The 56309-nt window shown below is 57.1% G+C and carries 57 protein-coding genes and 1 tRNA gene (2 of these 58 cut by a window edge); 25 read left to right on the forward strand and 33 right to left on the reverse strand.

What is annotated here, in order from left to right:
* Both WG622_RS03470 and gluQRS read left to right on the forward strand, forming a co-directional pair.
* Positions 1-18: the final stretch of a class I SAM-dependent DNA methyltransferase gene (locus WG622_RS03470; protein WP_339402303.1), read on the forward strand. It extends 594 nt beyond the left edge of the window; 18 of the gene's 612 nt are visible here — the last part of the coding sequence; the start codon falls outside the window, past its left edge; the stop codon is at positions 16-18.
* Positions 15-863 (forward strand): tRNA glutamyl-Q(34) synthetase GluQRS, encoded by an 849-nt coding sequence (gene gluQRS / locus WG622_RS03475; RefSeq protein ID WP_339402304.1) that lies wholly within the window; start codon positions 15-17, stop codon positions 861-863. Before WG622_RS03470 ends, gluQRS begins: the two co-directional genes overlap by 4 nt.
* Here gluQRS and hisI read toward each other — a convergent pair.
* Complete coding sequence (gene hisI / locus WG622_RS03480; protein ID WP_209356496.1) at positions 860-1234, reverse strand: phosphoribosyl-AMP cyclohydrolase; 375 nt, start codon at positions 1232-1234, stop codon at positions 860-862. The two genes, gluQRS and hisI, sit on opposite strands and share 4 nt — an antisense overlap.
* Before the next feature lie 66 nt (positions 1235-1300).
* Between hisI and WG622_RS03485 the strand changes: the two genes are divergently transcribed.
* Positions 1301-1753, forward strand: a complete 453-nt coding sequence (locus WG622_RS03485) for an iron-sulfur cluster assembly scaffold protein (protein ID WP_339402305.1) — start codon at positions 1301-1303, stop codon at positions 1751-1753.
* A 207-nt stretch (positions 1754-1960) separates the two neighbouring features.
* Here the strand turns inward: WG622_RS03485 and WG622_RS03490 are convergent, their stop codons facing one another.
* The 5 genes from WG622_RS03490 to sciP form a co-directional block, all read right to left on the reverse strand.
* Entirely contained in the window at positions 1961-2083 is a 123-nt protein-coding gene (locus WG622_RS03490; RefSeq protein ID WP_280719817.1) for a hypothetical protein, read from the reverse strand.
* Between the two features lie 118 nt (positions 2084-2201).
* Positions 2202-4292 carry an ATP-dependent DNA helicase RecG gene (recG, locus tag WG622_RS03495; RefSeq protein WP_339402306.1) on the reverse strand — a complete coding sequence of 697 codons (2091 nt, stop codon included), beginning with the start codon at positions 4290-4292 and terminating at the stop codon, positions 2202-2204.
* Positions 4289-6415, reverse strand: a complete 2127-nt coding sequence (gene ligA / locus WG622_RS03500) for an NAD-dependent DNA ligase LigA (protein WP_339402307.1) — start codon at positions 6413-6415, stop codon at positions 4289-4291. The genes recG and ligA overlap by 4 nt, the downstream gene beginning before the upstream one ends.
* A 185-nt stretch (positions 6416-6600) precedes the next feature.
* Positions 6601-7320 (reverse strand): response regulator transcription factor CtrA, encoded by a 720-nt coding sequence (gene ctrA, locus WG622_RS03505; protein WP_339402308.1) that lies wholly within the window; start codon positions 7318-7320, stop codon positions 6601-6603.
* Between the two features lie 107 nt (positions 7321-7427).
* Complete coding sequence (gene sciP, locus WG622_RS03510) at positions 7428-7706, reverse strand: CtrA inhibitor SciP (protein ID WP_209356501.1); 279 nt, start codon at positions 7704-7706, stop codon at positions 7428-7430.
* A 125-nt stretch (positions 7707-7831) separates the two neighbouring features.
* Here sciP and mnmA point away from each other — a divergent pair, with 125 nt between their 5' ends.
* Complete coding sequence (gene mnmA / locus WG622_RS03515) at positions 7832-8974, forward strand: tRNA 2-thiouridine(34) synthase MnmA (RefSeq protein WP_339402309.1); 1143 nt, start codon at positions 7832-7834, stop codon at positions 8972-8974.
* Positions 8975-8981: 7 nt separating this feature from the next.
* Here the strand turns inward: mnmA and lpxB are convergent, their stop codons facing one another.
* The 13 genes from lpxB to pyrH form a co-directional block, all read right to left on the reverse strand.
* Positions 8982-10157 (reverse strand): lipid-A-disaccharide synthase, encoded by a 1176-nt coding sequence (gene lpxB / locus WG622_RS03520; RefSeq protein ID WP_339402310.1) that lies wholly within the window; start codon positions 10155-10157, stop codon positions 8982-8984.
* Positions 10158-10958 carry an LpxI family protein gene (locus WG622_RS03525; RefSeq protein ID WP_339402311.1) on the reverse strand — a complete coding sequence of 267 codons (801 nt, stop codon included), beginning with the start codon at positions 10956-10958 and terminating at the stop codon, positions 10158-10160.
* A gap of 3 nt (positions 10959-10961) precedes the next feature.
* Complete coding sequence (lpxA, locus tag WG622_RS03530; protein ID WP_339402312.1) at positions 10962-11759, reverse strand: acyl-ACP--UDP-N-acetylglucosamine O-acyltransferase; 798 nt, start codon at positions 11757-11759, stop codon at positions 10962-10964.
* Between the two features lie 3 nt (positions 11760-11762).
* On the reverse strand, positions 11763-12224 hold the full coding sequence (gene fabZ, locus WG622_RS03535) for a 3-hydroxyacyl-ACP dehydratase FabZ (protein WP_339402313.1): 462 nt from the start codon (positions 12222-12224) through the stop codon (positions 11763-11765).
* A gap of 83 nt (positions 12225-12307) precedes the next feature.
* Entirely contained in the window at positions 12308-12844 is a 537-nt protein-coding gene (locus WG622_RS03540) for an OmpH/Skp family outer membrane protein (protein ID WP_339402314.1), read from the reverse strand.
* A 32-nt stretch (positions 12845-12876) separates the two neighbouring features.
* Positions 12877-15222: an outer membrane protein assembly factor BamA gene (bamA, locus tag WG622_RS03545; protein ID WP_339402315.1), complete on the reverse strand. Its 2346-nt coding sequence runs from the start codon at positions 15220-15222 to the stop codon at positions 12877-12879.
* Between the two features lie 161 nt (positions 15223-15383).
* Complete coding sequence (locus WG622_RS03550) at positions 15384-15524, reverse strand: hypothetical protein (RefSeq protein ID WP_339402316.1); 141 nt, start codon at positions 15522-15524, stop codon at positions 15384-15386.
* An 80-nt stretch (positions 15525-15604) separates the two neighbouring features.
* Positions 15605-16951 (reverse strand): RIP metalloprotease RseP, encoded by a 1347-nt coding sequence (gene rseP, locus WG622_RS03555; RefSeq protein WP_339402317.1) that lies wholly within the window; start codon positions 16949-16951, stop codon positions 15605-15607.
* Positions 16952-16954: 3 nt separating this feature from the next.
* Complete coding sequence (gene dxr / locus WG622_RS03560) at positions 16955-18124, reverse strand: 1-deoxy-D-xylulose-5-phosphate reductoisomerase (protein ID WP_339402318.1); 1170 nt, start codon at positions 18122-18124, stop codon at positions 16955-16957.
* 42 nt (positions 18125-18166) lie between these two features.
* On the reverse strand, positions 18167-18925 hold the full coding sequence (locus WG622_RS03565; protein WP_339402319.1) for a phosphatidate cytidylyltransferase: 759 nt from the start codon (positions 18923-18925) through the stop codon (positions 18167-18169).
* Positions 18922-19647, reverse strand: a complete 726-nt coding sequence (uppS, locus tag WG622_RS03570) for an undecaprenyl pyrophosphate synthase (protein ID WP_339402320.1) — start codon at positions 19645-19647, stop codon at positions 18922-18924. Before uppS ends, WG622_RS03565 begins: the two co-directional genes overlap by 4 nt.
* A gap of 18 nt (positions 19648-19665) precedes the next feature.
* Entirely contained in the window at positions 19666-20229 is a 564-nt protein-coding gene (frr, locus tag WG622_RS03575) for a ribosome recycling factor (protein ID WP_339402321.1), read from the reverse strand.
* A 63-nt stretch (positions 20230-20292) separates the two neighbouring features.
* A complete protein-coding gene (gene pyrH / locus WG622_RS03580) occupies positions 20293-21027 on the reverse strand; it encodes a UMP kinase (protein ID WP_209356515.1) in 735 nt (244 codons plus the stop codon).
* A gap of 65 nt (positions 21028-21092) precedes the next feature.
* On the opposite strand from pyrH, the gene miaA reads away from it, so the two are divergent.
* From miaA to WG622_RS03605, 5 genes are all read left to right on the forward strand, one after another.
* The gene (gene miaA, locus WG622_RS03585) at positions 21093-22040 is read left to right on the forward strand and encodes a tRNA (adenosine(37)-N6)-dimethylallyltransferase MiaA (RefSeq protein WP_339402322.1); all 948 of its coding nucleotides are present in this window, start codon (positions 21093-21095) and stop codon (positions 22038-22040) included.
* Between the two features lie 122 nt (positions 22041-22162).
* Positions 22163-22960 (forward strand): helix-turn-helix transcriptional regulator, encoded by a 798-nt coding sequence (locus WG622_RS03590; protein WP_209356517.1) that lies wholly within the window; start codon positions 22163-22165, stop codon positions 22958-22960.
* Between the two features lie 348 nt (positions 22961-23308).
* The gene (locus WG622_RS03595) at positions 23309-24391 is read left to right on the forward strand and encodes an ABC transporter permease (protein WP_209356518.1); all 1083 of its coding nucleotides are present in this window, start codon (positions 23309-23311) and stop codon (positions 24389-24391) included.
* 12 nt (positions 24392-24403) lie between these two features.
* A complete protein-coding gene (locus WG622_RS03600; RefSeq protein ID WP_339402323.1) occupies positions 24404-25855 on the forward strand; it encodes an ABC transporter permease in 1452 nt (483 codons plus the stop codon).
* A 94-nt stretch (positions 25856-25949) separates the two neighbouring features.
* Entirely contained in the window at positions 25950-28037 is a 2088-nt protein-coding gene (locus tag WG622_RS03605; RefSeq protein ID WP_339402324.1) for a dipeptide ABC transporter ATP-binding protein, read from the forward strand.
* Between the two features lie 68 nt (positions 28038-28105).
* Here the strand turns inward: WG622_RS03605 and WG622_RS03610 are convergent, their stop codons facing one another.
* A complete protein-coding gene (locus WG622_RS03610) occupies positions 28106-28684 on the reverse strand; it encodes a lytic transglycosylase domain-containing protein (protein ID WP_438838890.1) in 579 nt (192 codons plus the stop codon).
* 157 nt (positions 28685-28841) lie between these two features.
* Here WG622_RS03610 and WG622_RS03615 point away from each other — a divergent pair, with 157 nt between their 5' ends.
* Both WG622_RS03615 and WG622_RS03620 read left to right on the forward strand, forming a co-directional pair.
* Positions 28842-29366 carry a single-stranded DNA-binding protein gene (locus tag WG622_RS03615; RefSeq protein WP_339402325.1) on the forward strand — a complete coding sequence of 175 codons (525 nt, stop codon included), beginning with the start codon at positions 28842-28844 and terminating at the stop codon, positions 29364-29366.
* A gap of 98 nt (positions 29367-29464) precedes the next feature.
* Positions 29465-29824, forward strand: coding sequence for a hypothetical protein (locus WG622_RS03620; RefSeq protein ID WP_339402326.1), 360 nt, complete (start codon positions 29465-29467; stop codon positions 29822-29824).
* A 36-nt stretch (positions 29825-29860) separates the two neighbouring features.
* On the opposite strand, the gene aroB is transcribed toward WG622_RS03620, so the two are convergent.
* Both aroB and WG622_RS03630 read right to left on the reverse strand, forming a co-directional pair.
* The gene (aroB, locus tag WG622_RS03625; RefSeq protein ID WP_339402327.1) at positions 29861-30967 is read right to left on the reverse strand and encodes a 3-dehydroquinate synthase; all 1107 of its coding nucleotides are present in this window, start codon (positions 30965-30967) and stop codon (positions 29861-29863) included.
* A gap of 3 nt (positions 30968-30970) precedes the next feature.
* A complete protein-coding gene (locus tag WG622_RS03630; RefSeq protein WP_339402328.1) occupies positions 30971-31555 on the reverse strand; it encodes a shikimate kinase in 585 nt (194 codons plus the stop codon).
* A gap of 91 nt (positions 31556-31646) precedes the next feature.
* On the opposite strand from WG622_RS03630, the gene WG622_RS03635 reads away from it, so the two are divergent.
* Genes WG622_RS03635 through WG622_RS03645 form a run of 3 tightly spaced genes read left to right on the forward strand, consistent with a single transcriptional unit; the run spans position 31647 to position 34220 of the window.
* Positions 31647-31796: a hypothetical protein gene (locus WG622_RS03635; RefSeq protein ID WP_209356525.1), complete on the forward strand. Its 150-nt coding sequence runs from the start codon at positions 31647-31649 to the stop codon at positions 31794-31796.
* Complete coding sequence (locus WG622_RS03640) at positions 31786-33300, forward strand: hypothetical protein (protein ID WP_339402329.1); 1515 nt, start codon at positions 31786-31788, stop codon at positions 33298-33300. The genes WG622_RS03635 and WG622_RS03640 overlap by 11 nt, the downstream gene beginning before the upstream one ends.
* Positions 33297-34220: a tyrosine recombinase gene (locus tag WG622_RS03645; RefSeq protein WP_339402330.1), complete on the forward strand. Its 924-nt coding sequence runs from the start codon at positions 33297-33299 to the stop codon at positions 34218-34220. Before WG622_RS03640 ends, WG622_RS03645 begins: the two co-directional genes overlap by 4 nt.
* Here the strand turns inward: WG622_RS03645 and WG622_RS03650 are convergent.
* Positions 34217-35017 (reverse strand): metallophosphoesterase family protein, encoded by an 801-nt coding sequence (locus tag WG622_RS03650; RefSeq protein ID WP_339402331.1) that lies wholly within the window; start codon positions 35015-35017, stop codon positions 34217-34219. The genes WG622_RS03645 and WG622_RS03650 overlap by 4 nt on opposite strands.
* Positions 35018-35090: 73 nt before the next feature.
* Between WG622_RS03650 and WG622_RS03655 the strand changes: the two genes are divergently transcribed.
* The 3 genes from WG622_RS03655 (at position 35091) to WG622_RS03665 (ending at position 39600) form a co-directional block, all read left to right on the forward strand.
* Positions 35091-36401 (forward strand): HlyC/CorC family transporter, encoded by a 1311-nt coding sequence (locus tag WG622_RS03655; RefSeq protein WP_339402332.1) that lies wholly within the window; start codon positions 35091-35093, stop codon positions 36399-36401.
* 106 nt (positions 36402-36507) lie between these two features.
* Positions 36508-38925 (forward strand): GcvT family protein, encoded by a 2418-nt coding sequence (locus tag WG622_RS03660; RefSeq protein ID WP_339402333.1) that lies wholly within the window; start codon positions 36508-36510, stop codon positions 38923-38925.
* A gap of 84 nt (positions 38926-39009) precedes the next feature.
* The gene (locus tag WG622_RS03665; RefSeq protein ID WP_339402334.1) at positions 39010-39600 is read left to right on the forward strand and encodes a nucleotidyltransferase family protein; all 591 of its coding nucleotides are present in this window, start codon (positions 39010-39012) and stop codon (positions 39598-39600) included.
* 4 nt (positions 39601-39604) lie between these two features.
* Here WG622_RS03665 and WG622_RS03670 read toward each other — a convergent pair whose 3' ends face one another.
* Positions 39605-39784, reverse strand: coding sequence for a hypothetical protein (locus tag WG622_RS03670; RefSeq protein WP_339402335.1), 180 nt, complete (start codon positions 39782-39784; stop codon positions 39605-39607).
* 257 nt (positions 39785-40041) lie between these two features.
* Here WG622_RS03670 and WG622_RS03675 point away from each other — a divergent pair, with 257 nt between their 5' ends.
* Positions 40042-42642, forward strand: a complete 2601-nt coding sequence (locus WG622_RS03675) for a Hint domain-containing protein (RefSeq protein WP_339402336.1) — start codon at positions 40042-40044, stop codon at positions 42640-42642.
* A 57-nt stretch (positions 42643-42699) separates the two neighbouring features.
* Here WG622_RS03675 and WG622_RS03680 read toward each other — a convergent pair.
* Positions 42700-42785: transfer RNA gene (locus WG622_RS03680), tRNA-Leu, on the reverse strand.
* Positions 42786-42911: 126 nt separating this feature from the next.
* On the opposite strand from WG622_RS03680, the gene WG622_RS03685 reads away from it, so the two are divergent.
* Together WG622_RS03685 and WG622_RS03690 are read left to right on the forward strand one after the other, a co-directional pair.
* On the forward strand, positions 42912-43490 hold the full coding sequence (locus WG622_RS03685; protein WP_339402337.1) for a YqaA family protein: 579 nt from the start codon (positions 42912-42914) through the stop codon (positions 43488-43490).
* Positions 43490-43951 carry a disulfide bond formation protein B gene (locus tag WG622_RS03690; RefSeq protein ID WP_339402338.1) on the forward strand — a complete coding sequence of 154 codons (462 nt, stop codon included), beginning with the start codon at positions 43490-43492 and terminating at the stop codon, positions 43949-43951. The genes WG622_RS03685 and WG622_RS03690 overlap by 1 nt, the downstream gene beginning before the upstream one ends.
* Here WG622_RS03690 and WG622_RS03695 read toward each other — a convergent pair.
* Positions 43948-44370: an Lrp/AsnC family transcriptional regulator gene (locus WG622_RS03695; RefSeq protein ID WP_339402688.1), complete on the reverse strand. Its 423-nt coding sequence runs from the start codon at positions 44368-44370 to the stop codon at positions 43948-43950. The two genes, WG622_RS03690 and WG622_RS03695, sit on opposite strands and share 4 nt — an antisense overlap.
* 116 nt (positions 44371-44486) lie before the next feature.
* Here WG622_RS03695 and rocF point away from each other — a divergent pair, with 116 nt between their 5' ends.
* Positions 44487-45410 carry an arginase gene (rocF, locus tag WG622_RS03700; protein ID WP_339402339.1) on the forward strand — a complete coding sequence of 308 codons (924 nt, stop codon included), beginning with the start codon at positions 44487-44489 and terminating at the stop codon, positions 45408-45410.
* Positions 45410-46468, forward strand: a complete 1059-nt coding sequence (gene ocd, locus WG622_RS03705) for an ornithine cyclodeaminase (protein ID WP_339402340.1) — start codon at positions 45410-45412, stop codon at positions 46466-46468. The genes rocF and ocd overlap by 1 nt, the downstream gene beginning before the upstream one ends.
* Before the next feature lie 79 nt (positions 46469-46547).
* On the opposite strand, the gene WG622_RS03710 is transcribed toward ocd, so the two are convergent.
* The 4 genes from WG622_RS03710 to WG622_RS03725 form a co-directional block, all read right to left on the reverse strand.
* Entirely contained in the window at positions 46548-47132 is a 585-nt protein-coding gene (locus WG622_RS03710; RefSeq protein ID WP_209356538.1) for an HNH endonuclease, read from the reverse strand.
* A 268-nt stretch (positions 47133-47400) separates the two neighbouring features.
* A complete protein-coding gene (locus WG622_RS03715; RefSeq protein WP_339402341.1) occupies positions 47401-48444 on the reverse strand; it encodes a hypothetical protein in 1044 nt (347 codons plus the stop codon).
* Between the two features lie 161 nt (positions 48445-48605).
* On the reverse strand, positions 48606-49271 hold the full coding sequence (locus tag WG622_RS03720; RefSeq protein WP_339402342.1) for an alpha/beta hydrolase: 666 nt from the start codon (positions 49269-49271) through the stop codon (positions 48606-48608).
* Positions 49268-49897: a DNA-3-methyladenine glycosylase family protein gene (locus tag WG622_RS03725; RefSeq protein WP_339402343.1), complete on the reverse strand. Its 630-nt coding sequence runs from the start codon at positions 49895-49897 to the stop codon at positions 49268-49270. Before WG622_RS03725 ends, WG622_RS03720 begins: the two co-directional genes overlap by 4 nt.
* Positions 49898-50026: 129 nt before the next feature.
* Between WG622_RS03725 and WG622_RS03730 the strand changes: the two genes are divergently transcribed.
* Entirely contained in the window at positions 50027-51241 is a 1215-nt protein-coding gene (locus tag WG622_RS03730) for an MFS transporter (RefSeq protein WP_339402344.1), read from the forward strand.
* A 28-nt stretch (positions 51242-51269) separates the two neighbouring features.
* Here WG622_RS03730 and WG622_RS03735 read toward each other — a convergent pair whose 3' ends face one another.
* The 3 genes from WG622_RS03735 to WG622_RS03745 form a co-directional block, all read right to left on the reverse strand.
* Entirely contained in the window at positions 51270-52367 is a 1098-nt protein-coding gene (locus tag WG622_RS03735; RefSeq protein WP_339402345.1) for an ABC transporter ATP-binding protein, read from the reverse strand.
* 63 nt (positions 52368-52430) lie between these two features.
* Complete coding sequence (locus tag WG622_RS03740; RefSeq protein WP_339402346.1) at positions 52431-53813, reverse strand: sodium:proline symporter; 1383 nt, start codon at positions 53811-53813, stop codon at positions 52431-52433.
* A gap of 101 nt (positions 53814-53914) precedes the next feature.
* Entirely contained in the window at positions 53915-54694 is a 780-nt protein-coding gene (locus WG622_RS03745; RefSeq protein WP_339402347.1) for an SDR family oxidoreductase, read from the reverse strand.
* A gap of 129 nt (positions 54695-54823) precedes the next feature.
* On the opposite strand from WG622_RS03745, the gene WG622_RS03750 reads away from it, so the two are divergent.
* A complete protein-coding gene (locus WG622_RS03750) occupies positions 54824-55198 on the forward strand; it encodes a hypothetical protein (RefSeq protein ID WP_339402348.1) in 375 nt (124 codons plus the stop codon).
* A gap of 51 nt (positions 55199-55249) precedes the next feature.
* Positions 55250-56309, forward strand: the 5' portion of a protein-coding gene (locus tag WG622_RS03755) for a peptide chain release factor 3 (protein WP_339402349.1). Its footprint extends 548 nt past the window's final position; 1060 of the gene's 1608 nt are visible here — the first part of the coding sequence; it begins with the start codon at positions 55250-55252; its stop codon lies off the right edge, out of view.

Below are 56309 nucleotides of genomic sequence, written 5' to 3' on the forward strand. Positions count from 1 at the left end.
GTCGTTGAGAAAGCTTGACTTTTAGAACGCGATTTGCGCCTTCCCCAACTGGTCCTCTGCATCTAGGACACGCCTATTCCGCCTTGATAGCGGCCCAAGAGGCGCGCGCACATGGTGGAGAGTTTCTGTTGCGGATCGAGGATATAGATCAATCCCGCAGCCGGACGCATTGGGAAGATCAGATCTATGATGACCTTGCGTGGTTGGGCCTGTCGTGGCCCCGCCCCGTAATGCGTCAATCGGAACGCACGAAGGCCTATGCACGCGCGGTTGCCCAGCTGACCGATGCGGGTTTGACCTACCCATGCATTTGTCGTCGCGCAGATATCGAGGCCGCAGCCGGTGCGCCTCAGGAAGGTGTGCCGCAGTTTGGCCCCGACGGGCGGATCTATCCTGGCACCTGTCGTGCGCGCGTGTTTCCTGAGTCTCAGGATCATGCAATCCGCCTGAATATGGCGAAGGCTGTTGAAGGTTTGACAGAGCTGAGTTTCGTCGAAAAGGGCGCGCTCTTTGCTGGCGCGCATCGCTTGGATGCGGCACGGCTTGTCGAGACCATTGGGGACATCATCCTCGTGCGCAAAGGTATGGCCGCCAGCTACCACCTTGCGGTGGTCGTAGATGACGCAGAACAAGGCATCACCCAAGTCACGCGTGGCGCTGACCTTTGGGAGGCCACTCAAATTCACGTTCTTTTACAAAGACTTCTGGGCCTTTCCACACCCGACTACCATCACCACGACCTGATCCGCGACGATGCCGGAAAGCGGCTCGCCAAACGAGACGACGCCCGCGCCATAGCCACCTATCGCGCCGACGGCGCAACGCCAGAAGATGTCATCGAAATGGTCGGCCTAACGCCCTAGTGGTCGTCGCAGTCGTGCATAGGCTTCATGAGCTCGATCTCTTCGCCGTCCCGCACCGCTGTGTAAAAACAACTGCGCCGCATGGTGTGACAGGCCGCGCCGGTTTGGTTGATCAGCACCAAGATACAATCCTGATCGCAGTCATAGCGGAAATCGACCAATTCTTGCGTATGTCCGCTGGTCTCGCCCTTGATCCAAAACGATTGCCGTGACCTAGACCAATAGGTCACCCGCCCCGTTTCCAGCGTCCGCTTGACGGATTCCTCATTCATCCACGCCATCATCAAGACCTCATGGCTGGTGGCATCCTGCGCAATCGCAGGGATCAGGCCATTTGCGTCGTACTTCAGCGTTTTCGGGTCGAAAGCCATGAGGCGCCTCTTTGCATTTGGGTGTAGGAACTCTATCTAAGACTGGCGGCGAAAAGGAAAGACCTGATGTCTGGCGATACCGATCTGATCAAACTCTATTCTGGGCGCATTCTAGCGCTGGCCGCCGACATGCCGCGCACGGAGCGTTTGGCGGATCCCCATGCGACCGTCAAGAAACGCTCGCCGCTCTGTGGGTCGACAATCGCAGTCGATGTGATCCTGCAGGACGGTAAGGTTTCTGAATATGGTCAGGACGTTAAGGCCTGCGCTTTGGGTCAAGCAGCGGCCTCTGTGGTGGGCGCGAATGTGGTAGGCCTGTCGCGCACCGAGATCGAAACCGCGCGGGACGCCCTAAAAGACATGCTGAAAAACGACGGCCCCGCCCCTGCAGCCCCTTTTGAGGACCTAGAAGTACTGCGCCCTGCCCGCGACTATAAAAACCGTCATGCGTCGATCATGCTCGCGCTTGAGGCCACGCTCGAGGCGATAGATCAGGCCGAGCAATCTGCCTGCGCCTAGCAGCTTTCTTCACAAAATGGCAAAAAAATCGCCGCACGTCTCGGGGAAGACGGCGGCGAAAGTCGCGTGTTCTCTGCAATGGAAACGACGTTTCAGGCGGGCTGATGTGAGGCAGACCCAAAGACTTTCAGGCAGTGACAGTCAATGCGCAGCAAGCGGGGACAGGCTACGCGGAAACATCAAAATGAGAACCGCAGGCAGATAAGATTAAACAAAACCGGGAACGTGCAGAGCCACGAGCATCATCACGACAAGAGACGCGGCGCCGACTGCGTCTTGCAGCAGCGTAGATTGGGAATTTTGGATCGCGGACTTGATTTGACGAAGCATCGGGCTCTCCTGCACTCAGAATTATTTGTTGCTCATTTGTTCTCATTTTTAGCGAGTCGTGTAAAGAACTAAATGAGAACATTTGAGAACATTTTGTGAATATGGGAACGTTTAACGGCTAACCCACTGAAATCAAACGGATCGCTTGATCTTGTTCCATCAGCCACAAAAGAACACGCGCGGCCTTTCCGCGTTCCGTGGTTAAATCGGGATCGTCATTTAACAGTTTTCGCGCGTCCGTTTGCGCAATTTGCATCAAAGGCGCCTGTGATTCCATGTCAGCGATTCTGAACCGAGGCACGCCGGACTGCGCTGTCCCAATCAAATCCCCTGCCCCGCGCATCTCTAGATCGGTCTCGGCAATCCGAAACCCGTCATTAGTCTCGCGCATCACGGTCAGCCGCTTGGTGCCGCTTTCACTGAGCGGCGATTGATACAGCAACAGACAGGTCGAGGCCTCAGACCCGCGGCCAACCCGCCCCCGCAACTGGTGCAGCTGCGCCAGACCAAAGATCTCGGCCCGCTCGATCACCATAATCGTGGCTTTGGGCACGTCGACACCGACCTCGATCACGGTCGTCGCCACAAGAATTTGGGTTTCGCCGTTTTGAAAAGCCTTCATGGCGGCGTCTTTTTCAGCCGGTGGCATCTGACCATGCACAAGGCCCACAACGCCCTCACCCAGCGCCGCGCGCAGGTGTTTGAACCGCTCTTCCGCGGCCGTCAGATCCAGAACCTCGCTTTCGTCCACCAGCGGGCAAACCCAATAAGCCTGTTTACCTTCGTGAACGGCTTTGCGCAGACGCTCGACCACCTCAGAGATCCGTTCGTCCGACACCATCACTGTTTGGATCGGCTGTCGACCCGGCGGTTTTTCGTCCAGCACCGACACATCCATATCGCCATATTGCGCTAGCGCCAGCGAGCGCGGGATCGGCGTCGCCGTCATCACCAAAACATCGGCCGCCGCGCCCTTTTTGCCCAGCTCCAGCCGTTGCCGCACGCCAAAGCGATGTTGTTCGTCAACGATTGCAAGCCGCAGGTCTTTGAAATTCACATCCGCCTGAAACACCGCATGGGTGCCGACTAGAATATGAATATCGCCCTTCTCCAGAGCCGCTAATTTCGCCGCGCGGTCTTTACCTTTGTCCCGACCCGTTAAGATTTCAACAACCACGCCGGCTTGCTCGGCCAGGGGCTGCAACCCTTCCATATGCTGACGTGCCAAGATTTCCGTCGGGGCCATCATGACGCCTTGACCACCCGCCTCAATCGCCACCAAGAGCGACACAAAAGCGACCAGAGTTTTCCCCGCCCCGACATCGCCTTGCAGCAAGCGGTTCATGCGCACCGGCCGCGCCATATCCTCGGAAATCTCAGCAATCGCGCGGGTTTGCGCGCCCGTCGGCCGATATGGCAGAGCCTGCAGCACTTTGGATTGCAGACGCCCGTTGGCGTGGCTCTCGATACCCCGCGCGCGGCGTGTTTGCTGCCGCGCAAGGGCCAGCGTTAACTGATGGGCCAGAAATTCATCATAAGCCAAACGTTCTCGCGCAGGCGCGGTCGCCGAGATCTCCCCCAAGGCTTGCGGACTATGCGCGGCCTCGATGGCATCCCGCCAGTCTGGCCATCCGGCCTTGTCCTTTTGCGCCGGATCGATCCATTCCGCGAGCAAGGGCGCGGTCGCGACCGCCGAGCGGGCCGCTTTGGTCATCACCTTTTGCGTAACCCCCGCAGTTAGCGGATAAACCGGTTCAAACTCTGGAATTTGACCGGCCTCTTCCACGGGCACCATATGGTCCGGATGCACCATTTGCCCGACCCCATCAAACAGCTCGACCCGTCCAGACACCAGTCGCACAGAGCCTTCTGGCAGCTGTTTCTTAAGATAATCTCCACGCGCGTGAAAAAATACGAGCTGAAAAGACGTCTTGGCGTCTTGCACCGTCACCCGGTAAGCGCCACTGCGATTCCGGGGGGCCCGATGCGTGCCGATTTCCACCTCGACCGTCACAATCCCGGGCAATTCAGCGCCTTGGATCGTCTCGCGACGACGGCGATCCACCAGAGAATAGGGTAATGAAAACAACAGGTCGCGCGGCTTTTCCACCCCAAGCCCCGCCATGTTTTGCGCGATCTTTGGTCCCACGCCTTCCAGCTTGGTCAAAGCTCCAAAGAGCGGAAACAGGATTTCCGGACGACTGCTCACAGACCTTCGACCAGCGCAAGCCAGGCATCTTCGTCGATGGTTTCAACACCCAAATCAGCGGCTTTCTTCGCTTTGGAACCAGCGCCTGGACCGGCCACCAATAGATCGGTCTTCTTCGACACAGAACCCGCGACCTTCGCGCCCAACCGCTCTGCCCGCGCCTTGGCTTCGTCGCGCGTCATCTTTTCCAACTTGCCGGTAAAGACGACGGTTTTGCCCGCGACAGGGCTGCCCTCTGCCTTTGGTTTCTCGGCGGGCTGGATCGACAATTGCGCAACGAGCTCATCAATCACCGCGCGCTCTTTGTCTTGCGCAAAGGCGGTGACCAAAGACCGCGCCATGACCTCTCCGATGCTGTCCATCGCCAAGAGGTCTTCCCATTCGGGGCCCTCAAATTGTGCGGCAGCCGTCACAGCAGCCTCAAAGCTCTGCCAGTCGCCGTAGTGATTGGCGATCAGGTTGGACGCCGCTTCTCCGACGTGGCGGATACCCAGCGCAAACAGCGCACGGCCAAAGCCGATATTGCGTTTTTCATTGATGGCCGCAAAGAGGTTTGCCGCGCTTTGATCGCCCCAGCCTTTGCGGTTCTTAAGCTTGGTCAGATTGGAGGCGTCTCGCTCTTCCAGCCTAAAAATATCCGCTGGTGTCCGCACCGGCAAATCTGGATCGTCAAAGAACATCTCGATCTGTTTCGCGCCAAGTCCTTCGATATCGAACGCCTTACGAGACACAAAATGCTTCAGCTTTTCAATTGCTTGCGCGGGGCAAATCATGCCACCTGTGCATCGTCTTACGGCATCACCTTCTTCGCGCACAGCCTCTGAACCGCATTCTGGGCAAAGGGAGGGAAAGACATAAGGCGTCGCATCAGCAGGCCGTTTGGACAGATCCACATCTGCCACTTTCGGAATAACATCCCCCGCGCGATAGACCTGAACCCAATCGCCTTCGCGAATGTCTTTGCCGCCCCGTATCTCAGCGCCCTTGCTATCGAGGCCTCGGATATAATCCTCATTGTGCAGCGTCGCATTCGAGACAACGACGCCCCCCACAGTCACCGGCTTCAGCCGCGCCACCGGAGACAGCGCGCCCGTGCGTCCGACCTGAATGTCGATTGCCTCAAGCGTGGTCCAGGCAAGTTCTGCAGGGAATTTATGCGCAATCGCCCAACGCGGCGTGGTCGAACGGAACCCGAGCCGGTCCTGCAAGGCAAGCTCATCCACCTTGTAGACAACCCCATCGATGTCATAGCCCAGTGACGCACGTTGCGCTTCGATGTCTTTGTAGCGGGCAATCATCTCGGCGGGACCGTCACATAACTTGGTTAGATCATTGGTCACGAAACCCAATTCAGCCAGCCGCTTAATCGCACCCATCTGCGTGTCTGCCAAAGGTGCTGAGAGATCCCCCCAAGCATAGGCAAAGAACCGTAGCGGACGGGATTTGGTGACCTCGGAATCCAATTGCCGCAAAGATCCAGCCGCCGCATTGCGCGGATTGGCGAAAGGCTTGTCCCCTTTGGCCTCTTGCGCGGCATTGAGCGCTTCGAAATCGCTATGCGCCATATAGACTTCGCCGCGCACTTCCAACACATCCGGAGCATCCGTCAGGTTCTGCGGCACATCCGACATCGTCCGCGCATTCGCAGTCACGTTTTCGCCCGTTGCCCCGTCACCACGGGTGGCGGCCTGAACAAGCCTACCGCCTTCATATCGCAAAGACAGGCTTAATCCGTCGATCTTGGGTTCGGCCGTAAACTTCAGAGGAGCATCCGCCGCCAGTCCCAGAAAGTTTCGGATCCGCCCGTCAAAATCCTGCACGTCTTCGTCTGTGAAAGCATTGCCCAACGACAACATGCGCACAACATGCTCGACCTTGGAAAACCCGGAAGCCACCGCAGCCCCAACCTGCTCGCTGGGGCTATCACTGCGTTTCAGATCCGGGAACGCGCGCTCGATTGCCGCGTTTCGCCGCTTGAGCCGGTCGTATTCGGCATCCGACAGCTCTGGCGCATCAAGCGTGTGATAGTCCGTGTTTGCCTGCGCCAAAACTTTGGCCAAGCGGGCAAGCTCGTCCCGAGCCTCGGAAGCGGAAAGTGTCGAGATGTCTTTTTCTGGCTGCACCGGACCTGCTCCTGAATTTATCTTTTTGATAAATCGGGTGCCTGCCTGCGTCCAGCCAGAATAAATCGTTTCGCAATGCCCCTGATTCACCGGCTACTTTGGAAACGGTCCGTCGATCAGTGGGTTCCGGGTATTTCGCGTCAATCCTTCGTACCACGACTAACGCGAAATGCACCGGCAAACGCCTAGGCGCGCAAGGCCACGCGATCGTCTTTGAGAGCTTCCACAATCTCTGGGTCGCGCAGCACATAACCCCGCCCCCAAACCGTTTCGATATAGTTCTCACCGCCCGTGGCCTCAGAGAGCTTTTTGCGAAGCTTGCAGATAAAGACGTCGATGATCTTTAGTTCTGGCTCGTCCATGCCGCCATAGAGGTGGTTCAGAAACATTTCCTTGGTCAAGGTCGTGCCCTTGCGCAGCGATAGCAGCTCGAGCATCTGATATTCCTTGCCGGTCAGATGGACGATCGCCCCATCCACATCCGCGGTCTTTGCATCCAGATTGACTGACACGCGCCCGGTTTTGATGATCGACTGTGAATGACCTTTCGAACGGCGAATGATTGCATGAATACGCGCCACCAGTTCCTCGCGATGGAAGGGTTTCGTCAGATAGTCATCCGCGCCAAATCCAAAGCCCTTGAGTTTGCTTTCCGTATCGTCTGCGCCCGACAAAATAAGAATCGGCGTCTCAACCCGCGCACGGCGGATTTGACGCAATACTTCGTGACCGGCCATATCCGGCAAGCCAAGGTCCAGAAGGATCAGGTCATAGTCATAGAGCTTGGCCAGATCGATGCCTTCTTCGCCAAGATGTGTGCAATAGACGTTCAGGTTGGCGTGGCTCAGCATCATTTCGATGCTTTTGGTCGTGGTCGGATCGTCTTCAACTAAAAGAATGCGCATTAACTTTAACTCCAAAGAACTGGGAATAGAGAACGGTCAGCTACGCAACTGTGTGTAAAAACAAGTTAATTTCAAATTAACAGGCAGCAAAAACTGAAGAATTCGCTTTACGGTTGTCTAAATTTTTGTAGCGCTGTGGTCTTGAGCGCCTCTTCTCCGTGCTTGTGGATCGCGACCGACCATTGCACGAACTCTTCATTGCTGAGGTTATAGCGGCGCAGTGCCTCATCCTTGCTGATCAGCCCATAAGCCACCCCACGCACCACGGCAGCCTTGCGCGAGGCCACCCAGCGCGATGTGCCTTTCGGCGGCAGATCTGCCTGCGAAAACACCTTGCCATTGGGCAATTTCACCGTCCGAAAGCCGTTCACTTTTTTCAAAAACATGGTCCCACCTCTTTTGTCCGAGGACAGAATGTGGAAAACGCACTTAACGCCGCATGAAGCGGCCCCTTGAGAGTAATTAGGATTTTCCTATATTCCTTTCTTTCTCGCCCTGAACGGAGCCCCAAATGAACGCCCTCACGGATCATCCGGTCAATTCCCTTGGCTTTGCAAAGCCGCCCTCCGAGACGCGCGTTGTCGTCGCTATGTCGGGCGGCGTAGACAGCTCGGTTGTGGCTGCGAAACTGGCCGATGAGGGCTATGACGTGGTCGGCGTGACTCTGCAGCTTTATGACCACGGCGCGGCTTTGGCGAAAAAGGGCGCTTGTTGTGCAGGCATCGACATTCACGACGCGCGCCGTGTGGCTGAGGAAAAAGGCTTTCCACACTATGTGCTGGACTATGAAAACATCTTTCAGGACGCAGTGATTGATGAATTTGCCGACAGCTATCTGGCGGGCGCGACCCCTGTGCCCTGCATCCGCTGCAATGAGCGCGTGAAGTTCAAAGATCTCTTGGAAACGGCCAAGGATTTGGACGCCGATTGCATGGCCACAGGCCACTACATCCAGCGCAAAATGGGCGCACATGGGGCCGAGCTGCATTCCGCCGAAGATGCGCGGCGTGATCAGAGCTATTTCCTCTTTTCTACCACGCCAGAGCAGCTCGACTACCTGCGCTTCCCGCTGGGGCATTTGCCTGACAAAGACGCAACCCGCGCCTTGGCGGCCGAATACGGGCTGGCCGTGGCAGACAAGCCTGACAGCCAGGACATCTGCTTTGTGCCCAATGGTGACTATGCCTCTGTGATTGAAAAACTGCGCCCTGGCGCGGCAGAACCCGGCGAGATCGTCGATCCTGAGGGCCGCGTTTTGGGTAAGCACAATGGCGTCATTCACTACACGATCGGACAGCGTCGTGGCCTCGGCATCGGGGGCCTCGCGGATCCTCTTTATGTGGTGAAACTGGATGTGGACGCTAAGCAGGTCATCGTGGGCCCCAAGTCCATGCTGGCCACGCGGATCGTGCCTGTACGCGAGATCAACTGGCTGGGTGATGAACCCTTTACGTCGAAATCCGAATGGCATGTATCGGTCAAGGTGCGTTCAACCCGTCCGCCGCGTGAGGCAATCTTGCGGCCTCTGTCTGACACCACCGCCGAAGTCGAGCTTTTGACACCCGAGGAAGGCGTCTCTCCGGGGCAGGCTTGCGTGTTCTATGAAAGCGAAGGCAGCCGGATTTTTGGCGGCGGCTGGATCTGGAAGAGCTGATCGAATTTTAAGTAGATTTCGACGTAGAGAGGCCGTCGAGCACGGCTCTGGCGGCGCGAAGGCCGGGATCTTGGTCTCCGCGTCCGAGTCGCTTCATCGTAAGCTCCAGGGCCTCGGCTTGCTCTTGCGGAGCCTGCAACAGCTTTAACACACCCTTGGTGATTGCCTCAGGTTGGCAATTCTCAGCGATAAATTCGGGCACAACGCGCGTCTCGCTGACCAGATTAACGAGGGTCACCGTGTCGATCTTAAGCATGCGTTTGAAGATCTGGCGCGACAGCCAGCTGACGTCATAGGCGATCACCATCGGCGTGCCCGCAGCCGCCAGTTCAAGAGACACAGTGCCTGACGCTGCCAGCGCAATATCTGCGGCTTGAAACCCTGCCCGCTTGCGCATCAGAGCCTCTTGCGAAGAGAGACCAGAGGGATCGATAAGCACCGGCGGCGACGCCATGTCATTGATCATCTCGCGCACCAGATCCGCGACAGGCCCTGCCACAGGCAACACAAACCGCAGATCGGGGCGTTCCTGATTGAGCCGTTCCATTACGTCGATAAACACCGGCAACAGGCGTGTGACTTCAGACCGCCGGCTTCCTGGCAAAACCAGAACGACCGGATCCTCTGCCGCACCGTTTAGAGATGCCAGAAATGCATCCACATCGGCCACATCGGCCAAAGGCTCGTTCACCACGGGATGCCCAACAAAATCGCAACGCATCCCCTCGGCTTCCATATAGGGTGGTTCAAACGGCAAGAGCGCCAGCACCTGATCAATATGCTTGGCCATCTTTGCCGCCCGCTTCGGACGCCACGCCCAGACCGAGGGCGCGACATAGTGCACCGTGCGAATGTCGCTGGCCTCGCGTACCAATCTTGCAACGCGCAGGCAGAAATCCGGACTGTCGATGGTGATCATAGCATCGGGCTGCCAACCCAACACGGCGTCAGCACATTCGCGAATACGGCGCTTCAGGTGGAAGTATTTCGGCAGAACCTCTGCAATGCCCATGACCGACAGTTCGTTCATCGGGAACTGACTGTTCAGCCCTTCATCCGCCATCAAAGGCCCGCCGACCCCGCGAAACTCAATGTCGCCTTCATAGAGCGTCTTAAGCCCCTCCATCAAAGCCGCGCCAAGGCGGTCGCCCGATAGTTCTCCGGCAATGAGGTAGACCTTCACCTAGATCTCCTCCAGCCCATAGATGAACACACCCAGAGAAGCCGCCAGCCCAAGGGTCCGCACACGGTCCAGGATCAGCACGCGCTCAGCCGCCAGAGCAATCCCCGCAAGGCCCGCCTCTGCGACATGTTTAACGGTCTCTGGACCAATAGCGGGCATGTCCACGCGCAGGTCCTGCCCGACCTTGGGCGCTTTGATAAAGACACCCGCCGTGCGATGCAGATGCACGGGGGTCCGAGCCACAAAATCCAGCAAAGCATCGGTGCCTTGAAGCGTCTCAATACCCAGACAGAGACCAGAAGCCACCACACAGCCCTGCCCCAAATCGAGCGGCGCAAGAGTGGCAAGGATCTGAGCGCCGCGTGCAGCATCTGCCAGATTTTGATCGCTTGGCGTTGGGCCTGTGATCAAGCCTTTCGGAGCCTTCGCCTCGGGCAGCAGCTCATGCGCACCACGGATTGTCAGCCCCTGTTCTTCAAACAACCTCATAACTAGGCGCAGCAGATGATCATCCCCCTGCTGAAAAGCAGCCATTAGTCGAGGCGCTGTTTCAATCATAAAGGAATCAAACTCCGCCGGATCAAGATCAGGTCTTGACATACCCCCTGCAAAAACCACTTCGTGCACGCCCTGCGCCTTAAGATCCGCGAACAAGCCACCGAGTTTCTCAAAATGGTGCTCGCGCGTCTGAGGCAGATCGTGCGACATACCTGAAAGGCTCACCAGAACGGCCTTAGTGTGGTCCTCGGCCAGCTCCACTGGCAGTGCGCCTGACCCTGCAATGATCGCCAAACGCTCCATGTTTTAGCGCGGCGTCAAGAATGATCGGTCGCTTTTGGCCAACACAAACTCAACAATGTCCTTCACATAAGGACTGTCGGTCTCTTCGCCCAAACGCTCACTGCGCTCCATGAAAGAGCCCTCTCCCTGTGCCAGCATCTGAAAGGCCGCCCTGAGCGCAGTTATGTCCTCACGCGCAACGCCACGGCGTTTGAGGCCCACAAGGTTCAACCCATCAAGCTGCCCGCGCGGTCCCTGAACAAGGCCATAGGGGATCACATCATTGGTTACCATGGTCAGAGCACCAATGATCGCACCTTTGCCGATGCGGACGAACTGATGCACGCCCGAAAGGCCTCCGACGATCACATTATCTTCGATGATACAGTGCCCCGCGACAGCAACCGAGTTCACAAGGACCACATTGTTCCCGATCTGCGCATCATGCGCCACGTGGCAACCGTTCATAAAGAACCCGTCGTCGCCAACCTTGGTCACGCCGACACCGCCTTTGGAGCCACCGTTCATGGTGACAGCCTCGCGAATGCGGTTGCGTTTGCCGATGACCAGCTTGCTGGTCGCGCTCTTGTACTTCAAATCCTGCGGAATTTCCCCGATGACCGAGAAAGGAAAGATCACCGTCTCTTCGCCAACCTTAGTGTCCCCAGTCACAACGACATGGGATTTCAGCACCACACCGGGTTTCAGGACGACCTGAGGGCCAACCAAACAGAACGGACCGACCTCGCAACCATCTGAGATGACGGCGCCTTCCTCAACTACGGCAGAAGGATGAATATTCGCTCGTGGGGAAATCGTCATGGATCAGGCTTTCGGCATTTCCATCATCGCGGTGAATTCGGCTTCTGCCGCCATTTCACCCTCGACTTCGGCCACGCCAGAGAATTTCCAGACTTTACCACCAGGCTTGCCGCGGGTGGTCTGCAGTTTCATTTCCAGCACATCGCCCGGCACCACCATGCGGCGGAATTTGCATTTGTCGATGGCCATGAAATAGACCTGCATGTTCTTGTCTTCGAGCCCAAGCTCGGTGCCCACCATGATCGCCGCGGTCTGAGCCATCGCCTCGATGATGGTCACGCCCGGCATAATCGGGTTGCCCGGGAAATGACCCTGAAAATGCGGCTCGTTCATGGTGACATTCTTGATGCCCTTCGCGGATTGATAGCCATCGATATCGACCACTTTGTCCACCAGCAGAAACGGGTAGCGATGTGGGATAAGACGTTGGATCAGATGGATATCGGCGCTTTTGAGCTCGGTCATATTTTGTCCTGCAATAAGTCAGTGCGGTTCCTGAAACCCCTAGCAATCTGGCACTGTTAGGGCAAGTCACAGGTTGTTTCGCACTATTGCTCTGGGGCTTCGGTGCCGTCGCCCAGAATGCGGTTGGCTTGAAACAACGCACGATCCGTCACGTCCAGAACATCGCGCACAGCAAAGGCTGTGCGACGTTCGAGAATGATCAACGCGTTGGACTCAGCCAAGATTTGCTCCAACACCGGATTAAGCGACCTTATGAAGCGTTGGCGCTCGTCTTCAGCATTTTGCGCAATCTCACGCTGTTTGTTGATCTGAGCCTCTCGGGCCGCCTGAGCCTTGGCATCAAAGGCATCCGCCGCGGCCCTGAAATCAGCGGACGGCATGGTTTTGCGCTGTTCTGTCAGCACACGCTCTTCTTCTTCCAACTCAGTGGCAACACGCTCATTTTCCGCCTCAAGCGCCGCGATCGCATCATCCCGTTCCCGCGCCACCCGTTTGCCGAAATCGGATTCTGCGTACAGCCGTTCTGACTGGATCACTAGGATCGGACTGGTAACTATACGCGGCAGATCGCTCGCGCTTTGGGCCGAAACACTTGTGGCGGCCCCGATCAAGACCGCCACGAAGCACGCAAACTTGCGCAAGAAAGACACGTTTAGAACTCTGTCCGTAGGGTCAGATTAAAGGTCTGTTCCTTGTCAAAGGCCTCTTTTTGTAGCGCTTTAGAGAAGTTGAACCGCAACGGACCAATCGGGGTATCCCAGAAGAGCGACACACCCACCGTCTGGCGCAACGAGAAGTCATTGCCGACCACATTGGTCAGGCTGCCATCGGTATCCCACAGAGAGCCGATGTCATAGAACAAGCCGCCCGAGATACCATATTCCTCTGGCAAACCAATTGGGAACTCAGCGTCAAACCGCGCGACGGCATAGTATTTGCCGCCAAGACCGTCATCTGCCGCACCGACCTGATCCCGAGGCCCGATGCCCAAAGGTTCAAAGCCACGGATCTGCGAAGAGCTCAGCGCAAAACGGTTGTGAACCCGAGTGTCATTGTTTGGTGCAATAATTGCACCACCTTCGAGAGTCGCTCTCAGAGTAACTTCACCCTGCAGGATCTTACGCTGCGCAATGGTTTTGGCGGTGGTCTTTAGATATTCGATATCCCCGCCCAGACCATAGAAATCTTGAGACAATTCAAACAACACACCCGCATCTGGATTCAAGCCGCCAACGCGCGAGTCATATTGGTACGTATAACCAATACCGCTGCCTAGTTGCGTGCCTACAGCTGCTTCTGAATCAATCACAGAGCCCGCGATCAAAGAGGCTGTTGGCACCGTCATTTCCACGTTTTCATAGCTATATCGCAACTGCATCGTGCTGCGTTCGCCCAACTGGAAGCCGACGAAAGGCTTAAACGAGCCGACCGTGTTGGTGTAACGCGCATCCGCAATCGATACATCCTGATAGGCCAAAGCAAAACCAACTGCCACATTGCGCCCCAGGAACCGAGGCTCGGTGAACGACAGCTGATAGTTGTTCACATCCGGTGAGGTTGAGATATCAACCGCAAGTTCCTGACCACGCCCAAGGAAGTTGCGTTCCTTGAAGCCAGCCACCAGACCAAAACCGCTGTCGGTGGAATAGGTACCACCGAAGCTCAGAGAGCCCGTGTTCTGTTCCTCGACATCCACATCCACGATCACCTGATCCGGACGCGAGCCTTCACGCGCATTCACTTCGGAATTGGCAAAGAAGCCCAATGCCCGAATACGTTCCGCAGATTCACGGATCTCACGCGGGTTAAACGGATCGCCTTCGACCACATTGAACTGTTGACGGACAACCCGGTCCAAGGTCGTGGTATTGCCCTCAATATCGATGCGCTCGATAAAGATGCGAGGACCACGGTCGACGACGAACTCAACATCAAGGCTGAGGTCACGATCATTACGAGAAATACGCGGCTCGATCCGCACGAAATCCAGACCTTGACGGTTGGCCAGACGTTCCAGTCGCGCAATCGAGCTTTCCACCAAGGACGGAGAGTACACAACGCCCGGACGGATCCGTAGCGTGTCTTGGTATTCTTCGGCATCTGCATCGTCGATGTTGGATACTGTGGTGATCTCGCCAAAGGTGAACTGCTGCCCCTCTTCGACGTTGAATGTGATGAAATAGCCGTCACGCTCTCTGGCCAGCTCGGCGTTTACGCCGGTGACGCGGAAATCCACATAGCCGCGGGACTGATAGAAATCACGCAGAACCTGCTTGTCGAACTCGATCCTGTCCTCAACCAGCGTATCGCTGCGGAAGAACTGGCGCAGGATACCGGCCTGTTTCGTCGCAAGAACACGGCGCAGACGGCGGTCGCTGAATTGACGGTTGCCGACAAAGCCCAGACGTTCGATTTCAGCCAATGAGCCTTCGAAGATCTCAAACACCAGATCAACGCGGTTGTCAGACCGGCGAATGATGCGTGGTGTCACACGTGCCGCAATCCGGCCCTGCGCAGCATAGGCCTCGGCAATTGCAATCGCGTCGTTTTCCGCGGTGGATGGGTTGAACACGCGGCGGGACTGGGACGAAATCGCCTGAGAGAGCGCATCGTCCTTGAGGCGCCGGTTGCCCTCAAAACTGATGATATTAATGGTTGGGTATTCGACAACGGAAATCACCAGCGTATTGCCGCGCGGCGTGAACTCGACGCTCTCAAACAGGCCGGACGCAAGGATGTTCTGATAAGCTTCGTTCAGATCGCCACCCGACAGCACCTGACCCGGAGCGATTCCCGCGTAACCGATGACGGCGCTGTCATCGATACGGTTGTTTCCTTCGACGGAAATGGCATTCAAATTAAAGCTTTGTGCGTTTGACACAGCTGGCAGCAGCACAAACAGCATTGAAATTAAAAGAGAAATCGCGAACAACAGGTGACGCGGCTTGGACAACTCTACCGCTTTAGAGGGCGCTTTCCCTCTGAAATTACTGCTCATAAATCCTCATCCCGACAGACATTCCCAGACCGTAACTGAGTACTTGTTCGCGGGGACAATGTCAAAAGCGCATTGGGGATTGTTGCGGACCTAAAGACATATACGCAAAAGGGCGCGGATTGCTGTGGCAACCGCGCTCCGGGCTCAACAAATGGGTTAATTTAGTGCCAGAAGAACCCTTGGGATCCGACATAGTGCCATACGCTCAGGCAAACGAGCATCACGGCAGGAAACAAGAAGCGTTCCCAGTTCACCGCCCAAAGGACGCCAAGAGCCTGATATCCGTTACTGATCGTCTGCATGGTTTCTCTCGCATTTGCTTTCAGAAACCTTCTTGCCCGCTAAATGGGGCAAGAATTGGGCAGGACCTGTAAATTTTGAATTAAGGGCAGAATAAATCGTTCGTCAGGCCAAAGACCATGAGGCTGAGGACGATCGCCAGACCGATCGACATCAGAACACGCGCCACGCGATCACTGGGCGGACGGCCACTGACGGCCTCATAGGCGTGAAACATCAGGTGCCCCCCATCCAGCACCGGGATCGGGAACAGGTTCAACAGGCCAATGGCGGTGGACAGAACGGCAATGAACCAGATGAAGTTATCTGCACCTTGGCTTGCCATCGCGCCAGAAGTCTGCGCAATGCCCACCGGCCCCGAGAGGTTACAGCTCGAAATCGCGCCAGTGATCATGTGATAGAGGCCAGAGATCGACCCTTCGATGATGCGTCCGGTCTGATTGACCGCCGCAGAAAACGCCTCACCGACACCGGGCGTTTCGCGTGCCGGGTCAAAAGCCACTCCACCGGCGATGCCGATGCGCCATTGAGTCTGAAACCCGCCCTCTGCCAAAGGTTCGTCGACGCGGCGTGGGACAAGCACGAAATCGAGCATCTGACCATCGCGCCAGACGTCCAGTTTCAGTGGTTCGCCATTGCCGCCTTCAACCGCTTCTTTCAGATCCCGAAACGCATAGATGTTTTGCCCGTCAATCGCTGTGATCACGTCACCAGAGGCCATCCCGATGTCCATCGCGGCGCCACGGGCAGCCAGTTCTACGATCAAAGGCGGATAGAAGTATGGTCCGGTGACCGTCATCTGGTCACCGTCCCGCAATACAGTGTAATCCAGATAGGGTGTGCGTGGCAGCAACTCTAGAAAAGACTCAGAGGCCTCTGCATCCGTGCCATCAGGAAAGGGCACACCCTCAATCGCGAGCACCTCATCGCCTGCTTCAAGCGTATACTCGGCATTTGGCAGCGCGCGCAGATCGCCCACGATCAGCTTATCGCCCACAACGCCTTGGCTGAAGATCACGCCCGCGAAGATCAGGATCGAGAGAATAAAGTTAAAGATCGGCCCTGCCGCGACGGTCGCCGAACGCGCCCAAAGCGGCGCGCCGTGCATAGTCGTGCGCAGCTCTTCAGGCGAGAGCGAGGAAATCAGCTCTCCGTTCGGACCAGAGGCCGCATTGGCATCACCTTTAAAACGCACATAGCCCCCCAAAGGGATCGCCGCGATCTGCCATTTGGTTCCGCGTTTGTCATGAGTGGAATAAAGGACAGGCCCAAAGCCCAAGGAAAACACCTCAGCATGGATGCCGGACCAGCGTCCGACGATGTAGTGCCCATATTCATGGATTGCCACGATGATCGACAAAGCAATGATGAAAAACACAATCGCCCAGAGGCTCGACCCAAAGGACGGCAGAAGTGTTGTCAGATCCAAGGTCTATCCCCTCGTCGCAATGATCTCGGTCGCAGTCTTACGTGCGAGATGGTCTGTTTGCTTGACCGTATCAAGGGTCATTTCGGCATTAATAAGGCAGCTGTCGGCGGCCAATTTATTCAGCGTCGCCTCTACCACATCCGCCATATCCAGAAAACCGATCTGATGGTCGATGAACGCATCTAGCGCCTTTTCCTTGGCAGCATTGAAAATGCACCCCGCCATGCCGCCGATCTCCATCACATCCCAGGCGAGCCTGAGCGCCGGATAGCGGTCGGGATTGGGGGCTTTGAACGTGAGCTGACCAATACGCGCCAGATCGAGACGTTCGACCGGCAGGTCCTTGCGATCCGGGTAGTGCAGAGCAAAGCCGATGGCGTGACGCATGTCGGGCGGGCCGACGTGGGCCATTAGGGCTCCGTCGTTGAAGCCAACCAGTGCGTGAACCAGAGATTCCGGATGCACAAGCACTTCGATTTGACGTGGCGCGACGCCGAAGAACTCTTTTGTTTCAATGACCTCTAGGGCTTTATTGAACATAGAGGCTGAGTCTATCGTGATGCGCTGACCCATGTCCCAGTTGGGATGTGTTGCGGCCTGTTCTGGCGTGGCTTTGGCCATCTCTTCCAGCGGCCAATCGCGGAAAGCACCGCCTGAGGCGGTGATCGTGATACGCTCAACAGAGGCGATGTCTTCGCCAATGAGCCCCTGAAAAACCGCGGAGTGTTCGCTATCCACAGGCAAGATTTCAGTGCCGTGCTTGGCGGCAGTGCGGTGGACAAGATCGCCCGCGGTCACAAGGCTTTCCTTATTTGCCAAAGCCAGCGTCGCGCCGGTGGACATGGCGATCAATCCGGGCTCAAGACCAGCGGCGCCAACGATGGCCGACATCACCCAATCCGCAGGTCGTGCGGCAGCGTCAGCAATCGCCTCAGCACCAGCGGCCGCCTCAATACCTGTGCCTGACAAAGCTGCGCGCAGATCTTCAAGACGGTTGGGATAGGCTGTGACCGCAATCTCGGCACCCAAATCTATCGCGTCATGTGCCAGTTGCGGAATATTCGCACCGCCCGTCAGGGCAACAACATCATAGCTCGTTCGGTCGCGGCGGATCAGATCCAGCGTGTTTTGCCCAATCGAGCCGGTCGCCCCAAAGATAGAAACGCGTCGCATGGATCCCCTTACCCTGTTGCGCTTGCTTTAGCCGCTATAGCCTTACAAGCCAAGTGTAAGAAGCGCGATCAACACCACGAGATTGGCGGCAATCAAGCCGTCGAACCGGTCCAAAAGCCCGCCATGTCCGGGGATCAGGTTCGAGCTGTCTTTGACACCAGAGCGACGTTTGATGGCGCTTTCGGCGATGTCGCCGAGCTGGCTGGCAAAGGACATAAAGACGCTGATCGCCGCGAGCTCTTCTCCGCCCATGAAACCACCGACCACTGCAGCCGCCGCCCAGCCCGCGAGAATACCAGCCCATGTCTTTTTGGGACTGATGCTAGGCCAGAATTTCTTGCCGCCAATCGCTTTGCCCGCGAAATACCCCGCCACATCGGTGGCCACGACCACGCAAATCAGCCAGACCACAAGGAAAATACCCTGCGCATCATAAAGCATGAGCAACCCGAGGCCTGAGATTACCACAAGGCTCGCGTAGACGCCAAAGATCACCCGATTTTTGGCCGCAAAAAGCGCACCGATGAGACCCGGCAGTATAGCAGCTTCAATCAACGGCCGAGGCGCCGCGAAAACGCTCGCAATCAACACAGCCGCCGAGGCAACGCCCACGATAATCGCTAACCAAGTCTTGCCCGGCACAATCATCCGAGAAAGTTCCCAGTTCATCCCGGCAACAGCCAGTGTGATCAAGGCAATATAGGCAAGGCCCCCGGTCGCGATCGCCCCTGCCCCAATTCCAAGCATCACGATCGCGGACAGCACGCGCGTACGCAGGTCTCCCCAGTTTCCAGAACTCATGCGGAAACCGCGCCGAACCGACGGTTGCGCTCGCCGAATTTCGAAATCACCTTGGTGAATTCCTCTTTCGATAAATCCGGCCACAGCGTGTCGACGAATTCATATTCCGAATAGGCAGACTGCCACAAAAGGAAGTTCGAGATCCGCGCTTCGCCGCTGGTGCGGATGACCAGATCTGGGTCTGGCAACACATGGGTATCCAGATAGGACGACAATGTGTCCTCATTCACGGTCTTTGGATCGAGCTTACCGTCCGCCACATCCTGCGCCAATTGTTGCGTCGCGCGCGCCACCTCATCGCGGCCACCGTAGTTGATGGCGATGGTCAGATTGACGACCGTATTGCCCTTAGTGACCTCTTCGAGTTCGTTCATCAGCCCCTGCAGCTTCTTATCTAGCCGCATGCGGTCGCCAATAAAACGGACACAAACGCCCTCTTCCTTCAAGGCCTTTGCTTCGCGTTTGATGTACTGACGAAACAGCGTCATCAGCCCGGCAACTTCGGACTGCGTGCGTTTCCAGTTCTCGGTCGAAAACGCATAGATGGTCAGATAGCCGATATCGAGGTCCTTGCAGGTGCGCACGATCTCTTTGACGCGGCGCGCACCAGCGTGATGCCCAAATAGCCGAGGACGCCCCCGGCTTTGGGCCCAGCGACCATTGCCATCCATAATGATGGCCACGTGATCGGGCGTGTTTTGAACCGGAGTGTCTTTGGCCATAACCGCCCTACTCGTCACTTAGACCTGCATGATCTCTTCTTGTTTGGTGGCCAGCGCTTCGTCGACCTTTTTGATGTAGTCATCGGTCATTTCCTGCACTTCGCCTTCCCAAAGCTTCTGGTCGTCCTCAGACATCCCGTCCCCTTTGGCCTTCTTAATCTGGTCCATCCCGTCGCGGCGCACGTTACGGATCGAGACCCGCGCGTTCTCGGCATATTGACCGGCCACTTTGCCCAGCTCGCGACGACGTTCTTCGTTGAGCTCAGGGATCGGCAGCATGATGATTGTACCATTAAGCTGGGGGTTGATCCCAAGTCCGGATTCCCGGATCGCCTTTTCGACTTTGCCGACAAGCGCCTTGTCCCAGACGTTGATCGTCACCATCCGAGGCTCTGGCACGTTAACTGTCCCTACCTGGTTGATCGGTGTCATGGATCCATAGGCATCCACCTGCACCGGCTCCAGCATCGAGGCCGAGGCACGGCCCGTGCGCAAAGACGCGAATTCAGTTTTCAGATTGGTCATCGCGCCATCCATGCGGCGCGTCAGGTCGTCGGTGTCGAGTTCAAAATCGTCGGACATGCGAATACTCTTGCTTTTGGGGAGGCCCGTGCCGTCCCGATGGTTTTGATCAGCTTACGAGGTTTAGCTGACCTTTGTATAGGTGCCTTGACCCGCCATGATCCCCTTGAACCCGCCGGGCTCATCCAGACCAAAGACGATAAGAGGCAAATTGTTGTCGCGCGCCAAGGCGATCGCTGAGGCATCCATGACCTTCAGGCGCTTGGACAAAACTTCATCGTAGGAGATTGCATCATAGCGCACAGCGTCGTCATGCTCGGCTGGGTCTTTGTCGTAAACCCCATCAACGCCGTTCTTACCCATGAGGATCGCTTCGCAGGCCATTTCATTAGCACGCAGGGTCGCCGCTGTATCCGTGGTGAAATAAGGGTTGCCGGTGCCCGCTGCGAAAATACAGACGCGTTTCTTCTCCAGGTGGCGCACAGCCCGGCGGCGAATGTAGGGTTCCGCGACCTCGTCCATGCGGATCGCCGAGATCACGCGGGTAAAGACGCCGATTTCTTCCAAAGCGGACTGCATACCAAGCGCATTCATCACTGTCGCCAACATACCCATGTAGTCAGCCGTGGTGCGTTCCATCCCCTGCGCGGATCCCGAAAGACCGCGGAAGATATTGCCACCACCGATGACCAGACAGATTTCGACGCCCAGATCGTGAACCGCCTTCACCTCTTGGGCAATCCTTTGAACGGTCGGAGGATGCAGGCCAAACCCTTGATCCCCCATCAGGGCTTCCCCAGATATTTTGAGCATCACGCGTTTATAGGTGGTCTCAGATTCAGGGGCTGCCTCACTCATGTTGCACTCCGTTCACGCAAACATTTAAATTGTGCGCAAGATGTCGGAAAAGCGGCGCAGGTTCAATGCGCGATGTCAGAGAATCTGACGCTTTGGACGCAAAAACGCAGCAAAGGCCTTTGGCAGTGATCGATCTCAGTAAAATCCCCTCGGACAAACACGTCTTGATTGCAGGGCCTACCGCCAGCGGCAAATCAGCTTTGGCGCTTGAGATTGCTGCCAAACAAGGTGGGGTCATCGTTAATGCGGACGCCTTACAGATTTATGACAATTGGCCGATCCTCTCTGCGCGACCCAGTGCCGAGGACGAAGCCGCAGCCCCGCACCGCCTCTACGGGCATATTTCGGGCGATCAAGCCTATTCTGTCGGCCATTGGCTACGAGAGATAAAGCCAATCCTAGCCTCCGAACGCGCCATCATTGTTGGCGGCACTGGCCTTTATTTTACAGCCCTCACAGAAGGCCTTGCCGAGATCCCAGCAACGCCTGACGCCACCCGAGAAGAGGCAAACTTGCGGGTTAAGGCCGAAGGGTTTGAGTCCCTGCGAGATGAATTGGATGCGGAAACCCTTAGCCGCATTGATGTTCAAAACCCGATGCGCGTGCAGCGTGCCTGGGAAGTTCTGCGCACGACAGGCAAGCCGATCTGGCGGTGGCAAGACGAAACCCCTCCATCATTACTTCATAAAAACCAATACGTTACCTGCCTGATGGAAGCCGATAAGACCTGGCTAAACGCACGTATCGAACAAAGGTTCGACCTGATGCTCAAAGCAGGCGCGCTGGATGAGGCGCGCGCGAATCTGGAAACCTGGGATCCCAAGGCCCCAAGCGCTAAGACTATTGGCGCATTGGAACTAATCCGCCATGTTCAGGGGGAATTGTCTCTGGATCGTGCACGCGAACTGGCAACAATCTTGACGCGCCAATATGCCAAACGACAGCGCACCTGGTTTAAAAGCCGTATGTCTCATTGGAAAAAACTCCCCCTACCTATCCGTCAGGATAGTTAATCCGGAAAATTAAAACTTTTTTTTAAAGATAGCTCGCGTAAGCTGACCCGAGTGGGGCGCACTGATTGTAACAAATCGAACAATTTGTTTGACCAGTACGTAAGATAAGGGGACGCGCAGACATGTCACAACCGGTTCAAGTGATGACACTGGCTCAATTGGGTCAATCTGCGTCGTGGACGTTGGAGCTGATGCATCCGCAACAAGGCGGGTTGCTGATCTGGACCACGCGCGGTCAGGGGGTTGTGAACCTGCATGGGCATCGCCGTGGCTTTAGCACCTATCACGCGATTTACGTGCCCAACGGCCAGCTTTGGTCGATTGAACTGGGCCGCGGAGCTTTGGGCCTTGCTGTGGCCATCAAAGACGCCGAGGCCGCGAATTTCCCGGATCGTTGTCAGCAACTGCGCATCATGGAGCCTCAGGCTCAGAGTGAGTTGACTGCCCTGATTGACGACATGCGACGCGAGATTGAAAAGGATCGCCCACTGCAAGGCGAAGTCCTGCAAGCGCATGCCCAGCTCTTGTCCATTTGGCTGCGCCGAGAGATGCGCGAGCAATATGAACCCAAACGCCCCAAGGCTGCTGAAAGGCTGGTGGAAAAGTTCCATGATCTGGCCGCTGAGCGCTTTAGTGAAGGCCATTCCATGGCTGATTTCGCGCAGATGCTCGACGTGACGCCAACCCATCTGGCGCGCGTTTGTCGCCAGACCAGCGGAATCACCGCGGCTGATGTCCTATCCCAATGCGTGCTCTACAAAGCGCGCATGGAATTAGAGAACAGCGACCTTTCCATCAAGGCGATCGCCGAATCGTTAGGATTTGGCAGCGCTGCCTACTTTACGCGCTTCATTCAGCAGCACTGCGGCACAACGCCGAGCAATTTGCGAAACAATTTCAGACACTTACAGGCAGCCTGACCCAGGGTTAGCTTTCTGCACGGTTTCTTTCTAAAAACGCCAGTTTTCGACATGCATGTCGTTTTTGGGTCGATTATGACGATCCCGTCCATTGACGGATGGTCATTTATCGGGCCGAATAGTCTCACCTAAACGAAAGACTGTGGCGGATGGTGCGCCTGACACGCACCCGGAGTCGCGGCAAAACGAAAGCTAGAGCCATATATGGCCGGGGAGAAATTCATGTTCAATCCAGTCACTCTGGGAGTCCGCCTTTTCGCGGCCCCGGCGGCAGCCGCTTTGTGTTTTTGTCAATTGGTTAACGAGTGACCAAGCCTTGTTTTTCGGTAACGGCAAAGCGGAGAAGATATGGGACTTTTCATTCTAAGACGGTTTGGCGTGATGCTGCTTACAGCACTCTGCCTCACCTATATCGTGTTCTTCATGACGAACCTCTATCCCAACCTGGAGAAGCTTGCGAAAACGCAGGGTAACTTCAGGATGTCGGATGAGGCCGTTGCGAGTTTCCTCGAAGATCGCGGCTATTTGCAATCCACACCCCGGAAGTATCTGGAATGGGTCGGCCTTGCGCCGGGCTATCTGACAGAAAAAGACGGCGTGCCTCTTGGTAAATGTGTCCGCCCGGGCATGACCACCGAAGAAGTCCCAAATTATTGCGGTATTCTTCAAGGGGACTGGGGTTGGTCCACGGTTGCCAAGGCGCCTGTGGCTGACGTTTTAGGCACACGGCTTGCAAATACCGGCTATCTGATGTGGTGGGTCATGGTGCTTATGGTGCCCTCGGCCCTAATAATCGGGGTCTTGGCGGGCATGCGCGAAGGCAGCAAGCTTGACCGAAGCCTCTCTACCGTCTCGATCCTTTCTACCGCGACGCCGGAATATGTATCTGGTGTTATCTTTATCGTCTTCCTCGCCTCTTCCCGTTATGGTCTGAGCCCATGGCTCGCCGAGATGGGTCTGATCGAAGGCAAGACGCTCTTTAAAGGCACGGCCGCCAAAGCGATGGAAACGCCGACCTTTGAAAACTTCTTCCTGCCGGTTCTGACCATTGCGCTCTACGGCATGGGCTATATCGCGCGGATGACGCGGGCTTCGATGGCCGAAGTCATGACGGCGCAATATATCAGGACCGCGCGCCTCAAGGGTGTGAACTTCCGCAATGTGGTCATCAAACACGCGCTTCGGAACGCTCTGATCGCGCCGTTTACCGTGATCATGCTGCAGGTACCGTGGCTGTTGAACGGCGTGGTGATCGTTGAGAACCTCTTTAACTACAAAGGGTTCGGCTGGCAGCTGGTGAATGCGGCGGGCAACAACGACATCGACGTACTCTTGGCGGTTTCGGTCGTCTCGGTGGTCGTCGTTCTGTTGACGCAGCTGATATCGGACATCGGCTATGTCTATCTCAACCCACGTATCCGTATTTCGTAAGGAGGCCTGATTATGGAACCATTAACCTGGACAGGCCCTTTCGGAGCCTTTGTTGATCCGATCTTCTCTGTGGTGCTGGTGATCTTTCTGATCCTCGTCGCCATTCAGGTAGTCGGCGCCTATGCGCTGCCTGCGGTCAACGACCGTATTCTCGCAGATGGCACCATCATTCGAGACCGCGGACCTAACGCAATGATCGGCATGGCCGTACGCTATGCTTTGCTGGCGCTCTTGGCTTTAATCGTCGTCTATATCGTGGCTGGCATGTTCACCCCATTGGGCACTGTCGGTATCGTCGGCGCGCTTGCGGCGCAGCTTTCGCCGGTCTGGATCTCGCTTTTGGCGACCTTCCTGATCTCGATTGTCTACAAGCGCAAGCTGGGCCTTTACGGCAAGCTCTTTGACAGCACCGTCGGCATGATCGGTTTTGGCATCGTGATGTTCTGGGTCTATACGGCGGTCTTTGCCGGCGTATTTGACATGATCACCACGCATGACGAGCTCGCTCAGGTCTCTGGCATGAAGAACAAGGGGCCTGGCACCCCGCTACGCGGCATCGAGGAGGGCGACTATCCTTACTACCTCTTGGGCGGTGACAACCTCGCGCGTGACGTCTTTAGCCGCGTGGTCGAAGGCAGCTGGATCGTGATCACCATCGCACCGCCAGCGACGCTCTTTGCCTTTATGGTCGGCATCACGCTAGGTCTGCCAGCAGGTTACTTTGGCGGGCGTCTGGACACCTTCCTGTCGTTCCTGGCAAACCTCGTTCTGGCCTTCCCTGTGATCCTGCTGTTCTACCTCTTGGTGACACCAGAGATCGTGGCGATCGGCGTACCGAACTATCTGGCGGTGGTCTTGTTCATCTTCCCGATCATCTTTGTGGCGGTTTTGCTGAACTCGCGGTTCTATACCCGTCCACGCCTGCGTACACCGCTTTTGATCTCGGTCGTCGGCCTGATGTTCTGGTTCTACCTTTGCCTCGTTTCGGCCAAAGGGTCTGCCATTGATGTTCTGCCGTCTACACTGGACCTCTTTGACATCTCGTCAGGCTTCCTTGTGGTGTTTGTTTCGGTGGCCTTCGTGAACTCGATCACCGTGTTCCGGATCGTCCGAGGCCTCGCGCTGGACATCCAGACACGCGACTATGTGGCGGCGGCACAAACCCGGGGCGAAGGTCCGTGGTATATCATGCTCTGGGAGATCCTGCCCAACGCGCGTGGCCCGCTGATCGTCGATTTCTGTCTGCGGATTGGGTACACGACCATCCTGCTTGGCACCTTGGGCTTCTTTGGCCTTGGCCTGCCACCAGAGAGCCCGGACTGGGGCACAACCATCAACGATGGCCGTAAACTGATGCAGCTTTATGTGCATCCGGTTCTGCCACCTGCGTTTGCCCTGCTGACGCTGGTTCTGGGCCTGAACCTTCTGGCCGATGGTCTGCGCGAAGAGAGCCTCCGCGACTAAGCAATCATGGTTCGGGGGCCAGCCCCCGGACCCCCGAGATATTTAGAGCAAGAGAAAGCCCAAGCGGCCTGATGCTCTAACCAGGGAGATAAAAATGAGTAAGATGGAAGACTATGACGGTCCAATTCTAGAAATCGACAAGCTCTCGATTTCTTTCTTCACCCGTCTGCGTGAAATTCCTGCGGTGATGGACTTCTCAGTAACCGTGCAACCGGGCGAAGCTGTTGGCCTTGTTGGAGAATCCGGTTGCGGTAAATCCACTGTGGCCTTGGGTGTCATGCAGGATTTGGGCAAGAACGGCCGCATCGTTGGCGGCTCGATCAAGTTCAAGGGCCGCGATCTGAGCGAGATGAGCGACGAAGAGCTGCGCGATGTGCGCGGCAATGAGATCGCGATGATCTATCAGGAACCGATGGCCTCGCTGAACCCTGCGATGAAGATCGGCAAGCAGCTGATGGAAGTGCCGATGATCCACGAAGGTGTGTCGGAAAAAGAAGCCTATGCGCGGGCGCTGGAAGTGGTCACAGATGTGCGCCTGCCAGACCCTGAGCGGATGCTGAACTCCTTCCCACACCAGCTTTCCGGTGGTCAGCAGCAGCGGATCGTTATTGCGATGGCGCTGATGTCCAAACCGGCACTGTTGATTTTGGACGAGCCGACCACAGCGCTTGATGTGACCGTTGAGGCGGCTGTTGTGGAACTCGTGAAGGATCTGGGCAAGAAATACGGCACCTCGATGCTGTTTATCTCGCACAACCTTGGTCTGGTTCTGGAAACCTGCGACAGGCTTTGCGTGATGTATTCCGGTGAAGCGGTCGAGCGTGGCTCGATTGAAGACGTCTTTGACAAGATGCAGCACCCTTATACGCAGGCGCTGTTCCGCTCTATTCCTTTGCCAGGTGCCGACAAGGAAAGCCGTCCACTGGTGGCGATCCCGGGGAACTTCCCCCTGCCCCACGAGCGGCCTCCGGGCTGTAACTTTGGCCCGCGCTGTAACTACTTTGAGGAAGGCCGCTGTGACGCGCAGGATATCCTCATGGAAGATGTGGAGGGCCATGATCGCCATTCCACGCGCTGTCTGAAGTTCAAAGAGATCGACTGGGCCGCGCCGCCGGAAGTGGGTGAGCAGAAGGCCAAGGCAGAACCTGGCAATGTGGTTCTTAAGATGGACAACCTCAAGAAATACTATGAGGTCGCGGCATCGGCGCTCTTTGGTGGTGGCAACAAGAAGGTTGTGAAGGCCAACGAGACCCTCAGCTTTGAGGCGCGGGAATCTGAAACGCTCGCGATTGTGGGCGAATCCGGCTGCGGTAAGTCGACATTCGCGAAGGTTCTGATGGGGCTTGAGACAGCCACGGACGGCCAGATCCTGCTTGATAACCGCAACATCGAAAGCACGGCGATTGAGGACCGGGACACCGGCACCGTTGCGGATGTTCAGATGGTCTTCCAAAACCCGTTTGATACGCTGAACCCGTCGATGTCGGTCGGACGTCAGATCATCAGGGCGCTCGAGATCTTCAAGATCGGAAACTCCGAGGCCGAACGTCGCGAGCGCATGCTGGAACTGCTTGATCTAGTGAAGCTGCCCCGCGCCTTTGCAGATCGGATGCCGCGCCAACTCTCGGGTGGTCAGAAGCAACGTGTCGGTATCGCGCGTGCCTTCGCCGGTGGCGCACGGATCGTTGTGGCGGACGAACCTGTCTCGGCGCTTGATGTGTCGGTTCAGGCGGCTGTGACAGACCTCTTGATGGACATCCAGCGGGAAAACAAAACCACGCTGCTCTTCATCAGCCACGACCTCTCGATCGTGCGGTACCTGTCTGATCGTGTGATGGTGATGTATCTCGGCCATGTGGTGGAACTGGGCACGACCGATCAGGTCTTTAACCCGCCCTATCACCCCTATACCGAAGCGCTGCTCTCTGCGGTTCCAATCGCGGATACCAGCGTCGAGAAAGAGCACATCGTGCTTGAGGGCGAGATCCCATCGGCCATGAGCCCACCTCCGGGCTGCCCGTTCCAGACGCGCTGTCGCTGGAAATCCGAGGTCCCCGGTGGTCTCTGCGAGAAGGAAGTGCCGCCGGTGCAGACAATGGCAAATGGCCATCAGGTCAAATGTCACCTTGCCGAGGATGTACTCGAACGCATGAAGCCGGTGATCAAGATCGCAGCCGAGTAATCTTCACGTTGCCAGAAATACTCAAAACCGCCGCCTCACCTGAGCGCGGCGGTTTTTGTTTGGGCGCCTCAGCTGCCCCAGATTGCTTTCACGTAGTCCTGCGTCTCTTTATAGGGCGGCACACCACGGTGCTTTTCCACCGCTTCAGGCCCTGCGTTATAGGCGGCCAAGGCCAGACGCCATGAATTAAACCGACGGTATTGCTGATAAAGATACCGCGCCCCACCCTCTAAATTCTCTTTTGGATCCAAAGCATCCACGCGCAGGAGATTCGCCGTATCAGGCATCAACTGAGCCAATCCCAAGGCCCCCTTAGGCGACACCGCGCCCGCGTTCCAATTGCTCTCTTGCTGCACAAGGCGCAGGAACAGATCAACGGGCACATTGTGCGTCAATGCGGCCTCTCGCGCCATGTCCAGATAGGGTCCGGTATAGTTGCCACGATAGGGCTGCGCGCCCCATTTGCTGGGCGTGTAAATGGGCTGTGGCTGAAGACGCACCGAGTCGCGATATTGCTCTGATGCACGGTTGTCCAACACCTTGAGCTGGGCCGCCGACAGACCATTCTTGGTTTTATGGCTACCTGCCAAGACAGGCCCAGCCATCACAGCCAAGCACACAGAGCCCAAGAGTATCGCGCGTCTCATTATCATCGACCTAACATAGCGCCTCTTAACCAAATTTGAATAAGATGCTCTGAAAATCCGAAAGACTTATCCACAGCGGTGCGTTTTTGCTGGCGTTCCGCGCGTGTGGATGGTGTAACCTATGCCAAACGAAAAAAGGGCTCAAAGGGGCGAACATATGGCCGGATCTCTGAACAAAGTAATGCTGATCGGTAATCTGGGCCGCGACCCAGAGGTGCGCAATTTCCAGAACGGTGGCAAGGTGTGCAACCTGCGCATTGCGACGTCCGAAACTTGGAAAGACCGCAACACAGGCGAGCGTCGTGAACGCACAGAATGGCACTCCGTCGCGATTTTCAACGAAGGTCTTGTACGTGTGGCCGAGCAATACCTCCGCAAAGGCTCCAAGGTCTATATCGAAGGCCAGCTGCAGACCCGCAAATGGCAGGATCAAAGCGGTCAGGATCGTTATTCCACCGAGGTCGTACTGCAAGGCTTTGGCTCCACGCTGACCATGCTTGACGGTCGCGGCGAAGGCGGCGGTGGCGGCGGATTTGGCGGTGGTGGCCAGGGCGGCGGTTATGGCGGCGGCAACGGCTATGACAGCGGCGGTGGCTATGACCAAGGCGGCGGAAGCTTTGGTGGTGGCGGCGGTGGGCAAAGCGCGCCAAGCCGTGATCTGGACGATGAGATCCCATTCTAACCCCTTCAACTTTTGAGATTCTCAAAAATTATGATACCACCAAGAGGTGTTCTGGGCCTCCCTGAATACAGGGGGGCTTTTCTTTTCGGGGTATCACAATGTTAAAACGCACACTCACAACCGCCGCGCTTCTTGTCGCGGCAAGCCAAGCCTCTGCACAAGGCACTGGATCTGAAGGCTATTTCCAGATCTACAACGACACCGCCAATAATATTCTGATCGGGTTTTACACAAACGACGGCTCTGGCTGGTCTACCAACTGGATTGACGGTTACGAGGTCGATCCCGGTGCCTCCATGCAAGCCGAGTTCTTCGCACCAGAAGGGCTTTGTGATCAGGTCTTTGCTGCTGGATGGCTGGCCGACAATGGGGACGAGATCATCGACGATCCGATTGCGATCGACATCTGTGCCGCGTCCAATGTCTATCTTGGCGACAACGAAATTTTCTACGACTAAGCTCTCGTGCGTTGCTTGAGCGATTGGTAATCCGCCCTAGCCTGCCAGGCCGTCCTTAATAACTGACACGACCGCATCGCGTGGCACATCTGCTGTGACAAAGGCTTGCCCGATGCCGCGCGCCAGAATAAAGCGCAATTGTCCGTCGATGACCTTTTTGTCTTGTCCCATAAGGTCCACAAGATGCTCAGCAGAGGGCAGATCGCCGGGAATATCCATCAGGTCGGTCTTCATGCCCATCGCCTTAAGATGCGCCCTTACCCGGCTTGGATCTTCTTGCGAACACAGGCCAAGACGCGAAGAGAGTTCAAACGCCAGGGCGCAGCCGATAGCGACGCCTTCGCCATGCAGCAGACGATCCGAATAACCGGTCGCAGCCTCAAGCGCGTGACAGAATGTATGCCCAAGGTTCAATAGCGCACGATCCCCCTGTTCGGTTTCATCGCGCATGACGATCTCGGCTTTCATCTCGCAAGAGCGTTTGACCGCATAAATCCGCGCCTCTTCGTCCCCTGCCGCCAGCTTCGGACCATTCTCTTCGAGCCACTCAAAGAACGCGGCATCGCCCAGCAGTCCATATTTCACGACTTCGCCGTAGCCCGCCAGAAAATCACGTGGTGTCAGCGCCTTAAGCACATCCACATCCGCCAGTACCAGCGACGGTTGATGGAACGCACCAATCAGGTTCTTACCCTGTGGAGCGTTAATACCGGTCTTGCCACCCACCGAACTGTCAACCTGCGCCAACAGAGATGTCGGGATCTGAACAAACCCAACCCCGCGTCGTAAGGATGCGGCTGCAAAGCCAGTAAGGTCTCCGATCACGCCGCCGCCGAAGGCGATCACAAGATCTTTGCGCTCGACCTTTTGCGCCAAGAGCCATTCGACCGTGCGCTCGAAGTGCGGCCAGCTTTTGGTGGCCTCGCCTGCTGGCAGAACCAAAGCCTCTGAGGCGATCCCCGCCGCGGCCAGACCTTCTTGCAAGGCGGGCAAATGCAAAGCCGCGACATTTTCATCTGTCACGATCATCATGCGCTTGCGGTCGCTGATCTGGCGGATCAAATCGCCGGCCTGCGCCAGCAAACCGGGGCCGATCAGAATGTCGTACTCACGGCCTTCAAGGCCCACATGAACGGTTTGCATTGCTTAAACCTCTAATACGTCGGGCCGCGTGCCAAGAGCGTCGATCACGCGGTCTGCCATCTCTTCGATGGTGAAATCCGGATCCGCTTTGACCGATAAATCCGCCAAAGCGTAGATCGGCACGCGTGTGTTGAATATCTCGGTCAGGGTCGCCAATGGATCGGCGGTGCGCAGCAATGGGCGCGTGTCCTTATGGCGGACGCGCTCCCACAAGAGGCTCAGGTCCGCATCTAGCCAGATCGCAACACCCTTGTCGGAAATTATATCCCGGTTGCCATCCGCAAGATAAGCGCCGCCGCCGGTCGACAAAATACCGATCTCATTTTCCAAAAGGCGTTCAATGACTTGCGTCTCTTTCTTACGGAAAAATGGCTCGCCATCGCGGGCAAAAATCTCGGCAATCGACATATTGGCGGCCGCTTCGATCTCGGCGTCGGAATCAAGAAACGGCACCCCAAGCTTGGCCGCGACCGCACGCCCCACGGCCGTCTTGCCAGCGCCCATCATGCCGACCATCACAACCGTTTTCCTGAGTTTCATGCCGCCCCTATTGCCCCGCTGGCGATTTTCACGCTGAAAACCGGCCAATTTTCGCCATTTCGCACTGAATGACGTGATATTCGCAAAAAGGCCAGATATATATTAGAAAAAAGCAGGCACTAAGAATGTGAGGGCGGTCATGGGTCGACTCATCAGAGCAATATTTTTCCTTGTGGTGTTCTTGGCAGTGGGCCTTGTGAGCTATGCCTATATCGGCCCAATCTTTGGCGCTGATTTCAGCGCACCGCAGGCGGAAATCAGACAGTCGGTCACGCTGGATGGGAATTAGACGCCCTCTTCTGGCATTGACCACAGCGCTTGCCGCAGGATCCGCGACGGCGCAGGCGCCGCTGTCGGCGATTGATTGGCTGAGCCAGACCCCAACAGTTGCTTTGGATGTTGCGCCTTTCGTGGAAGAACCGCCTGTAGATCAAGGCGTTACGACGCCAGAGGTCACGGTCTCACCGCTTGGAAACGTGGGGCGTGACGCCGTTGGCCTGTTGCCCAGTTCCGTAACGGGTTTGCCGAGCGCCCTGTGGCAAGAAAGCCCGGCTCAGACCTTGGCAGACAGGATTACTGACCTGCGAGTCGAAGGCTCTCCGGCCATGCAGGCGTTGCTCTATACGTTGCTTTTGGCCGAGGCGAACCCGCCACAAGACGCAGGCCAAGCCGATGCTTTGTTGCTGGCGCGGGTCGACAAGCTGGTGGCCTTGGGCGCGATTGAACAAGCGAACGCGTTGTTGGAACGCGCGGGCCCCAACACCGAGACCCTCTTTCAGCGCTGGTTTGACGTAACACTCTTGCTGGGCGAGGAACAACGCGCCTGCGAGGCCTTGAACCCTGCCCCGCATCTATCGCCATCCTACGCCGCTCGGGTTTTCTGCTTGGCACGCGCGGGCGATTGGACGGCAGCTGCGCTGACTTTGGAAACGGCCAATCTGTTGGGGCTTTTGACGCTTGAGGAAGATGCGCTTTTGCTGCGGTTCCTTGACCCAGAGATCTCCGAAGGCGAACCGCTTTTGGTGACGCCGAATGATCCGACCCCGCTGACCTTCCGCCTTTATGAGGCCATCGGAGAGCCTCTGCCCACGACAAGCCTGCCCCGCCCCTTCGCCCATGCAAATCTGCGCAGCACATCGGGATGGAAAGCACAGCTTGAGGCGGCGGAACGTCTGGCTAGCGTGGGGGCTTTGCCCGAAAACCGACTGCTCGGGATCTACACTGAGCGACAACCTGCGGCTTCGGGTATGATCTGGGATCGTGTGGATGCCTTGCAAGACTTCGACAGAGCCGTCGAAGCGGGGGATACAACAGCCGTCGAAGAAACGCTCGCAGCCGCCTGGAGCGCGGCTCAGCAGGCGCGCGTTGAGGTGCCATTTTCCCGCATTTACGGCCCGGTTCTGGCCGATCTGTCCCTGAACGGTGTTGCTCAGGTGCTGGCGCGCGAAATTCAACTCTTGTCCCCTGCCTATGAGGTTGCCGCGCAATCAGGACCACGGGATTTCCTCGCGGGTCTTGCACGCGGGGTACCGCCCAGACGCGGACAAACGCCTGAGGAACAGGCCGTCGCAGAGGCTTTCAACGGCGCGGGTGTCCCCCAGTCTTTCAGCCACAAGCTGGCACGCGGGCAGCTTGGCGAAGTGATTTTGGCTGCAATGGCGCTGTATGAACAGGGGCTGTCAGGCGATCTGCGGGCCTTGACTGAGTCTCTGGCAACCTTCCGCGCCTTGGGGCTTGAGGACACAGCGCGACAAGCGGCCTTGCAGGTTCTCCTTTTGGATCGCCGCACATGAGCTTGCAATGGATTTCGACTTTCCTTGAGGCGCAGGCGGCCGAACTGGGGGCCGCCACCAACACGCAATTGGCCTATGCCCGCGACCTGCGGAATTTCGCAGATTGGCTGAGCGGCCATGGCACGGCCTTTGACGCCGTGAGCCGAGACGTGATTGAGGATTATCTGGTCTTTTGCGACGCGCAAGGATTGGCGAAATCCACGCGCGCGCGGCGACTGTCCGCGATCAAACAACTCTATCGGTTTGCCTTTGAAGAAGGCTGGATGGAGACAAACCCTGCGATTCAAATCCGCGGCCCCGGACGGGACAAACGCCTGCCGAAAACCCTTGAGGTCATCGAGGTGGATCGCCTGATCGGAGCCGCAGAAGCTTCGGGCCGTAACCCGCTGGAAAACGCAAGAAATATCTGCCTGATGCAGTTGCTTTACGCGACCGGAATGCGGGTCAGCGAACTGGTGTCCCTGCCTGTCAGTGCTGCACGCGGAGACCCTCGGATGTTGCTTATTCTGGGCAAAGGCGGCAAGGAACGCATGGTGCCTCTTTCCGGCGATGCGCGCGCGGCATTGGCGCAGTGGCTGACGGAACGCGACGCGGATGAAGCGAAGAAACGCGAAAAGGGGTTTCCCGCGTCGAAGTTCCTTTTCCCAAGTCGAGGCAAGCTGGGTCATATCACCCGCCATCGTTTCTATGCCTTGATCAAAGAACTCGCCGTCGCTGGCGGCGTAAGCCCTGACAAGGTCACCCCCCATACGCTGCGCCACGCTTTTGCGACGCATCTTTTGGCCAATGGCGCGGATCTGAGGTCTATTCAGGTTTTGCTTGGTCATGCCGATGTGGCGACCACAGAAATCTACACACATGTGTTGGATGAGCGGCTAAAGGAGCTGGTGTTGGACCACCACCCACTGGCGAAAGACTAGCGCCTCAGGGCTTGGGGCAAAACATCCTCGGATGGCCAGATGCCTGTTTGCAATGTGATGTCATAGCCCTGCACCAAACCGACCTCAACCATGCGCGCCTTTGCTCCCTCCGCGTCATAGCTCAGCTCGCAAATCTCGGCCTGCCCCTCTGACAGAACGGCATATCGCACCTGTGCCGCGCCATCATGCGGAGGCATCCCGATGACGCCTGCATTGACCCAGGTGACGCCCGCGACCTCTTTGACAAAGGGAATGCCGGAATGGCCTGCGATCACGACATCAACCTCTCCGACATGCGCGCGGAGGGCGTCGACTTCTTCGGCGAAAACCTCTTCAGTCGACGCGGACCAGATGAAACGGGCGATGTCGGTCACGCCGCCATGGATAGCAGCGAACTTTTTTCCTGATTGAGAAAACAAAATAATATCATGGCATTGTGCCATGAATTTGCGGTGCTTGACTGACACCTCTGCATTGGCATGCGCATACCAACCCGCGGACAAACGATCACAGGTGGTCCCGCTCTCAAAGCCGCAACCGCAATCCAAAGCCCCGGCAGCCAGTTGTTTTTCGCAATTCCCGGCCACAACCGCGATCCTCGCGTCCATGATCAGATCCACCGTCGCAGCCGGATCTCCGCAATAGGCCACAAGGTCTCCGGTACAGACCATATGCGCCGCATCAATGCCCCGGTGTGCCGCTTCGATCAACAGGGCCTCGGTTGCCTGCAGGTTCGAATAGGGACCGCCAAACAGCAGCATATCCCCATCAATTTCGCCCATATCTTTGACGTTCATTCCCGAAGCTTTCCCTTGAACCAAGGCTCGCGCGTGCCCATAACACAGTGCAGATAAAGGGATAGCTTACACAATGGAAATCACAACTCCGGTACTGGATTCAGCCTTTTGGATCATGGCAGGCGGCATTGCGCTTTTGCTTATGATGTCGGCGTTTTTTTCCGGTAGCGAAACGGCGCTAACGGCGGCCTCACGCGGCAAACTGCGGACGCAGGCCGACAAGGGCAATCGCGGCGCGAAACGTGCACTCAAGATCACCGAGGACAGCGAGCGTCTGATCGGCTCGGTACTGCTCGGCAATAACCTTGTGAACATCCTGGCGACGTCTCTCGCGACCAGCCTGCTGACGCAGGCCTTCGGCGACAGCGGCGTGGCCTTGGCGACCCTTGTGATGACCCTCTTGGTGTTGATCTTTGCCGAGGTGCTGCCCAAGACTTATGCGATCACAGCGCCTGAAACGGCGGCGTCGCGCGTCTCGGGCATCATTCAGATCGTTGTCGTGCTCTTTGCGCCTGTTGTGTCCGCCGTCCGCCTCTTGGTGCGCGGCGTGCTGCGCATATTTGGCGTGCGCACCGACCCCGACAGCCAGATCCTTGCCGTCCGCGAAGAAATCGCGGGCGCGCTGCAGTTGGGTCACTCCGAAGGGATCGTGGAAAAAGAAGACCGCGACCGGATCCTCGGCGCGCTCGATCTGGGCGAACGCACGGTTGAGGAAATCATGCTGCACCGTTCGGGCATTGAGATGATCAATGCTGACGACGCCCCTGCCGAAATCCTAAGCCAATGTCTGGAAAGCAACCACACCCGCTTGCCCGTCTTTAAAGATGATCCGGAAAACATCGTCGGCGTTGTGCACGCCAAAGACCTGTTGCGCGCGATGCACGCCCATGTCGCAGACAGCGACGGCGCACCGGATCTCTCGAAGTTCAGCCTCTCTGACGTGGCCAAGACGCCCTATTTCGTCCCCGATACCACGTCTTTGGACGATCAGATGCGTCAGTTCCTGAAACGCCGCAGCCACTTTGCGCTGGTGGTCGACGAATACGGAGCCCTGCGCGGGTTGATAACGCTGGAAGACATCCTTGAAGAGATCGTGGGCGAAATCACCGACGAATTTGACCCCGCCGCAGAACACCCGATCCGCCAGTCCGAGGACGGCCAGTTTCTGATCGACGGCGCCATGACGATCCGGGACCTGAACCGCGCCAGCGACTGGAACCTGCCCGATGAAGAGGCCAACACCGTCGCGGGCCTCGTGATCCACGAAGCCCAGACGATCCCCGTCGTGGGTCAGGTCTTTGCCTTCCACGGGTTCCGGTTCGAGGTCATGGCGCGCAAGGACAACCGGATCACGCGGCTCAAGGTGCGGCCTTTGCAGAAGTAGCTCACCGCGCAAAATTGATTAGCGACACAATGTGTCGCTTTCGGCGCAGCACACTTCGGGCGAAATGGCGAGACCTCTATTGTCTACACAAAACTCGGAGGCCCATATGAAAACCACCACGCGTGTTTGTGTCATCGGCGGCGGCGTCGTTGGCTGTTCTGTGCTCTATCACCTGACCAAGCTCGGCTGGTCTGATGTGATGCTGCTCGAGCGTTCGGAACTGACCTCAGGGTCTACATGGCATGCGGCGGGCGGCTTTCATACGCTCAATGGCGACACCAATATGGCCGCGCTGCAGGGCTACACGATCAAGCTCTACAAAGAACTCGAAGAGATCACTGGCATGTCCTGTGGCCTTCACCACGTAGGCGGTGTGACGCTGGCCGACAACCAAGACCGCTTTGACATGCTGGTCGCGGAACGCGCGAAACACCGGTTTATGGGGCTTGAGACCGAAATCGTCGGCCCCGAAGAGATCAAGAAGATCGCCCCAGTCACCAACACGGACGGCATCATCGGCGCGCTTTATGATCCGCTGGACGGCCACCTTGATCCGTCAGGTACCACCCACGCCTATGCCAAAGCGGCCCGCATGGGCGGCGCGACGATTGAAATCCACACCAAGGTTCTGGAAACCAACCAGCGCGCTGATGGCACTTGGGATGTTGTGACCAACAAAGGCACGATCCACGCCGAGCACATCGTTAACGCCGGCGGCCTCTGGGCGCGCGAAGTCGGCGCGATGGCGGGGATCTACTTCCCTCTGCACCCGATGGAGCACCAATATATCGTCACCGACGATGTGCCGATGATCCAAGAAATGATGGCCAATGGTATCGAGCACCCGCATGTGATGGACCCTGCGGGCGAAAGCTATTTGCGTCAGGAAGGCCAAGGGCTCTGCATCGGTTTCTATGAACAACCCTGCCGTCCCTGGGCGGTTGACGGCACCCCTTGGGACTTTGGTCATGAACTGCTGCCCGATGATTTTGACAAGATCGAAGACAGCATCGAATTCGCCTATAAACGCTTCCCCGCACTTGCTGAAAGCGGCGTGAAATCCGTGATCCACGGGCCGTTCACCTTTGCGCCAGACGGCAACCCTCTGGTCGGGCCTGTGCCGGGCGTCAGAAACTATTGGTCCGCCTGTGCGGTCATGGCAGGCTTTAGCCAAGGTGGCGGCGTCGGGCTGATGCTCGCGCAATGGATGGTCGAGGGAGAATGTGAACGCGACACCTCGGCGATGGACTGCGCGCGTTATGGCAATTGGATCACCCCGGGCTACACCCGCCCCAAAGTCATCGAGAACTATCAGAAACGTTTCTCGGTCGCCTACCCTAACGAAGAACTCCCCGCCGCGCGCCCGTTCCGTACGACGCCCATGTATGACATCTTCACCGAGATGGGCGCGGTCTGGGGCCACCAATACGGGCTAGAGGTCGTGAACTATTTCGCCGAGGGCGATGAGCCACGTTTTGAAACGCCATCATTCCGCCGCTCGAACGCTTTTGACGCCACCGCGCGCGAGGTGAAGGCCGTCCGCGAAGCCGTTGGAATCAATGAGGTTCACAACTTTGGCAAATACATCGTCAAAGGCGCGGGCGCCCGCGCATGGCTTGATCGGATCATGGCAGGCCGTGTACCGCAACCAGGCCGTTTGAGCCTGACGCCGATGCTCTCGCCCAAGGGACGGCTCATCGGGGATTTCACAATCTCTTGCCTCAACGAGACAGAATATCAGCTGACCGCGAGCTACGGCAGCCAAGCCTATCACATGCGCTGGTTCCTGCAGAACTTGGACGACGGTGTGACCATCGACAACGTCTCAGACACCCGCAACGGTTTTCAAATCGCGGGCCCCAAAGCGCGCGACGTCCTGCAGGCCTGCACCCGCCAAGACATCAGTGACATGCGCTTTATGGACATCCGGAAAGTCACGGTCGGCATGGTCGACTGCCTGATCCAACGGGTCAGCTATACCGGAGACCTCGGCTACGAGATCTACTGCGACCTCCCCTCCCAACGCGCCCTTTGGGATGTGCTCTGGACCGCAGGCCAACCCCACGGCATGCGTCCCTTCGGCATGCGCGCCATGATGTCCTTGCGCCTGGACAAATCCTTCGGCTCTTGGCTCAGCGAATTCTCCCCCGACTACACCGCCGCCGAAACCGGCCTCGACCGTTTCATCTCTTTCAAGAAAAACGTGGATTTCATCGGTCGCGCCGCTGCAGAAGAGCACAAAGCCCAAGGCCCATCTCGCAAGCTCTGTACCTTCGAGGTCGATGCAGAAGACGCCGACGTCAACGCCTATGAACCCATCTGGGTCGGTGACGAGGTCGTTGGCTTCTGCACCTCCGGTGGCTATTCGCATTATGCGGGCAAATCCATCGCCATCGGTTTCCTGCCAGTCGACTTGATCGACCCAAGCATCAATGCGGAAATCGAGATCCTAGGATCCCGCCGCAAAGCCACGCTTTTGACCGACGTACTCTTTGACGCAGACGGCGCGCGTATGCGGGGCTAGCCAAACGGGCTTTCTCTTGCCAAAAATATCCCCGCCGGAGGCTCCCACCCGCGCCTCCGGCGGTTTCACATCTAAAGGCACCCCATGCTCGCAATACTCGTCCTTGCTGCCGGTCAATCCTCGCGCATGCGTGGCGGTGACAAGCTGTTGGAAGAGGTTGAGGGCCAGCCCCTCTTGCAGAAAATCACATCGCACGCGCTAGATACTGGCGCGCAAGTATATGTGGCATTGCAAAACGCGGACGGTCGCCGCGCTGCTGTGCTCCCTCACAAGGCGCATGTCATAACTGTGCCACAGGCACGCGAAGGCATGGGCGTCACCATCGCGACGTCTATTGCGAAATTACCCGATACAGTTTCAGCCGCGATGATCCTGCCCGCGGACATGCCAGAGCTCAGCGCAGTGGATTTCGTCGCGATGAAATCCGCCCATGAGGCCGCTCCAGATCAAATTCTGCGCGCCATGTCGGGGCATACTCCGGGCCATCCGGTTGTCTTTCCACGCCGATGTTTTGACGCGCTGAAAACCCTGTCAACAGACCAAGGCGCGCGCGAGGTTGTCAAATCTGAAAGCAACGATTTGGGTCGTGTCGCACTTCCGATAGGCCATGCAATCACGGATCTGGACACACCAGAAGACTGGGCCGCGTGGCGAGCCCAGCAAAACCAAATTTAAGGGATTAGACAGTCTTTATACGGCGCACCTGTGCAAAGACTGAAGGGCGCACGACATGGGCGGCCGCCTGCGACGGGCGGTCGATCATAGGTGACTGAATCTGAATATCTTCGCAGATATCCGTAAAAATATTGTCTGCCAGAGACTCATAAGCCACGGCGGGCTTTGGCCTCTGATTAATCACTCGGATTCTCATAATAGAGCCTTGTTCTGCAGTGCTCGGCATCCGCTTCTGCAGCATGCACGAGTTCGGTTCTACTGGCTGAACTGGGCGCAAATTGGGCCAAATCGCGAAGAATTAAGGCAAAATCCCACGCAACCAGCCCAAGAAATCTCTGCACAATCATCGAATTTCTTTCACAGTCCTGCCCCATTTCCACATCAAAAAGGCCTGTGAATAAGTGCGCCCAAAGCGCCGAAGAGATTTGAGGACGAGACAATATGCCTGTCGTAAATACATTGGATTGGTCCACCGCCAGCGCCAATGGCTCCTATCAAATAGGCGCTGCTGGCGAAGAGATTGGCGTGACGATAGCGACGACCACGAACATCAATGGCCGCACCGCAGCCGTAGATACGCGCGGCACACCCTCTGAAGAAGGCCTCTGGGTCTCTGGCCTCAGTGAACCTGTTACCACAGAACTGACATTCGACAGCCCGACAGCGAATGTGTCCTTTGAACTCTTCGATGTGGATCAGGGCGCAAGCTGGGACGATATGGTCACGGTCATCGCATATGACATCGACGGCAATCCAGTCGAAGTTCAATTTTCTGATCTCGATGGGCTTCATACAGTCACGGGCTCTGTGGTGGACGCAGACGGCGCCGCGAGCGCTGGCGTAGAAACCACTGGAGCCGATGATTCAGTCACAGTTACAATTCCAGGACCTGTGTCTCGCATCGAAGTAATTTTCGACAATGGCGAGTCCAGCACCACCACCGGCTCAATCGGCCTCAGCGACATCACATTCTCTCCTGCCCCTGATGGTATCGTTGAGGGTGACGACACCGCCAATGTGATCGACACGGCCTATCTTCTCGATCCCGAAGGAGACATGGTCACGGATTCCGACACGGTGATTCACGCAGGCGGCGGTGATGATTCCGTGGAGTCCGGCGAAGGCAATGACACGATCCTCGGTGGCGCAGGCAATGACACGATCAAAGGCGATGCGGGCAACGACAGCATCGACGGCGGCACGGGCAGTGACAGCATCGAAGCTGGTTTTGGCGACGACACAATCATCGGTGGCGAAGGCAACGACACCGCCAATGGCCATTATGGCGACGATATTCTGGACGGCGGCTTGGGCAATGACTCGATCCGCGGGTCCTGGGGCAATGACACGCTCTATTCCGGCGGCACAGGCGAAGGCGATGATTTCATCTGGGGCGGCTGGGGTGATGACCGCATCATCATGGAAGAAGGGTTTGGCAACGACACCATCCTTGGCGACACCGAGGACGAAGTCTATGGCGACACGCTGGACTTGACCGGAGTCACCAGCGACCTGACCGTCGATATGACCAGCAGCGCCGCAGGCACGGGCACTGTCAGCGACGGCACCAGCACTGCGAACTACACCGACATCGAACATATCGAGCTGGGCGCAGGCACGGACACGATCGTTTTGGCCGATGGCTCTGGCAGCGACCGCGTCACCGGCTTTACCACCCCGACCGACAATGGCGATGGCACCTATGCGTCCGGCGACATGCTGGACGTCAGCGCCCTGACAAACGACGGCGGCAGCACTCCTGTGACCTATGAGGATGTCACCGTTTCGACCGACGCTGACGGCAACGCAGTCCTGACCTTCCCCGGCGGCGAGAACCTGACTTTGGTTGGCGTTTCAGCCGCAGATGTCTCGTCCAACGAAGCGCTCATGGCCATGGGCTTCCCTGCCCCTCCAGATGGGATCGTCAGCGGCACTGGCGGAGACGACCTGATCAACTATGCCTTCGTGGACGCCGATGGTGACGCGATTGACGGCAATGACGCCCGCTTGTCCGGGTTCACAGGCGATGACGACTATATTCAAGCGGGCGCTGGCAATGACACAGTGGACGCTGGCGCAGGCAATGACTCGGTTGAAGGCGGCATTGGGGCGGATGGGCTTTATGGCGATGCTGGGAATGATCACCTCTTGGGCGAAGACGGCGACGACACTCTGGTCGGTGGCACGGGCAATGACACGCTCGATGGCGGCATCGGCGCGGATTTCATCGATGGCGGCGCGGATCGCGATCTCTTTGTGAATGTGAATTCAGGCGATGAAATCGTAGGCGGCGAAACCGGCGACGATTATGATACGCTCGACCTGACCGGCGCTGGCCCTCTGTCGATTACCTACAACCACGGCACAACCGAAGACGGTGTCGTGACATTCCTTGACGCCCACGGCAACCCAACGGGCACGCTGGAGTTCAGCGGTATTGAAAACATCGTGCCATGCTTCACCCCGGGCACAATGATCGCAACAGTCAACGGACTGCGCCCTGTCGAAGACCTCGACGTCGGCGACCAGGTCTTTACCCGCGATCACGGCGTGCAAGAGATCCGCTGGATTGGCCACAAAAACGTCAGCGCCAAAACCCTGACTGAGGCAAGCTTCCTCGCCCCAATCCGCATCAAAAAGGGTGCTCTCGGCAATGATTTGCCAGAGCGCGATATGATGCTCAGCCCGAACCACCGCGTCATGGTCAGCGCGCCTGACCTTGAGATGATGTTTGGGCAATCCGAAGTCCTTGTGGCCGCGAAACACCTCACCCGGATGAAAGGCATCCGCCGCGTCAGAGCCAATGAGGTAACCTATATCCACCTGATGTTTGATCGCCACGAGATCATCTGGTCTGACGGCATATGGTCCGAAAGCTTCCAGCCGGGCTCCATGGCCCTCGCAGGACTAGAGACCGCGCAACGTGATGAGATATTTGCGCTTTTCCCAGAGCTCGCGACCCAGAAATCCCCAGCCTACCGCGCCGCCCGGCGTATTCTGCGCAAACATGAGGCGGCTTTGCTGCCACGGGGTCAAGGATAAAAACAGATCATCAGGACACCTGATCTGGCGTTCTGAAAATCTAATTTTGCGGAAAATTGGTACCCAAGGCCGGACTCGAACCGGCACGCCCGCAAAGGCGGGGGATTTTGAATCCCCTGCGTCTACCATTCCGCCACTTGGGCACGCTTGACGGGTCTAGCGAAGCCCCGCGCCAAGGTCCAGAGCGAAAACGCACGAAGCCCGCGCAAATTTTACTTGAACTTAGCCGTCAAAGGTCGCAGGCAAGGTCAGGGTAATCAGGAGCAGTCATGCTGAAGCCTTTGTACGATTGGACCATGCGGTTGGCCGAACATCCGCGAGCGCTTTGGGTTCTGGCGATCATCAGTTTCGTCGAAAGTTCGGTATTTCCGATTCCACCGGATGTCTTGATGATTCCGCTGATCTTGGCCGCGCCGCATCGCGCGTGGTTGATCGCGCTGGTGGCGACGGTCTCTTCGGTTCTGGGCGGGCTTTTGGGCTACGGCATCGGCTTCTTTGCCTTTGAGCAGATCGGGCAGCCGATCCTTGAGGCGCTTGGCAAGCTGGACCGCATCGAAGAGTTCAACGCAACCTTTAATGACGCAGGCTTCTGGGCCGTCCTGGGCGCGGGCATCACGCCGTTTCCGTACAAAGTCATCACGATTATGTCGGGCTGGACCGGCATGCCGATTATGACCTTTGTGGTGACATCCATCGTCGCACGCGGGCTGCGGTTCTTTATTGTCGCTGCTTTGCTGTGGAAATTCGGCGCACCAGTACGCGACTTTATCGAGCGTCGCTTGGGCCTTGTATTCACAGCGTTTTTCGTGCTCTTGATCGGCGGATTCTTGGCCCTGAGGTTCCTGTAATGCCAAACTCGAAAACGATGACCATGCTGTTGACGCTGGCCTCTGCAGCCATGCTTATCAGCGCCTGGACCTTTCAGTATTTCGGTTATCCGCCCTGTAAGATGTGCTATTGGCAACGTTACCCGCATATGGCCGCCGTGGCGATTGGGGCGCTCGCCTACGCGTTGGGCCAACGCTGGCTCGCTTGGCTGGGTGCTGCCGCGATGCTGGCCACCTCGGGAATTGGCGTCTACCACTCAGGCGTTGAACGCAAGCTTTGGGAAGGCCCGAGCAGCTGTACGTCTTCCGGCATCGGCGGTCTGTCCTCTGAGGAACTGTTTGACCAGATCATGAACGCGCCTCTGGTGCGCTGTGACGACATTCCTTGGCAGATGTTTGGGTTCACCATGGCGAATTTGAACGCGATCTTTTCGCTGATCTTCGCGGTCTTGTGGATCCGAGTGGCACTCAGCCGTGACTAAGTCTGTTTGCGCGTGTTGAGCAAAAGATTGGTTTCGCTGGTCGCGACGCCTTCAAACCGTCGAATGTGAATGAGGATGCGGTCGAGCTCCTCCAGCGTGTCCGTGCCAAGTTCCACGATCAGATCCCAACGTCCGTTGGTGGTGTGAATAATGCGCACGGCAGGAATGCCCCCCAATTGGCGCACGATGCGGTCGATCCCCCTGCCCTCAATCCCAATCATCATCAACGCGCGGACTGGATCGCGTTGAGCCTCTTTGAGCACCACCGTAAAGCCGACAATATCGCCCCGCTGTTGCAGCCGATCGATCCGTTGCCGCACGGTCGTGCGCGTCACACCAAGCGTGATCGCAAGATCTGACAAAGAAGCGCGCGCATTGTGGCGCAACTCTGAGACAAGGTTTTGATCGAGATCGTCCATTTCGGTATTCTCTAGTTTCGTTATGAACATTTTACTTTCTTTTTGATCAATTTACCACCTCAACCTCTGCGCACTTCGGGTCGATACTCTGGGAAACCAAGACTCACGAGACACCAATGAACCCGAAAAAATGCATCCTCATCGGCGCACCGATTGATAGCGGCAAACGCCGTCGTGGCTGTTTGATGGGCCCCGATGCGCTGCGCACCGCTGGGCTTGTCGAAAGCCTCTCTGATCTGGGCCATGAGGTCACGGATCTGGGCAATGTATCCCCCGATATTCCCGCCCTCACCGCGCCTGATCAAAAGCTGCACCAATGGGCCGAGAATATCGGTTGGACCCGCGCGCTGTCTGACGCCTCTGAGAGCGCCCTCAAGAATGGCCTCCCGATTTTCATGGGCGGAGATCACTCGATGGCGTCAGGCACCGTGCGCGGCGCGGCGCTTCATGCGCAATCCGCTGGGCGGCCCTTATTTGTGCTGTGGCTGGACGCCCATAGCGACTATCACACGCCTCAGACCACGGATTCCGGCAACCTGCATGGCACACCTGTGGCCTATTTCACCGGACGCGACGGATTTGACGGCTATCCCGAGGTGACGGCCCCTGTGCCGCAGGACAATATCTGCATGATAGGCCTCAGGTCCGTGGACGCAATGGAACGTGAGGCGCTGCAAGCAGGCCAGATCCATTGCCATGACATGCGCCAGATCGATGAGACCGGCATAGCAAAACCCCTCGCGGCCTTCCTAGACCGCGTCGCCAAGGCAAACGGCATGCTGCATGTGTCATTGGACGTGGATTTCCTTGACCCTGACGTGGCCCCTGCGGTCGGAACAACTGTGCCCGGCGGCGCGACTGTCCGCGAGGCGCATCTGGTGATGGAGATGCTGCATGACAGTGGTTTGTTGACTTCTCTCGACCTCGTCGAACTGAACCCTTTCCTAGATGACCGCGGCAAAACCGCGAAATTGCTGGTCGACCTCGCGGCCTCGGCCCTTGGTCGCCGCGTCTTTGACCGCCCAACCCGGAGTTTCTGATGAGCATCCCCTCTGACAAAGCCCTCGTCCCCTTTGTATCCGTCGACAATATGATGCGGCTGGTGAACCACGTCGGCATCCCCGAGATGCTGCGCGGATTGACCGCCTATATCGAAGAGGATTTCCGCCGCTGGGAGCTGTTTGACAAAACACCCCGCGTGGCCAGCCATTCCGAGGTCGGCGTGATCGAGTTGATGCCCACCAGCGATGGCGAGGCCTATGGGTTTAAATACGTGAACGGCCATCCGAAAAACACATCCGAAGGCCTGCAGACAGTGACCGCATTTGGCCTCTTGGCGGACGTTTACACGGGCTATCCGGTGCTTTTGACCGAGATGACCATCCTGACCGCGCTGCGCACAGCCGCCACATCAGCTATGGCCGCTAAGCTATTGGCCCCAAAGGGCGCAACCACGATGGCCATGATCGGCAATGGCGCGCAATCCGAGTTTCAGTGCATGGCGATGCAGGCGATTTTGGGGATCGAGACCGTCAAGCTCTATGACATAGATCCTAAGGCCACCTCAAAATGTGCGGCGAACCTTGCAGGCTCCGGTTTGAACGTCGTGACCTGCACGAGCCCCGAGGCTGCCATCGAAGGCGCTCAGATCCTCACGACCTGCACCGCCGATAAGCAATATGCCACGGTTCTGAGCGACAATATGGTCGGCGAAGGCGTGCATATTAACGCGATTGGTGGGGATTGCCCTGGCAAAACGGAACTCGCAGCAGGAATCCTCGCGCGCTCGGATGTCTTCGTGGAATTCCCTCCGCAAACCCGCATAGAAGGCGAGATTCAGCAGATGGAAGAGGACTTCGCGGTCACTGAACTCTGGCAGGTATTGACCGGTGACAAACAAGGGCGCAGCAGTGAAAAACAGATCACGCTGTTTGACTCAGTTGGCTTCGCGATTGAGGATTTTTCGGCCCTGCGTTTCATTCGCGACACAATCAAAGGCACAGATTTTTACTTTGATCTTGACATGTTAGCCGACCCGGATGATCCCCGCGATCTTTTTGGTATGGTCGGACGCGCAAAGGAAACTACTTCCATCTAGCATCCCAATTCTGCGGCTCGCGAGGGGTGTGTCGCAGAACGCAGTGGGCGGGCTCTAACTTGCTGAGCCCGCCTGCACCTTAGGCATCAAGTTCGGCATCCCAATAGAGGAAATCCATCCAGCTTTCATGAAGGTAGTTGGGCGGGAACTTGCGCCCCATATTGCGCAATTCCTCGGCCGCCGGCTGACGTGGCGGTTTGTTCAGATGCATATTGGCCTGACGCAGACTTTTAGAGCCTTTTTTCAGGTTACAGCGCGAACAGGCCGCGACGACATTCTGCCAGCTCGTGATCCCGCCAGCCGCACGGGGCACAACATGGTCAAAGGTCAGATCCCCTTTGGCGCCGCAGTACTGGCAGCAAAATTCGTCCCTCAAGAAAAGATTAAAGCGCGTGAAGGCCACGCGCTTTACCGGTTTGACGTAATCTCTGAGGACGACAACAGAGGGTATTTTGATCTCGGTACTCGGAGAATGAACCCAGGCGTCATATTCCGCGACGATGTCTACCCTGTCCATATAGACCGCTTTGATCGCATCCTGCCAGGGCCAGAGGCTGAGGGGGTAATAGGACAGCGGACGATAATCCGCGTTCAAAACCAAGGCCGGGTGTTGTTTCAGCCCGCCGGGTCTATGTACAAATTCTGTCCTAAAGTCTCCGTCCATGGGGATCGCGCCCTCCACCATTTGCCTGTTTACAGCATCCGGACGGGGGACCCCCGTCCCTGCTCTTACATCTACTATATGTCGGGGGAAACGATAAGCAACCCCCACGATACAGTGGATATCTCCTGAGTAGTGCGATTCCGTAACTGTTGTGTGAAAGTTGGGCAGAGCAAACCAGCCTTAGTAAAAAAGCTGGTGCAAGCCTAATGCAGAGCGTAGATCACCGCAATCGGCGTTCCTTAATAACAAATGCAAGTGAAAAGTGCATTCAGGAAGGCTCAGATCTCGCAATGATCTCAATACTCCCACCTAATTTCCGTAGCCCAAATAAAACAAGCAAGGGGCACACCAACGTTTTAAAGAGAAATGCAGCAAAAATGGCCATCAGGGCCATGACCAGTTCATCAGACTCAGTTGTAAGAATTTTCAAAATTTCCTTGGCGTGATTGTATGAGGAGCTCGCCGCTGTAGTTGCATCCACCACTCCGTCAACTGCGCTTGTCGTCATGTCCACAACGCCAGTCGCAGTGGACCGCGCAAAGTTCGCAGCCCCTTCTCCCGTATTTTTGAAACCTTCCGCAACCCTGCTAAGGAACCCGGTCTCCTCCTCAGTTTCATGAACGTCTGCCTCGCGTTCAATCACATCCGCTTGATCATCGGAACCAACTGCCTGCTCTGTTTCGGAAACGACAATGTCCTCGGGCGACAACCGCGATATCTGGTCCGCTATGCTTGTTAGGGTATGCTGATATTCACCCCAAGCTCGATCCGAAATTCTCTCAGCAAACATCGAACTGATTGAGAAGGCCATAACAACAAGAAAGGCCGTCCAGCCCAGTCGACCGATTCTTTTCATTAGGTTCGACACTAGGGTCTGGCCAGGAAATCTTCGATCACTCAAATCCAATCCTGCTAAAGCGGTAAGCGATGCTCCAATCAGAAAAAGTGCGATTCCTCCCATAACAGGCAAAACAACCGACAATACGCCTGAAATCGCACCAACAAGAAAAACCGCCGCTGAAAGTCGTTCGACGGCATCGTCAAGCGGCTCGAGGACTTTAAAAGGATGGGCTGATCCACTCACAGCAACCACAGAACCGCCGACTTCGACCTCTTCTGCAAATGAAAGTGCCGCATTGATGACACGAAGCGACAAGTAAGCGGTTGCCGAATTTAGTGCGATCTTCTGCGAGTAATCTTTCGCACCTTTGATAAACGGCCCATTGTTCGTAAGCCCCAAGAGGCCGATAATAAGTCCTGTGGCCAGTACTAGTCTCGCAATGCGCTTACCCGTGAATAATGGGTTTGGCATCAACTTCATCCCCCTTGAACACTCTGAAAAGAAAAGGTTTGCAACAGAGTGTATGGACAATAAAGGGAATTGAACATTAATACTTTGAAGAAGTGGGCATCAGTTCGAATTTAAGTAGATGCCCAAAAATCGGCCGAGGTAGCGAATTGCTTTACCAGCAATTAAAGCCCCAGCTTATCGCGCATAAAGGCCAAGGCCACGCTTAGACCATCGGGCGCGATGCCATGGGCGGTGCCCTTCATTATATGGGCGAAAACGTCCCTGAAGCCTGCCGCCTGCAAGGCCTCAGCTGCTTCAGGCAAGGATTGCACCGGCACCACATCATCTTGATCGCCATGCACCAACAGAACCGGAGGACGGCTGACCACTTCATCCGCCAGCAAATCAGGCTCGAGCAGCCGACCAGAAAAGGCCACAACGCCCGCGACCTCATCTTCGCGACGCGGCGCGACATGTAGGCTCATCATGGTGCCTTGGGAAAAGCCAAAGAGCACGACTTGTTCCGGCAACACGTCCTCATCCACCATCAGCGCATCAAGGAAGGCATTGAAGTCATCAACCGCTGCCATCATGCCACGACGGCTTTCTTCCTCAGAGGATCCATCAATCCAAGGGATCGGGAACCACTGACGGCCCATCGGCATGCCGGGGATTTCCTCGGGCGCGTCAGGCGACAGAAACAGCGTATCAGGCAGATGTTCCGCCAGCGGGTCCGCCAGACCGATCAGATCCTGCCCATTGGCGCCATAGCCATGCACAAAGACCACAACAGAGCGGGTTGTCCCCGACAGCGGCTCTTTGCGCAGCGTATTCAAAACCCGAGTCATCTGATGCCTTCCCTTTGTTTCACCACCCGGTAGTAGGCCCAGAGCGCGCGCGCTGCAACCGATCTCCAGGGGGACCATGGCTCGGCCAAGGTGCGCATTTCCCGTTCGGTGGGACGTTTGTCGAGGTTCAGCATGTGTTTTGCGGCCTCTTGCAGGGCCAGATCACCATGGGCAAAGACATCGGCACGGCCGAGGCTGAACATGGCATAAATCTCGGCGGTCCAGACGCCAATGCCGGTGACTTCGGTCAAGGTGGCGATGACCTCGTCATTCGGCGCGTCGCGCAAGCCTTTGAAATCAATACGCGCTTCGGCCAAGGCACGCGCGTAACGCACTTTCTGCGAACTCAGCCCTGCGGCGCGCAGCTCTTCATCTGTGGCCCACATAATCTTGCGCGGCCCGGTCAATTTGGCGGCCACCAACCGCCGCCAGATCGCATCGGCTGCGGCAACGGACACCTGCTGGCCGACAATGGCATTCAGCAACGTTTCAAACCCGTCCTTTTTGCGACGGAGCGGCAGATCCGGGCAGGCCTCAAGCACGGGGCCGAACTCTGGGCGATTGGCGCGCAGCCACTCTACCCCATCGCCCACGCAATCCAGCGTTTCAATGATACGTCCGACCATGCCTGCCCCCTATCCTCAGCGCACTGTCACGCGCGGACCCCTCGCAAGTCAAACCGCTTTTTGCGCTTTATTGTACCCCTCTCAAGAATCCGCTTTTCATTCCTCTGAGAGCGCTTTAGCCATTTCACCATGACACAACTCATCGACGATACCCGCGCGAAGAAGACGGTTTTCATTCTGGTGCTGGCGCAAGCCATTATCGGCGCGCAAATGCCGATGATTTTCACCATCGGAGGCCTTGCGGGTCAGTCCTTGGCAAGCAATGCCTGCTATGCGACCTTGCCGATTTCCCTGATCGTTCTGGGGTCTATGCTGGCCGCAAACCCAATGTCGTCGGTGATGCAGCGGTTTGGACGTAGGGTCGGCTTCCTCATCGGGGCCCTCTTCGGGGCGCTTGGTGGCATTGTCGGGGCAATCGGGCTTTACTACGCCAGCTTCCCTGTGTTCCTGCTCGCGAGCCTTTTGACCGGCGTCTACATGAGCGCCCATGGGTTTTACCGCTTTGCTGCCGCCGACACAGCCTCAGAAGCCTTCCGCCCGAAAGCGATTTCCTACGTGATGGCAGGCGGATTGGCGGCTGCGATCATCGGGCCTCAGCTGGTGAAAGTGACATCCGACGTCATGGTCGTGCCCTTCATGGGCACCTATGGCGCGATCCTTGCGATGAACGTGATCGGCGCGATCTTGTTCCTGTTTCTGGATATCCCAAAACCCGAAGCCCCCAAGGCCGACATGCCCCAAGGGCGCAGCCGTCTGGAACTGATCAAAACACCGCGCATTGCCGTCGCGGTGATCGTGGGGACGGTCTCTTATGCGTTGATGAACCTGATGATGACCTCGACGCCTCTGGCCGTCGTGGGCTGTGGCTTCACCCAAGGCAATGCAGCCGATGTGGTCACCGGCCACGTGCTCGCCATGTTCGCACCCAGTTTCTTCACCGGCCACCTCATCGCGCGTTTTGGGGTCGAGCGGATCATGGGCCTCGGCGTTCTAATCCTTGCGGCGGCGGGTGCTGTTGCTTTGCAGGGCGTTGATCTCGCGAATTTCTTTGTTGCGCTGGTGCTGCTTGGGATCGGCTGGAACTTTGGCTTTATCGGAGCCACTGCCATGCTCGCCGGCGCACACGAGCCGCATGAACGGGGGCGGATGCAGGGTATGAACGACTTCATCGTCTTTGGCGGTGTGACCGTTGCGTCTTTGGCCTCGGGCGGTTTGATGAATTGTTCCGGAGGCACGGCGGTTGAAGGGTGGAATGCGGTCAATATCGCGATGGCGCCGTTCTTGGTTTTGGCAGGTGGTGCTCTGATCTGGTTGACCCTGCGCCCGAAAGCGAACGCGGCTTAAGTTACGGCTCTAGTGCCCTGATACCGCATCACTTTGCGGGAAACACAAAGCAGCGATTGCGGCGCAGCGTGAGCCATTGGCGCGTGCCTTCTGGCGGTAGGAATACGTTCGGCACGGTCGCTTTCAGGATGCTGCCATCGTGTTCCATGCGGAACTCGACAAGGCTCTCCTTGCCCATAAACCGTGCCCGCACCACGACGCCTGCGGCCGCCTGACCGTGGCTGGCCGTGGGCTCTGGGCCTTTGCCTGCACGGTCAAAATCCAGATGCAAATGCTGTGGGCGAATGACGATGTCGACCCTGGCCCCATCCTCATAGCCCGGGGTCAGAAACTGCCCAAACGGCGTATCCGTCAGCGCACCCTGACTGGTGCCCGAAATCACATTGATGTCGCTGAAAAACGCCATGGCCTCGCGATCCACTGGCGCGTTGTAAATGTTATACGGCGTGCCAAATTGCACGATCGAGCCATCCCGCATTAGGGCAATCTCTTGCCCCATCCGCAGCGCCTCTTCGGGTTCATGGGTGACCAGAACAACCGCGGTGCCCTCGTCTTTCAGCAACGCAAGCGTCTCGTCCCGAATGTCATCCCGCAGACGGTTATCAAGGCCAGAGAATGGCTCATCCATCAGCATGATCCGCGGCCGCGGCGCAAGCGCACGGGCCAAGGCGACGCGTTGTTGTTCACCACCCGAGAGCATATGCGGGAAGTCATCCATCGCCCACGAAAGACCAACCTTCTCGAGCAACTCCGCGACACGGGCGCGTTTCTCGGCCTTGGAGCCTTCCAGACCAAAACTCACATTGTCCGCCACCGACAAATGCGGAAACAGCGCGAAATCCTGAAACATTAGACCGATACGGCGCTTTTCGGGCGGCAGGCTAAAGTTCGGCCCGCAGATCATCTCACCATCGACATAGACCTCGCCCGAGGACTGTCGATCCACTCCTGCAATCATCCGCAGCGTCGTGGATTTCCCACAGCCAGACGGCCCCAAGAGGCAAGTCACCTGCCCTGGCGCGACGGAAAAGCTCACGTCACGAACAACCTCACGGTCGCCAAAGCGACGGGTCAGATTGCGCACCTCAAGGCGGGGTTGCGGGGATTGCGTGTGGTCCTGGCTCACATCGGCCTCTTGTTATGCCCGACGAAACCCGTCGGATTAGAGGCCGATGTAGCAGCGAAAGATTTACGCTTCAACCCTCACCGCGCGTTTGGAGCCTGCGAGGACGGCGGCAAAGCCGATGACCAGAACGACGATACAGATCTGCAGAAGCTGTTCGTATTTGTGGCCTTCGACCAGCAAGCTGGACATGAATTCAGAGCCGCGCGCGAAATAGGCCGCTGCGCCCAGAATGGCTGCGAAGAAGCTGACCAGATAAGCCCAGATCGCCACGCTGCGGCCCATCAGAAGGGTCACGACGATCACCGGCGTCAAGAACATCGACGCGGTGCCGGACACGGCCACAGCATCAAACAGCGACTGGGTTTCGGCCAAGGTCAAAGCGGTGCCGAGCACAGCAAAGACTACCATCGCGCCACGGCCACCATTCAAGGTGCGTGGCGCGAGTTTCAGCTCTTCGACCACGAGGCGCGAGGCGGAGGCCAAGGCGCTGTCCAGCGTCGAGATCGCCGACACCAGAAGGCTCACGAGCAAGAGCGTAAAGACCCAGCCCGGGAACATGGTCGCCCATGTGCCTATCAACTGGCCTTCGTACTGCGCGCCCTGCAAGGACGCTTGGATGCCAAAGAAGCCAAAGAAAATGATACAGACGGTGGAAATCCAGAACGCGTGGATAAAGCTTTTGCGGGTGGTTGCTTCGTCGGCCACAAACCCACGGTCCATCATGACCGGATCATGCACCGGATAAGAAAAGACCTGCAGCGCCGCTACGATCATCAGAACCCAACCCAGATAGCCGCCGCTTGCGCCCGGGGCCGTGATGACTGCGCCGAGGCTAAAGCCTGGGCTGACCAGCAAGGCTACGAAGGCGATCGCGAAAACCACAAGGAAAAGAACCATTTGCACGACATCGGTGCGCAGGGACGCACTGAGGCCGCCCCATGCGGAATATGCCAGAGCAAAGACCGCAACGATGATGATCGAAGCGTCCTTGGCGATGCCCATCTCGGGCAGGATGGCTGCAAAGATCAGGCCAACGACGATCAGGTTCGCAAAGACTTCGGACAGAAGCCGCAGGGCAATCACGAGGTTATAGCACGCGGTGCCGATGGCTCCGTATTCCTCAGACAGCCAGTCCTGAACCGACCGTGCGCCCTTCGCGCGCAAGCGTCCCACGATGAAACCGCCGGTTAGGAAGGATCCGTAATAGGCCGCATAGGCCAAAGTGCCTGCGATCCCGTAAAAGAACCCAAGGATCGCCGCGTTCATCAAAGAGCGCGCGAAAATCCAAGTGGTCACTTGGCTAAACACCAAAGTCCACAACCCCGGCGCCGCGCCGTCTTCGCCAGCGCCTCCGAAAAAACCGTCCAAAGAGGCTTTTCTGGGCGCCACGTAAAGAGAGGCCGCGATAAGAAGCGCCAGAATGGCGATGATGACAAATGCTTGCATGGATAACCCCGTGAGATCGCTATTTAGCCCGCTCTAGCAGCGGCAAATTGACCGCGATAGAGAAAAGCCTGTGATCCCACGGAATTGTGAGCATAAGCGAGTTACATGGTGGAGTTTGTTGCACCGCCATCCAGCAGAATGTTCTGACCGACCATGAATCCCGCGTGCTGAGAGCACATAAAGGCGCAGGTGCGACCGAATTCCATCGACGTGCCATAGCGACGCGCGGGGATAGTTGCTTCGCGGCGCGCTTTGGCGTCATCCATCGAGATCCCCTCGGCTTGCGAGACGCTCGTGTCCAAAGACTCTGCGCGATCAGTAGCATGAATGCCCGGCTGCAGGTTGTTGATCGTCACCCCATGCGGAGCCACCTGACGCGATGTACCCGCCACATATCCGGTCAGACCCGCGCGCGCGGAATTGGACAGCCCCAACACTGGGATCGGCGCTTTGACCGATTGGCTGGTGATATTGACCACGCGGCCCCAGCCCTTTTCCATCATACCCGGCAACAGTGCTTTCATCAAAGCAATCGGCGTCAGCATATTGGCGTCCAGCGCTTTTATGAAATCCTCACGCTCCCAATCAGACCACATGCCCGGCGGAGGACCACCCGCGTTGGTCACCAAGATGTCTACATTGCCCGCAGCGGCCAGCACCTCGGCTTGCCCTTCTTCAGTCGTCACATCTGTCGCAACCGTCACCACATCCACACCATAGGTGTCACGGATATGCTGCGCCGTCGCTTCCAGCGCTTCCGAGCCCCGCGCGTTCATCACCAAATCAACACCTGCCTCTGCCAGAGCCTCCGCGCAGCCCCGCCCCAAGCCCTTCGAGCTTGCGCAGACCAGCGCCCGTTTGCCTTTGATCCCAAGATCCATCCTAAGTCCTCGCTTATTTTGGCCTCTAAACCTCGCAAGACATGTCCGCGAATTGCCTAGGGCGCTTCTAGTTTGTGACATATTTGCGGGTCAATCTGCGCGAAACGCAAGCCGAAAGGACCGGACTGCATGCCTAAGGCGTCCAAAACTTTGCAGACCCACGTTTCGGCCTATCCGGGCGAAGCCCTTAGGGTGACCGAAGGCGCGAACCTCGGCGACGGTTTTGCTGTGTCTGGGGACCTCTGTTTGGGTGACGCCTACGAGCTTTGCGACAACGGTCTGCCCGTGCCCCTGCAAAGGGGCCACGTGCGGTCTGCCAAAGCCAAACCCGGGGACATGGTGCTGGACTGCGCCCTTACCTTGATGTCAGACAAAGGCCAGCACGTGTCTGCGCAGCTTTTCGCAACGCTGGACACACAAGGATGCGTTCAGAAAACGCATCTGCGCACCGATATGCTTCTGCTGCCGAAAACACCCTACGTTCTGGTCGATATCAGGCGCTAATTGGCGTTGCTGATATTGCGCGCGCGCCTTTGGCCGCCTATAGCTGCGCTCATGTTAGACAGTGCACCAAATCGCCCCGAATTGCCGCCCGAAATCGCGCGTCGTCGCACATTCGCGATTATCAGCCACCCGGATGCCGGCAAGACAACCCTGACGGAAAAGTTCCTGCTCTATGGCGGTGCGATCCAGATGGCGGGTCAGGTGCGCGCCAAAGGCGAAGCACGCCGGACGCGGTCTGACTTTATGAAGATGGAGCAGGACCGCGGGATTTCCGTGTCGGCCTCGGCGATGTCCTTTGACTTTGACGGGTTTCGCTTCAATCTGGTGGACACGCCGGGTCACTCTGACTTTTCCGAGGACACCTACCGCACGCTGACCGCCGTGGACGCCGCCGTCATGGTGATTGACGGCGCAAAGGGCGTGGAAAGCCAGACGCAAAAGCTGTTTGAGGTCTGCCGTCTACGCGATCTGCCGATCCTGACTTTCTGTAACAAAATGGACCGCGAAAGCCGCGATACGTTTGAGATCATCGACGAGATCCAGGAAAACCTCGCGATTGATGTGACCCCAGCAAGCTGGCCCATCGGCGTCGGTCGTGATTTCATCGGCTGTTATGACCTGCTGCGCGACCGTCTGGAGCTGATGGACCGCGCGGATCGTAACAAGGTCGCAGAATCCATTGAAATCAACGGGCTAGACGACCCAGCGCTGGCGGATCATGTGCCAGCGGATCTGCTCGAAAAATTCCTCGAAGAAGTCGAGATGGCGAAAGAGCTCCTGCCCCAGCTTGATCCGCAAGCGGTGCTTGAAGGGCATATGACCCCGATTTGGTTTGGCTCTGCGATCAACTCCTTCGGCGTGCAGGAATTGATGCATGGCATCAGCCAATACGGCCCTGAGCCTCAGCCACAATCGGCCGAGCCGCGCCAGATGGCGCCAGAGGAAAAGAAAGTCGCGGGCTTTGTGTTCAAGGTTCAGGCCAATATGGACCCAAAACACCGCGACCGCGTGGCCTTTGTGCGCATGGCGTCGGGTCATTTCAAACGCGGCATGAAGCTGACCCATGTTCGCACCAAAAAGCCGATGGCCGTGTCCAATCCTGTGCTCTTCC

This window comes from Cognatishimia coralii (assembly GCF_037478305.1).
In the GTDB taxonomy this organism is placed as follows: domain Bacteria; phylum Pseudomonadota; class Alphaproteobacteria; order Rhodobacterales; family Rhodobacteraceae; genus Cognatishimia; species Cognatishimia coralii.

What these genes read in the sequence shown, in the direction of transcription:
- hisI (WP_209356496.1), bottom strand. Translation starts at nt 1,234, where the DNA reads ATGGCTTTCGACCCGAAAACGCTGAAGTACGACGCAAATGGCCTGATC.
- WG622_RS03485 (WP_339402305.1), top strand. Translation starts at nt 1,301, where the DNA reads ATGTCTGGCGATACCGATCTGATCAAACTCTATTCTGGGCGCATTCTA.
- WG622_RS03490 (WP_280719817.1), bottom strand. Translation starts at nt 2,083, where the DNA reads ATGCTTCGTCAAATCAAGTCCGCGATCCAAAATTCCCAATCTACGCTG.
- ctrA (WP_339402308.1), bottom strand. Translation starts at nt 7,320, where the DNA reads ATGCGCATTCTTTTAGTTGAAGACGATCCGACCACGACCAAAAGCATC.
- sciP (WP_209356501.1), bottom strand. Translation starts at nt 7,706, where the DNA reads ATGTTTTTGAAAAAAGTGAACGGCTTTCGGACGGTGAAATTGCCCAAT.
- mnmA (WP_339402309.1), top strand. Translation starts at nt 7,832, where the DNA reads ATGAACGCCCTCACGGATCATCCGGTCAATTCCCTTGGCTTTGCAAAG.
- WG622_RS03525 (WP_339402311.1), bottom strand. Translation starts at nt 10,958, where the DNA reads ATGGAGCGTTTGGCGATCATTGCAGGGTCAGGCGCACTGCCAGTGGAG.
- lpxA (WP_339402312.1), bottom strand. Translation starts at nt 11,759, where the DNA reads ATGACGATTTCCCCACGAGCGAATATTCATCCTTCTGCCGTAGTTGAG.
- fabZ (WP_339402313.1), bottom strand. Translation starts at nt 12,224, where the DNA reads ATGACCGAGCTCAAAAGCGCCGATATCCATCTGATCCAACGTCTTATC.
- bamA (WP_339402315.1), bottom strand. Translation starts at nt 15,222, where the DNA reads ATGAGCAGTAATTTCAGAGGGAAAGCGCCCTCTAAAGCGGTAGAGTTG.
- WG622_RS03550 (WP_339402316.1), bottom strand. Translation starts at nt 15,524, where the DNA reads ATGCAGACGATCAGTAACGGATATCAGGCTCTTGGCGTCCTTTGGGCG.
- dxr (WP_339402318.1), bottom strand. Translation starts at nt 18,124, where the DNA reads ATGCGACGCGTTTCTATCTTTGGGGCGACCGGCTCGATTGGGCAAAAC.
- WG622_RS03565 (WP_339402319.1), bottom strand. Translation starts at nt 18,925, where the DNA reads ATGAGTTCTGGAAACTGGGGAGACCTGCGTACGCGCGTGCTGTCCGCG.
- uppS (WP_339402320.1), bottom strand. Translation starts at nt 19,647, where the DNA reads ATGGCCAAAGACACTCCGGTTCAAAACACGCCCGATCACGTGGCCATC.
- frr (WP_339402321.1), bottom strand. Translation starts at nt 20,229, where the DNA reads ATGTCCGACGATTTTGAACTCGACACCGACGACCTGACGCGCCGCATG.
- pyrH (WP_209356515.1), bottom strand. Translation starts at nt 21,027, where the DNA reads ATGAGTGAGGCAGCCCCTGAATCTGAGACCACCTATAAACGCGTGATG.
- miaA (WP_339402322.1), top strand. Translation starts at nt 21,093, where the DNA reads ATGCGCGATGTCAGAGAATCTGACGCTTTGGACGCAAAAACGCAGCAA.
- WG622_RS03590 (WP_209356517.1), top strand. Translation starts at nt 22,163, where the DNA reads ATGTCACAACCGGTTCAAGTGATGACACTGGCTCAATTGGGTCAATCT.
- WG622_RS03595 (WP_209356518.1), top strand. Translation starts at nt 23,309, where the DNA reads ATGGGACTTTTCATTCTAAGACGGTTTGGCGTGATGCTGCTTACAGCA.
- WG622_RS03600 (WP_339402323.1), top strand. Translation starts at nt 24,404, where the DNA reads ATGGAACCATTAACCTGGACAGGCCCTTTCGGAGCCTTTGTTGATCCG.
- WG622_RS03605 (WP_339402324.1), top strand. Translation starts at nt 25,950, where the DNA reads ATGAGTAAGATGGAAGACTATGACGGTCCAATTCTAGAAATCGACAAG.
- WG622_RS03610 (WP_438838890.1), bottom strand. Translation starts at nt 28,684, where the DNA reads ATGAGACGCGCGATACTCTTGGGCTCTGTGTGCTTGGCTGTGATGGCT.
- WG622_RS03615 (WP_339402325.1), top strand. Translation starts at nt 28,842, where the DNA reads ATGGCCGGATCTCTGAACAAAGTAATGCTGATCGGTAATCTGGGCCGC.
- WG622_RS03620 (WP_339402326.1), top strand. Translation starts at nt 29,465, where the DNA reads ATGTTAAAACGCACACTCACAACCGCCGCGCTTCTTGTCGCGGCAAGC.
- aroB (WP_339402327.1), bottom strand. Translation starts at nt 30,967, where the DNA reads ATGCAAACCGTTCATGTGGGCCTTGAAGGCCGTGAGTACGACATTCTG.
- WG622_RS03635 (WP_209356525.1), top strand. Translation starts at nt 31,647, where the DNA reads ATGGGTCGACTCATCAGAGCAATATTTTTCCTTGTGGTGTTCTTGGCA.
- WG622_RS03640 (WP_339402329.1), top strand. Translation starts at nt 31,786, where the DNA reads ATGGGAATTAGACGCCCTCTTCTGGCATTGACCACAGCGCTTGCCGCA.
- WG622_RS03645 (WP_339402330.1), top strand. Translation starts at nt 33,297, where the DNA reads ATGAGCTTGCAATGGATTTCGACTTTCCTTGAGGCGCAGGCGGCCGAA.
- WG622_RS03650 (WP_339402331.1), bottom strand. Translation starts at nt 35,017, where the DNA reads ATGAACGTCAAAGATATGGGCGAAATTGATGGGGATATGCTGCTGTTT.
- WG622_RS03655 (WP_339402332.1), top strand. Translation starts at nt 35,091, where the DNA reads ATGGAAATCACAACTCCGGTACTGGATTCAGCCTTTTGGATCATGGCA.
- WG622_RS03660 (WP_339402333.1), top strand. Translation starts at nt 36,508, where the DNA reads ATGAAAACCACCACGCGTGTTTGTGTCATCGGCGGCGGCGTCGTTGGC.
- WG622_RS03665 (WP_339402334.1), top strand. Translation starts at nt 39,010, where the DNA reads ATGCTCGCAATACTCGTCCTTGCTGCCGGTCAATCCTCGCGCATGCGT.
- WG622_RS03675 (WP_339402336.1), top strand. Translation starts at nt 40,042, where the DNA reads ATGCCTGTCGTAAATACATTGGATTGGTCCACCGCCAGCGCCAATGGC.
- WG622_RS03685 (WP_339402337.1), top strand. Translation starts at nt 42,912, where the DNA reads ATGCTGAAGCCTTTGTACGATTGGACCATGCGGTTGGCCGAACATCCG.
- WG622_RS03690 (WP_339402338.1), top strand. Translation starts at nt 43,490, where the DNA reads ATGCCAAACTCGAAAACGATGACCATGCTGTTGACGCTGGCCTCTGCA.
- WG622_RS03695 (WP_339402688.1), bottom strand. Translation starts at nt 44,370, where the DNA reads ATGGACGATCTCGATCAAAACCTTGTCTCAGAGTTGCGCCACAATGCG.
- rocF (WP_339402339.1), top strand. Translation starts at nt 44,487, where the DNA reads ATGAACCCGAAAAAATGCATCCTCATCGGCGCACCGATTGATAGCGGC.
- ocd (WP_339402340.1), top strand. Translation starts at nt 45,410, where the DNA reads ATGAGCATCCCCTCTGACAAAGCCCTCGTCCCCTTTGTATCCGTCGAC.
- WG622_RS03710 (WP_209356538.1), bottom strand. Translation starts at nt 47,132, where the DNA reads ATGGACGGAGACTTTAGGACAGAATTTGTACATAGACCCGGCGGGCTG.
- WG622_RS03715 (WP_339402341.1), bottom strand. Translation starts at nt 48,444, where the DNA reads ATGCCAAACCCATTATTCACGGGTAAGCGCATTGCGAGACTAGTACTG.
- WG622_RS03720 (WP_339402342.1), bottom strand. Translation starts at nt 49,271, where the DNA reads ATGACTCGGGTTTTGAATACGCTGCGCAAAGAGCCGCTGTCGGGGACA.
- WG622_RS03725 (WP_339402343.1), bottom strand. Translation starts at nt 49,897, where the DNA reads ATGGTCGGACGTATCATTGAAACGCTGGATTGCGTGGGCGATGGGGTA.
- WG622_RS03730 (WP_339402344.1), top strand. Translation starts at nt 50,027, where the DNA reads ATGACACAACTCATCGACGATACCCGCGCGAAGAAGACGGTTTTCATT.
- WG622_RS03740 (WP_339402346.1), bottom strand. Translation starts at nt 53,813, where the DNA reads ATGCAAGCATTTGTCATCATCGCCATTCTGGCGCTTCTTATCGCGGCC.
- WG622_RS03745 (WP_339402347.1), bottom strand. Translation starts at nt 54,694, where the DNA reads ATGGATCTTGGGATCAAAGGCAAACGGGCGCTGGTCTGCGCAAGCTCG.
- WG622_RS03750 (WP_339402348.1), top strand. Translation starts at nt 54,824, where the DNA reads ATGCCTAAGGCGTCCAAAACTTTGCAGACCCACGTTTCGGCCTATCCG.